This is a genomic window from Candidatus Kryptoniota bacterium, assembly GCA_036567965.1.
GTDB lineage: Bacteria > Bacteroidota > Ignavibacteria > Kryptoniales > JAKASW01 > JAKASW01.
Genome location: DATCTN010000006.1, coordinates 1 through 57,671 on the forward strand (window position 1 = coordinate 1; position 57,671 = coordinate 57,671).

Annotated in this window: 53 protein-coding genes (1 of these 53 running past the window's edge); 16 read left to right on the forward strand and 37 right to left on the reverse strand. The window is 48.7% G+C overall.

Going from position 1 to position 57,671, the window contains the following annotated elements; all coding sequences use genetic code 11:
• Nucleotides 1-350 precede the first annotated feature (350 nt).
• The 23 genes from VIS48_00770 to VIS48_00880 all read right to left on the reverse strand — a co-directional run bounded on the left by VIS48_00770 (nucleotide 351) and on the right by VIS48_00880 (nucleotide 24,149).
• Nucleotides 351-1,130, reverse strand: coding sequence for a hypothetical protein (locus VIS48_00770; GenBank protein HEY9164671.1), 780 nt, complete (start codon nucleotides 1,128-1,130; stop codon nucleotides 351-353).
• 149 nt (nucleotides 1,131-1,279) lie between these two features.
• Entirely contained in the window at nucleotides 1,280-1,912 is a 633-nt protein-coding gene (locus VIS48_00775; GenBank protein ID HEY9164672.1) for a hypothetical protein, read from the reverse strand.
• A 364-nt stretch (nucleotides 1,913-2,276) separates the two neighbouring features.
• Nucleotides 2,277-4,259, reverse strand: coding sequence for a DUF3857 domain-containing protein (locus tag VIS48_00780; protein ID HEY9164673.1), 1,983 nt, complete (start codon nucleotides 4,257-4,259; stop codon nucleotides 2,277-2,279).
• A 1-nt stretch (nucleotide 4,260) separates the two neighbouring features.
• A complete protein-coding gene (locus tag VIS48_00785; GenBank protein HEY9164674.1) occupies nucleotides 4,261-6,105 on the reverse strand; it encodes a transglutaminase domain-containing protein in 1,845 nt (614 codons plus the stop codon).
• A gap of 269 nt (nucleotides 6,106-6,374) precedes the next feature.
• Nucleotides 6,375-7,250, reverse strand: a complete 876-nt coding sequence (locus VIS48_00790) for a TonB family protein (protein HEY9164675.1) — start codon at nucleotides 7,248-7,250, stop codon at nucleotides 6,375-6,377.
• A 243-nt stretch (nucleotides 7,251-7,493) separates the two neighbouring features.
• Nucleotides 7,494-8,147, reverse strand: coding sequence for a hypothetical protein (locus tag VIS48_00795; protein ID HEY9164676.1), 654 nt, complete (start codon nucleotides 8,145-8,147; stop codon nucleotides 7,494-7,496).
• A 1,137-nt stretch (nucleotides 8,148-9,284) separates the two neighbouring features.
• Entirely contained in the window at nucleotides 9,285-9,800 is a 516-nt protein-coding gene (locus VIS48_00800) for a hypothetical protein (GenBank protein HEY9164677.1), read from the reverse strand.
• Nucleotides 9,801-10,257: 457 nt separating this feature from the next.
• Nucleotides 10,258-11,169: a T9SS type A sorting domain-containing protein gene (locus VIS48_00805; protein HEY9164678.1), complete on the reverse strand. Its 912-nt coding sequence runs from the start codon at nucleotides 11,167-11,169 to the stop codon at nucleotides 10,258-10,260.
• Nucleotides 11,170-12,360 carry a hypothetical protein gene (locus VIS48_00810; protein HEY9164679.1) on the reverse strand — a complete coding sequence of 397 codons (1,191 nt, stop codon included), beginning with the start codon at nucleotides 12,358-12,360 and terminating at the stop codon, nucleotides 11,170-11,172.
• 171 nt (nucleotides 12,361-12,531) lie between these two features.
• On the reverse strand, nucleotides 12,532-12,942 hold the full coding sequence (locus VIS48_00815; protein HEY9164680.1) for a hypothetical protein: 411 nt from the start codon (nucleotides 12,940-12,942) through the stop codon (nucleotides 12,532-12,534).
• A 461-nt stretch (nucleotides 12,943-13,403) separates the two neighbouring features.
• Nucleotides 13,404-13,754, reverse strand: a complete 351-nt coding sequence (locus tag VIS48_00820; protein HEY9164681.1) for a YciI family protein — start codon at nucleotides 13,752-13,754, stop codon at nucleotides 13,404-13,406.
• A 407-nt stretch (nucleotides 13,755-14,161) separates the two neighbouring features.
• On the reverse strand, nucleotides 14,162-14,545 hold the full coding sequence (locus VIS48_00825; protein ID HEY9164682.1) for a hypothetical protein: 384 nt from the start codon (nucleotides 14,543-14,545) through the stop codon (nucleotides 14,162-14,164).
• Between the two features lie 255 nt (nucleotides 14,546-14,800).
• Nucleotides 14,801-15,439: a dihydrofolate reductase family protein gene (locus VIS48_00830; protein ID HEY9164683.1), complete on the reverse strand. Its 639-nt coding sequence runs from the start codon at nucleotides 15,437-15,439 to the stop codon at nucleotides 14,801-14,803.
• A gap of 309 nt (nucleotides 15,440-15,748) precedes the next feature.
• Nucleotides 15,749-16,333, reverse strand: a complete 585-nt coding sequence (locus VIS48_00835) for a hypothetical protein (protein HEY9164684.1) — start codon at nucleotides 16,331-16,333, stop codon at nucleotides 15,749-15,751.
• Between the two features lie 219 nt (nucleotides 16,334-16,552).
• On the reverse strand, nucleotides 16,553-17,653 hold the full coding sequence (locus VIS48_00840) for a cellulase family glycosylhydrolase (GenBank protein HEY9164685.1): 1,101 nt from the start codon (nucleotides 17,651-17,653) through the stop codon (nucleotides 16,553-16,555).
• A 283-nt stretch (nucleotides 17,654-17,936) separates the two neighbouring features.
• Nucleotides 17,937-18,512: a hypothetical protein gene (locus VIS48_00845; GenBank protein HEY9164686.1), complete on the reverse strand. Its 576-nt coding sequence runs from the start codon at nucleotides 18,510-18,512 to the stop codon at nucleotides 17,937-17,939.
• Between the two features lie 77 nt (nucleotides 18,513-18,589).
• Entirely contained in the window at nucleotides 18,590-19,048 is a 459-nt protein-coding gene (locus tag VIS48_00850; protein ID HEY9164687.1) for a hypothetical protein, read from the reverse strand.
• Between the two features lie 72 nt (nucleotides 19,049-19,120).
• Entirely contained in the window at nucleotides 19,121-19,408 is a 288-nt protein-coding gene (locus VIS48_00855) for a hypothetical protein (protein HEY9164688.1), read from the reverse strand.
• 606 nt (nucleotides 19,409-20,014) lie between these two features.
• On the reverse strand, nucleotides 20,015-20,242 hold the full coding sequence (locus tag VIS48_00860; GenBank protein ID HEY9164689.1) for a hypothetical protein: 228 nt from the start codon (nucleotides 20,240-20,242) through the stop codon (nucleotides 20,015-20,017).
• A 168-nt stretch (nucleotides 20,243-20,410) separates the two neighbouring features.
• The gene (locus tag VIS48_00865; protein HEY9164690.1) at nucleotides 20,411-21,400 is read right to left on the reverse strand and encodes a Gfo/Idh/MocA family oxidoreductase; all 990 of its coding nucleotides are present in this window, start codon (nucleotides 21,398-21,400) and stop codon (nucleotides 20,411-20,413) included.
• A 121-nt stretch (nucleotides 21,401-21,521) separates the two neighbouring features.
• Nucleotides 21,522-22,214 carry a SagB/ThcOx family dehydrogenase gene (locus tag VIS48_00870; protein ID HEY9164691.1) on the reverse strand — a complete coding sequence of 231 codons (693 nt, stop codon included), beginning with the start codon at nucleotides 22,212-22,214 and terminating at the stop codon, nucleotides 21,522-21,524.
• A gap of 401 nt (nucleotides 22,215-22,615) precedes the next feature.
• Complete coding sequence (gene sixA / locus VIS48_00875) at nucleotides 22,616-23,113, reverse strand: phosphohistidine phosphatase SixA (GenBank protein ID HEY9164692.1); 498 nt, start codon at nucleotides 23,111-23,113, stop codon at nucleotides 22,616-22,618.
• 16 nt (nucleotides 23,114-23,129) lie between these two features.
• Entirely contained in the window at nucleotides 23,130-24,149 is a 1,020-nt protein-coding gene (locus VIS48_00880; GenBank protein ID HEY9164693.1) for a CHAD domain-containing protein, read from the reverse strand.
• A 971-nt stretch (nucleotides 24,150-25,120) separates the two neighbouring features.
• Between VIS48_00880 and VIS48_00885 the strand changes: the two genes are divergently transcribed.
• On the forward strand, nucleotides 25,121-26,449 hold the full coding sequence (locus VIS48_00885) for an amino acid permease (GenBank protein HEY9164694.1): 1,329 nt from the start codon (nucleotides 25,121-25,123) through the stop codon (nucleotides 26,447-26,449).
• Nucleotides 26,450-26,495: 46 nt separating this feature from the next.
• Here the strand turns inward: VIS48_00885 and VIS48_00890 are convergent, their stop codons facing one another.
• From VIS48_00890 to VIS48_00925, 8 genes are all read right to left on the reverse strand, one after another.
• Complete coding sequence (locus VIS48_00890; protein HEY9164695.1) at nucleotides 26,496-27,875, reverse strand: MATE family efflux transporter; 1,380 nt, start codon at nucleotides 27,873-27,875, stop codon at nucleotides 26,496-26,498.
• A gap of 333 nt (nucleotides 27,876-28,208) precedes the next feature.
• Nucleotides 28,209-28,499: a hypothetical protein gene (locus VIS48_00895; GenBank protein ID HEY9164696.1), complete on the reverse strand. Its 291-nt coding sequence runs from the start codon at nucleotides 28,497-28,499 to the stop codon at nucleotides 28,209-28,211.
• 121 nt (nucleotides 28,500-28,620) lie between these two features.
• A complete protein-coding gene (locus VIS48_00900) occupies nucleotides 28,621-28,992 on the reverse strand; it encodes a DUF1801 domain-containing protein (protein ID HEY9164697.1) in 372 nt (123 codons plus the stop codon).
• A gap of 29 nt (nucleotides 28,993-29,021) precedes the next feature.
• A complete protein-coding gene (locus VIS48_00905) occupies nucleotides 29,022-29,189 on the reverse strand; it encodes a hypothetical protein (protein HEY9164698.1) in 168 nt (55 codons plus the stop codon).
• Between the two features lie 151 nt (nucleotides 29,190-29,340).
• The gene (locus VIS48_00910; GenBank protein HEY9164699.1) at nucleotides 29,341-29,772 is read right to left on the reverse strand and encodes a VOC family protein; all 432 of its coding nucleotides are present in this window, start codon (nucleotides 29,770-29,772) and stop codon (nucleotides 29,341-29,343) included.
• Nucleotides 29,773-29,815: 43 nt separating this feature from the next.
• On the reverse strand, nucleotides 29,816-30,280 hold the full coding sequence (locus tag VIS48_00915; protein HEY9164700.1) for a VOC family protein: 465 nt from the start codon (nucleotides 30,278-30,280) through the stop codon (nucleotides 29,816-29,818).
• A 372-nt stretch (nucleotides 30,281-30,652) separates the two neighbouring features.
• Entirely contained in the window at nucleotides 30,653-31,099 is a 447-nt protein-coding gene (locus VIS48_00920; protein ID HEY9164701.1) for a heme-binding protein, read from the reverse strand.
• Nucleotides 31,100-31,539: 440 nt separating this feature from the next.
• Nucleotides 31,540-34,776 carry a PDZ domain-containing protein gene (locus VIS48_00925; protein HEY9164702.1) on the reverse strand — a complete coding sequence of 1,079 codons (3,237 nt, stop codon included), beginning with the start codon at nucleotides 34,774-34,776 and terminating at the stop codon, nucleotides 31,540-31,542.
• Nucleotides 34,777-35,583: 807 nt separating this feature from the next.
• On the opposite strand from VIS48_00925, the gene VIS48_00930 reads away from it, so the two are divergent.
• Together VIS48_00930 and VIS48_00935 are read left to right on the forward strand one after the other, a co-directional pair.
• Complete coding sequence (locus VIS48_00930; protein HEY9164703.1) at nucleotides 35,584-36,363, forward strand: phosphatase PAP2 family protein; 780 nt, start codon at nucleotides 35,584-35,586, stop codon at nucleotides 36,361-36,363.
• 107 nt (nucleotides 36,364-36,470) lie between these two features.
• On the forward strand, nucleotides 36,471-36,995 hold the full coding sequence (locus VIS48_00935; protein ID HEY9164704.1) for a GNAT family N-acetyltransferase: 525 nt from the start codon (nucleotides 36,471-36,473) through the stop codon (nucleotides 36,993-36,995).
• A gap of 180 nt (nucleotides 36,996-37,175) precedes the next feature.
• Here the strand turns inward: VIS48_00935 and VIS48_00940 are convergent, their stop codons facing one another.
• On the reverse strand, nucleotides 37,176-37,709 hold the full coding sequence (locus tag VIS48_00940) for a hypothetical protein (GenBank protein HEY9164705.1): 534 nt from the start codon (nucleotides 37,707-37,709) through the stop codon (nucleotides 37,176-37,178).
• A 328-nt stretch (nucleotides 37,710-38,037) separates the two neighbouring features.
• The gene (locus tag VIS48_00945) at nucleotides 38,038-38,229 is read right to left on the reverse strand and encodes a hypothetical protein (GenBank protein ID HEY9164706.1); all 192 of its coding nucleotides are present in this window, start codon (nucleotides 38,227-38,229) and stop codon (nucleotides 38,038-38,040) included.
• Nucleotides 38,230-38,323: 94 nt separating this feature from the next.
• Here VIS48_00945 and VIS48_00950 point away from each other — a divergent pair, with 94 nt between their 5' ends.
• The 13 genes from VIS48_00950 (at nucleotide 38,324) to lat (ending at nucleotide 52,703) form a co-directional block, all read left to right on the forward strand.
• Nucleotides 38,324-39,427: a DUF6588 family protein gene (locus tag VIS48_00950; protein ID HEY9164707.1), complete on the forward strand. Its 1,104-nt coding sequence runs from the start codon at nucleotides 38,324-38,326 to the stop codon at nucleotides 39,425-39,427.
• A 108-nt stretch (nucleotides 39,428-39,535) separates the two neighbouring features.
• Nucleotides 39,536-40,351, forward strand: a complete 816-nt coding sequence (locus VIS48_00955) for a glycyl-radical enzyme activating protein (protein HEY9164708.1) — start codon at nucleotides 39,536-39,538, stop codon at nucleotides 40,349-40,351.
• A gap of 2 nt (nucleotides 40,352-40,353) precedes the next feature.
• Nucleotides 40,354-42,717, forward strand: a complete 2,364-nt coding sequence (hypD, locus tag VIS48_00960) for a trans-4-hydroxy-L-proline dehydratase (GenBank protein HEY9164709.1) — start codon at nucleotides 40,354-40,356, stop codon at nucleotides 42,715-42,717.
• A gap of 307 nt (nucleotides 42,718-43,024) precedes the next feature.
• Nucleotides 43,025-44,191 carry a transcription termination factor Rho gene (rho, locus tag VIS48_00965; protein ID HEY9164710.1) on the forward strand — a complete coding sequence of 389 codons (1,167 nt, stop codon included), beginning with the start codon at nucleotides 43,025-43,027 and terminating at the stop codon, nucleotides 44,189-44,191.
• 421 nt (nucleotides 44,192-44,612) lie between these two features.
• A complete protein-coding gene (locus VIS48_00970; GenBank protein HEY9164711.1) occupies nucleotides 44,613-45,101 on the forward strand; it encodes a DUF4402 domain-containing protein in 489 nt (162 codons plus the stop codon).
• Between the two features lie 65 nt (nucleotides 45,102-45,166).
• On the forward strand, nucleotides 45,167-45,523 hold the full coding sequence (locus tag VIS48_00975; GenBank protein ID HEY9164712.1) for a hypothetical protein: 357 nt from the start codon (nucleotides 45,167-45,169) through the stop codon (nucleotides 45,521-45,523).
• Between the two features lie 198 nt (nucleotides 45,524-45,721).
• Nucleotides 45,722-46,222, forward strand: coding sequence for a DUF4402 domain-containing protein (locus VIS48_00980; GenBank protein HEY9164713.1), 501 nt, complete (start codon nucleotides 45,722-45,724; stop codon nucleotides 46,220-46,222).
• A 152-nt stretch (nucleotides 46,223-46,374) separates the two neighbouring features.
• A complete protein-coding gene (locus VIS48_00985) occupies nucleotides 46,375-46,947 on the forward strand; it encodes a glycerol-3-phosphate acyltransferase (protein HEY9164714.1) in 573 nt (190 codons plus the stop codon).
• The gene (locus VIS48_00990) at nucleotides 46,937-48,094 is read left to right on the forward strand and encodes a trypsin-like peptidase domain-containing protein (protein ID HEY9164715.1); all 1,158 of its coding nucleotides are present in this window, start codon (nucleotides 46,937-46,939) and stop codon (nucleotides 48,092-48,094) included. The genes VIS48_00985 and VIS48_00990 overlap by 11 nt, the downstream gene beginning before the upstream one ends.
• Nucleotides 48,095-49,408 (forward strand): adenylosuccinate lyase, encoded by a 1,314-nt coding sequence (gene purB / locus VIS48_00995; GenBank protein HEY9164716.1) that lies wholly within the window; start codon nucleotides 48,095-48,097, stop codon nucleotides 49,406-49,408.
• Nucleotides 49,409-49,726, forward strand: coding sequence for a hypothetical protein (locus VIS48_01000; protein HEY9164717.1), 318 nt, complete (start codon nucleotides 49,409-49,411; stop codon nucleotides 49,724-49,726).
• A gap of 9 nt (nucleotides 49,727-49,735) precedes the next feature.
• Nucleotides 49,736-51,232: an aldehyde dehydrogenase family protein gene (locus VIS48_01005; GenBank protein ID HEY9164718.1), complete on the forward strand. Its 1,497-nt coding sequence runs from the start codon at nucleotides 49,736-49,738 to the stop codon at nucleotides 51,230-51,232.
• A 73-nt stretch (nucleotides 51,233-51,305) separates the two neighbouring features.
• Nucleotides 51,306-52,703: an L-lysine 6-transaminase gene (gene lat, locus VIS48_01010; protein HEY9164719.1), complete on the forward strand. Its 1,398-nt coding sequence runs from the start codon at nucleotides 51,306-51,308 to the stop codon at nucleotides 52,701-52,703.
• A 91-nt stretch (nucleotides 52,704-52,794) separates the two neighbouring features.
• Here lat and VIS48_01015 read toward each other — a convergent pair whose 3' ends face one another.
• The 4 genes from VIS48_01015 to VIS48_01030 all read right to left on the reverse strand — a co-directional run.
• Nucleotides 52,795-54,768, reverse strand: coding sequence for a PAS domain S-box protein (locus VIS48_01015; GenBank protein HEY9164720.1), 1,974 nt, complete (start codon nucleotides 54,766-54,768; stop codon nucleotides 52,795-52,797).
• A 405-nt stretch (nucleotides 54,769-55,173) separates the two neighbouring features.
• A complete protein-coding gene (gene obgE / locus VIS48_01020) occupies nucleotides 55,174-56,157 on the reverse strand; it encodes a GTPase ObgE (GenBank protein ID HEY9164721.1) in 984 nt (327 codons plus the stop codon).
• The gene (locus VIS48_01025) at nucleotides 56,157-57,389 is read right to left on the reverse strand and encodes a hypothetical protein (protein ID HEY9164722.1); all 1,233 of its coding nucleotides are present in this window, start codon (nucleotides 57,387-57,389) and stop codon (nucleotides 56,157-56,159) included. Before VIS48_01025 ends, obgE begins: the two co-directional genes overlap by 1 nt.
• Nucleotides 57,389-57,671 carry the 3' portion of a tetratricopeptide repeat protein gene (locus VIS48_01030; protein ID HEY9164723.1) on the reverse strand. The gene runs 3,230 nt beyond the window's last position, so 283 of the gene's 3,513 nt are visible here — the last part of the coding sequence; the start codon falls outside the window, past its right edge; its stop codon occupies nucleotides 57,389-57,391. Before VIS48_01030 ends, VIS48_01025 begins: the two co-directional genes overlap by 1 nt.

Genomic DNA, 57,671 nt, shown 5'->3' on the forward strand with positions numbered 1-57,671 from the left:
CCTGCTTCAGCCTGCCGGAGGGCAAAGACGATCTGCTGTTCCGTGAATCGTTTCTTCATGTCCTGTAGGCTCCATTTTGTTAGTGCAAATGTACCCTTTTTTTCTCACTCAAAATGGACCAAGTTACGGGGGTCACAACCAAGCATCGCCATTCTCAAATCGAGCGTCGTATTTGTATCATAATATTAGACGACAAACTGCAATGAGTTCCTTATGAAGCTGGGGAGCCTCAATCGATTCGTGCCTCACCAACTATCTTCTTGCTGTAATGCTGAACGGAATTTGGTCCTGATGGATTCATCCTTGTTCACTTTGTGTTTTCCTAATCAACATCGGCAGACCTTATCTTCTCAGTATCTGGTGCCTTCATCAACAGTATATTCCTTCGGTTTTGAGAGCAAAAAGGTACTTCGGATCCAGTCTGGAACATCTTTCGCGACCTTATAATTCGTTTTTTTTAAGAACCGATACATGAGAGGATATCCGAACCGATCGCTCACACTTAACAAGCTGTCACCACTAAATTTGTACAAGTTGTACACAAAATAATTGTGCTCTTTGTATTCCTCGAGTTCCATACCAATAACCACGAAATGACCATCGTTGTCCATGTCCCGCTCAGGACGTTCAGCACTATATAGATTATGAAAAGCAATTTTCGTGAAATGCCCGTCCCTGTTCTGAATCAGATAAATATCCCACTCATCCAGTCCGAGCCCGTTTGTCATGTACGGAACCACTATTCGTATGTCGGTAAGTCCGTCTCCGTTATAATCCGCCAGAGCCGTAATTCCCCAAGAAAAATACATGCGAGGAGCACTACTATCCACAAATGTTTGGACGAGCCTGTCGTTCCGAAATATGCTTATTTTTGAGATGTCATCGTCATCAGACACATTCTCCTCAGGCGGTTCTACTCGAATGTCACATTTATCGCTGCCTGGAAATACAGTATTCAGAGATAAAGAGGTCGATTCGACAAACTTCTCGTCGTCGGATTCACTCGTGGAATCAACCCATTTGGGAACGTTTCGTTCCGGAGGTGCTTTGTACTTTTCAAATGGGTATTGAGCAAACCCTGATTCGCATAGCAGGACCCAAAAAGGCAACGCCAGTAATATTTTGGTCATTTGTTATTGATCCTAATTGTTGATCAGTTGTTGACCTGCCACCAATTGATGTACCACTTCACATTCAGTGTCCATATCAATCATCGCCATTGTCAAATCGAGCGTCGTGATACAGTCTATAAGGGTTCGCCCGTTTGCGAGGTGGACATTCAAGATATCCATTTCATATATTGCCGATGGATGATCCATTGGCCATTCAGCTTAAGTAGAAAAACAAAAGTGCCTTCCGCATTTTCATAACCAGCATAGCGTTCAACATATACGACCGCCTTGTTAAGTTTTGAATTGAAGCCAACCCTAGACACCTCCATGAAGCCAAGGTTCGTGTGGTATTTATCGCGGAAGACTGCCCAAGAATTTCCCGTTGTTAATGCAAAGACCGAATTCACCTGATCCGACGTCTGGAAAATGAGTTGTGTTTTTGGCCTCAAGGAGTCCGCGAAAAGGATCCATCGTTGTCGATTCTTCGAGTCGAAGTCGCGTCGCAACTCAACCGAGTCTCTTCCCTCAAAGAATGAGCTGTCTGTCGCAAAGAGGTCGAGATAATTTGAGGCAGAGTCTCCTCTTTTAAACATCTTAATCGTGGAATCGACTGACGATTGGACTATAGTAGAGTCTATGAATATGAGCGGCGCGCCCTGGTGAGATGGACGATAGAGGGAGTCTATTACTGTCGCGATAACATGGTACTCTTCGGCAGAAGATATGTCTACTTGGCCGGGCGGTCGAGTACAGCCAACCACGCAAGCAGTCAATGACAGTAAAAGTAATGAATATTTCATTTCAGTCCAGCTGCAAATGGCAATTAACTATTTGGTTAACGTATTCGCTAACCATCCTTATTCGACTTCGATAATGAACTCTTTCGTTTATCTTCTTCTTGATAGTAATCCACGACATCATTCCCACAGCCCTTCTGTGTCGACGGGAGAATGTAAATGCTGCCTAGCTAATTATCAAACAAATCAACGAGCGAGGACTGGAGCACTCTTAGGGGACACGTCAGTAGAGAAAAAATCTACCGAAGAACAGCGAGAGGTAGAAAACCCTAGAACCTATCACAAACAATTACTCAAGAACCGTCTCTTAGCAAAATAGCTGAACTGTCCAGTTGACATTGAAGACCTACAGTTAAATGAAATGGAACTATTGCTTTTTGAACACTACAGCTTTGTTGATGCGGTTCATAACTCGGTCAAGGAAATCCAGAAAACCCTTATAACTTTGGCTGTCAAAGTAAACATCGAGTATATTGACTTCGGCTGCAATTTCGATCCCATCTGGAATCTGATAGATATTTAGATTCGCAGAGCAGTCGTGAAAATTGGTTGGCGACTCGTTCGCGACTGTGTCTAATAACAAATAGCCCTGAGGCACTTTGATACCCCAATGTATCAAAAACTGGAGAGGCACCCCGAAGTAAAGCGCGTTATGCCTGTCCGTCGTGAAAATCTCATCCCTGAAATGCCTCATGATGATGTTGTCAGGCTTGAAAATCAAAAAGGAGTCCACACTCTGTAGTTTTGCCTTTTCGTAACCGGTAACCGTCTCCCTCAAGTCTCGCTGGTTCAGGAAATCGTTAATCCAAACCGAGTCGACCTTCGAAAAATGGTTTCCCGACACGCTGGATCTTACGCTGTTCTCAATATCACTAAGATTATCATCGTAGTACAAGTTTCTCAGTTCTTGTGCCGGCCTTCCTCTGAAACCTATCGTGAGCGAATCCTTGATCTCGTTCGTCTTTGTGAAAGTAATATCATGTTTCTCGTACGACAAGTTTAGGTTCCGGCCGGCAGGTTCCTTTACTATCATGTTGTAACAACTGTCTTCCCCCACGACCACAATATTGATATTGTGACTGAACCACGGTAATTCATAAGAAGAAGGAACGGAACGGTCGAAGTCATACAATTTCTTCTCCCCGTCTATAGTTACCAATAGTCCACATCGGTCGAACCATGTCCGGGTCGGCACAGTTGGCTCGAATGGACCATCTCTGAGGTCACGGATCCAGACAATGTTCTCTTTTATCCCCCACTTTTCGACTATCTTGAACATCAGGTACGATAGATCTGAGGCGTCACCTCTCTTCGAGTCAAAGAGCCCATCGACGTTCGAGCTCAGCGGATATAGCGAGTTGTACGAGGAGAGAACAAAATATTTTCTTAGGTGTGTATAAACACTGTCGACCCCCTTGAAACCGAGATCAGGGTTGTAGCCGTTTTTCGGAAGGTCCAAGATTTCGAAATCGCCACCGGCGACATGGCCTTTGTCTATGAAATCATTGAAGAAGCTCTTCGAAAGGTTGTTCCACGCTTGCAGCGAATCTTCCGCTTCATGGCCCGCAACGAACGCCGTCAGGAACGCCGAGGCTTCAAATGGATATGGAAACGGCTCACTTGGATAAGCTCTTAAGTTTGCGACGCTCCAGAAATATGTCTTCTCATCCCCATGGAGGCTGGCCTGTTGTACTATCTTGGGGTGACCGATTTCGTTTTCCGGAAAGCTGAAATACCTTATACTGTCCGATTTAGGAACCGTGATGTACAAGCTGGAATACAATATGAAGTCTTTGTCGTTGTAATAGAACAATCCCCCCGTCGAATACGAGAAGATGTCAGAATATCCGTATTCGTACTGGATCACATCTCCGAGAGAAACATTTGGTATCTTGAAAACTACTTTGCGAACCAGCGGAGTGTTGTCGGCCGATTTGACCTCAGCGATGTTTTGGACATTCTCACTTGGCATCTCAATTACCGTACTGTCAGGCTTCTGGACTCTTGCGCGAACGAAATATGAATTCGGGTAAAGGTTTCCGAGGCGCTCACTATATCTGAACTCAACATCTGCATACCGGTGCACGGCAATATCATCCAAGACTTTCACAATGATGACGATAGTATGGGATGTGTTCGGGACTTTGAGCCGGGTGCCGTAAAAATAGATATCCTGGTATGTGAGTGTGGTACTTTGTTCCTTCGTTAGTATTATCGCGTCCATGTCGGGAAATTTATCCGGCGTAATTGCGTTCTGCAGCTGCAAATCCGGAAGACTCCGAAAATACCCCTGACCCTGCGCGGCGTTGAGACATATTGCTACCATCAAAAATGTGAATATCGTTTTCAATTTATTTTTCCGCATTCAGTTTGAGTGTGTTATTAAATTCATCGGAGATTTCATGAAACGTCTTCTTGAACTGCGACTGATGAGCGGAGTCAATCGGGCCGGGATCAATCGCGTATTTATATTCCACGACCTGGCCTTTTGTCGAGTCGGCATTTGCCGGTCTAATATTGAGACGCAAGTCGACCTTATCGTAATACGGAAAATAATAAACACTCGTCGTGTCGATTCCTGAAAGCTCGCTCGGGAAAAGAAGTGGAAAGAGACGGTGAAAGCTCGAGTAGACGGTACCTCCGATCAAGGATGCCGAGTTGGGAAGTTCAACGGTTGCATCAAGGACGAACGCATCGGGTTTCGTTCTCCACGTGATTTCTTTTACCTCCGCGGTCGGGCTCAGTGTCTCCGTAATCCACTTTGTCGCGGATTCCTGCATTCTCGCCTTATTAAGCTGTGATTCCGTGAAGAGAAAATCCACCGCGTATTGATATTTCAATACGATAGTGAGCTTCCCAACGAAGCCGTCTTCCTCCTGTACAAGTTTTCCGGATATAGATAATAGATCATTTTCCGACTCTTCGATGGTCACCAGCCGGGATTTCCCTTGCTCGAGAATAAGAGCGGGCTGGTTTATTAGATCGCTTGAAACCAATCCCGGTATCCCCTGTTTGTTCGTCCCATCATACCACCAATCTGTCCCACCAAATTCATAATGAACCACGTCGTGGTTGAACTGATCCACGGGCAGGTCTGAAAAGAAGTGATCTCCTCTCCCCCGAACACAGAGGGCAAAATTAGGGTTCAGGCCGACACTCTTTGCCATTGAATACATAAGACACGAATAGTCTTTGCAGTCTCCATATTTATTTGCAAGGATCGAGGCGCAGTCGTGCGGAATGTATTCCTCGCCTTTTTTCAGGTAGACTTCTTCGAAGCGAATGTACCTCTGGCAATAGTTGAAGATTGCGTCCATCTTCTCCTTATCGTTCGTGAGACCTTTTGTCACTTCCTCTGCGGTTTTTCTGACCGTGGAATCGTATTGGGCCTTTTCGGACATCTGTTTAAGGTACCAGTCTCCAAGGCCTTCCCATGAAAATGGTCTTTCTTTCAGCGTAGCGCTGTCTCGTACGGCTGCAACTATCTCGGGATAATTGTCCAATGCAGCTAGAGTAGAAGTTTCCTCCTTCGGAACATATGTATTCCAATGAAACGAGTACTCTTTTCCTCCTTTAATTGAATCAACCCTAGGAGTGGTCGAATCGTTTACGATCCTGTAGTATAACGCGCTGTGGTCCGGAACATCTATCAGACACGTAATGTTCTCCCCGTTGCCAATTTCATCCAGTGAAAAGCTTATGCCGAGCTCGGGCAAATCGTTGACATGCACGTCGACCTCTTCAATCATATCGCCATCCGCAACCTCTCCATTTACGCTGAGCATTTTACTAACACTTTGAGTGACAACGCTCTTATCGCTCTCGTTGACGGTGACCACGTCGTTCTCGTCAAGGTTCTTCACATCGCCATTTCTCTTGATGATCCTTCCGTAAAAATCGGTCAGCCTATAGGTTGGGGAGTCGGTCGTTTCTAGGAGATCTGGGATGGCGTTTGTATTCGATCCGACTTTGATAACCTTATGCAAGGTAACTTCAAGACCGCCGCCGACAGAAAACTTGAACTGTTTTTTGAAATATATGACGGTGGTCTGCTGTTTTTCGATCCCGCTGAGTCGTGCAACTTCTTCCTTTTGAAGAAACGGGCTTGTACACCCTGCGAGCCAGCCGGATATAGCCAGAAGCATAAGGAGCTTATACGGTTTCCATAAACTGTGGTAATCGTAATTCTTTTCCACCACATCAGCCTCCATCTCTATAATCTAATGCGAACAAACTAAGCAGTCATAAGTTTAAGATGCAAAGCAGGTAGAATCTTCCTTGCCGCAGCGCACTTACCTAAGTTGTGCTGCCTTTACAAGGTGATCACCTTGACCTGCCCCGATCGATGTACTACTTCAAATTCAGTAATTCGCTCTCCATCACCATTGTCAAATCGAGCGTCGTGAATTGCCGTTGTTGGGCATCCGTGCTCAATCGATTGGCGAAAGAAAGTCTTTTTATATGGTCACTGTTCAACTTTTTCCCACTTAAGATTTTCTGTTGCGTAATCAACCAATACTGATATCTCACCCAAAGGGGCATAGTAGTCGGTGCTAACCTTCTTGGTCTCGTTTGGTGTCTTGACCGTGATTGTAATCCAGGGAAGGTCGGTGGCTCCTGTGGCATAGGTCTCTTTCATTTCGAAGAAGCGAATGGCAAAAAGGAGTGAAGTGATGCCAACAAACTGAGACTTATCCATTTGTGCCTTCCATTTACCAGCCCTCTTCGCATAGTAACGCCCGTCATAGAGCACAGTGCCATCTTTATCGAGGGTAACTGTGTACGATGGGCACGTTCCTAAACATGCGCTTCTGTCCACTATGATTTTATCAATCTCAACATTTTTCCTCCTCTGGATGGCAAAGGAAAGAACAATCGCAATGCGAACGTCTGTTGAGTGTCCCTTTATCATTGGCGTGGTGAATCGAGCGTTTTCGAGCGCGGTGATTGCGTTCTTGTTGAAAATTTCGGCACTGCTTTGTTTCACCTTCACATCATGAACAAGGCCAAACGAATCAATGCTCGCTGTCAGAATTACAACGCCCATAACCCCCGCCCTCAGTGCGAGTGGTGGGTACTTAATTGAATCTACAAAGGCCTTTAAGCCCTGCACTGGAATCGGAGCCGTGATTCCTTGATTGGGTTGCACAACGATTATGGTGTCAACAAAGACCAGCGGTGGACCGTAGCTACACCAGAATGAGTTTATGTAGTCATCGTAAAAGACTTCTGTGGTATCGTGGCTCTTTACCAAATGACTCCATTGAAGAGAGTCGGATTGTGCCATTCCAACATTAACAGCCACTGCAATCACGAAAATTGAATATGCCAGCATTCTCATTCGTTTATACACTTTCAAGTTTAAACTGAACCACGGAATGGCTTACCTTGTCGAGCGTGTCGTCGTATCGTCCGCAGCAACAATGCAGCGCCGCGCATCCTTTTTCTTCCCAATGCGCGTGCCATGAAGCCTGTCCGCCGTCCCGCAAGGCGGGACTTGCGGAAGGCGGGCGAACTCGATATATATAATAACGAGCGTCTTTTTGCCACCTGTTAGACGACGCGCGTACCATCATGAACGTTGTCATTTCGTAACCCTGAAATCTTGTAGAGTTGAGACTTTTCTGAAGTCTTTGGAATTCCCAACACATTCCTTGAGCAAACCAATTCCAGGAGCGTACCATGAAGAATCAACGACATCAGACCAATGGCCCACAACCAAGACCACGCTATCTATCGGTGTACCTCTGAATGTGAGTTGGCCAATTGAGGCGATTCTGTATGATGACACCCTCTCGTCGCGATCATATTCCCACTCGTTACCTACTGCCAAAGGTGCCTTGAGGAGGGGGACTGCGTAGGTTGGCCTGTGGTAGAGGTCAGAATCGCTTGCCGAATTGTAATTGTAAATTGTTCTGTCCCTTATGGTGTAGTATCCAGTGACATACTGTTTCAAGGAATCGCCTCGGATTTCTTCGTTGAAGTATTCGCCATGCGAGAAAAGAAGTGACCCATCACTGTGTCTCAAAGTGTCATTAATCCTGACTCGCAACTGGAAGAAAGTATGCATCCCATTTAGTATCCCCTCGACATTGTAAGTCCATGTGTTGCCGATTTTGAGCGGCAGATAAAACGAAACCTCATCGAGTCTGGCTTGTTGGGGGGCTGGATCTGACGCATTATAGAAAACACTTGCAAGCCAGATGATAATTGATGCGGCTACATATCGGAATAGCATTTAGATCCTCGTATAGCTACAAGCATTAATTCGATTGACGCGTGTCGCCTAACGTGTTGCCGCATCACGTTCGTGCCGCGCTCCTTCTTCGCGGAATACGCGCGCCATGAAGCAGACTCGACATATACATAATGATGAGCGTCTTCTTTTTGATTGCTATCCGTTGGCACCACGCTTGAAACATCTCACTTTCAAAGCATTAAGGGAGTCGAGCGGAAACACAAGCTGACCGCTATTGACTCTAATATTGATACCTAAGCTCAAATCAGCATGATGGACGCTCATCCAACTTAGAGAGCCATCTGCCACAACGATATGCATTGAGTCGGTCGGCACAACGTAGATAGTTCCACTGAATCTGCGGAACTCGGTCGATGCGATGCTAAACGGGACCATTGAAAACTGGATCTTCAAGGAATCTTGATTCAATGGCGTAAACTGAATTGTTATATAAGATGTGTCTTGGCCCGCTAGCAGAGAGGAAATGGAATCTCCCCAGAGATAATAACATTCCTGAAGTGAGTTGGGCCAGGAACCGTAACTTCTCCTGAAGAGATAAGATAACGTAGCTAATCGAACTGGCCGAACAGCTAGGCTATCAACTGTGTTTTGAAAATGAGTATTCAACGTTGAATTACTCGCTGAGCAGCCGTAGTAAAGGCCTAACGCTGAAAGAACGATTATGATATACAATCTATTCATTAACGATTCCTTGCGTGGCGCTCGTGGCTAACTAGTGTAAAGACACACATATATGTGTTTATTTCTTCTTTGATTGTTGAGTTACTGCTTACCACTTTTCAGCCCTAAATACTTGCAGAAATTTAGCCGGAGAGGAAATTAAAGGCAACCCGGCTCTAAGCCCATTAGAGCCATCCTTTTTCTAGTCGACAAACAAACCCGCAGGTCTATACTTCGTCCTTATGGTATCAACATGTACGTAATAGGACCTTTGCAAGGTAATCTGGTTGAGACCCTTGTTGACCTCACACACTTTCATTCAATTCATGGATCGCATTGTCTTGCGGCAAGGGCTTGTGGCAAGTTCAATCCGGATGAATTTAGGACCACTCCTTGTGGGTGCCCCAGAACAACCTGCACTGTGTTAGGCGATACGGTCTTCGATTTGATTTCCCTTTAACGCTGCAAAATTAGCTTTAATGCGTTTGTTTCAGTGTAGACATCCTGACAGTAAGCACTACACCAGAGATCGCCCCACGTCCCCTGCATCAAATCCGTCGTAAACGTAAAGACCCCTAGTAACTTATACTGCGAATCCAGAATCGTCAGTTGTGCCCCTGATACATCACCGCGTAAGTACATCGGTGATACGTCAGGTACATACCCCGTAGGGTTGCAGTTTTGACTTATTGGAGTAAAATTAGATTCGGTAAAGCTTAATGTAATATCAACGGTGTAATTACTCGTCTCTTTTATTTCCATTGTAACAGTTCTATCCTCCGTTGCCACGAGTTCAAGCGAATCTGCACAAAAGTCTGTATTAATATGAAACTCTACAGGAAGAGCTGTTTTCCAAGTCCCTTCGATTTTTCTTGCTGGTGTTAACGGGCCACCCTCATCCTTTTTGCAGCCTGCAAACAACAATGCTACTGTGACCAATGCCGCGATTGTTACCGTGATATTACTTCTCATGTTTGCCTTCATATTTAGGGGGTGCTATTCACTGTTATTATCTTTCCGCCGTGCAAACTTAATGGCATCATTCAGTCCCTAATAAATCCTTGAGCATGATATGACACCGTGTGGTTTTGTCGATGTCTGGAATGAGGAGTACTTGGAGGATCCGGAGCAGCCCTTGTTCGGACGACGGCGATCCATTGCCGTCTTAGATTTCGCCTGACGGACTAATGTAACCAGTAGCTTTGCGATTATCAACCTTGGTAATTCAGATCGTTGAGGTTACAACTCAACCGCCAGTAGAGACGTTTTCAAATCGAAGAATAAAATCAGAGCATCGTGGTCGCTGTTCCGGTAGTACCCGGAGTAGAAAGATGTTTGAGACGTGAGGTAGCGATTAGAAGGATGAGGCTCAAAACAAAAAGGCGGACCGTGAGATCCGCCTACCTGAGCGCCAACTATTCTTGAGAATTTATTTCATCAGGATCATCTTTTTCACCTGCATGAAGGTGCCTGCTTGAAGTCTGTAGAGGTAAATTCCACCAGGCAAATTTGTTGCATTAAATCTCACTTCATAATGACCCGGGTTCTGGCTGGAATTCACCAGTCGTGTTATCAACTGGCCAAGAGCGTTATAGACGTCAAGTTGAACGAATGCTCGTTGTGGCAGGTCGTAGCTTATGGTTGTGGTGGGATTGAATGGATCTGGATAATTCTGCGAAAGAGCGAGGCTGGAGGGAACCGGTTGCGGCTTGTCGCCGACTTCTGTTATCATTTCAGAGAGAGGACGACGCCAAACTCCGAACGCCGAGTGGCTATTTGACTGAGAAGTTCCCGCAAAAAGGTCCTTGCCCGACAGTGCAAGCGCATCGATTGACGCATTCGGAAGTCCGGCGCTGACAGACGTCCAGGTCGAGCCAGTGTCAGTGGAAACAAAAACACCGTTGTGGGAAGTCCCGGCGAACAAATCTGTTCCGTAACAGGCGAGCGACAACACGGAATTGTTGCTGAGTCCCTTTGATTCCCAGCTATCGCCGTTGTTGGTGGAAATATACACACCCTTGCCAGTTCCAGCAAAGAGCCTCGTGTCACTTATGACAAGGGACTGCACGCCGCTAAATACATCCTGCAGCCCCGAGTTCGTCTCCTTCCAGGTGGAACCGTTGTCAGAAGAACGGTAGGTCCCCATCATACCGCCTGCAAACATCACCGTATCATTCACGAAGATGTAGCTTGCATACGCGTATGGTCCCGAGAGACCGGTCTGCGTCCAACTTGATTCGCTACTGTCGTAGAAGAAAACTCCCGACGGCGTCCCGGCAAAAACATCCCCGTTGTGGGAGGCAAGAGATAAGACAAGTGTGTCGGACAATCCTTTTTTCAATTACATCCAGGTAGCGCCGGAGTCGTTTGAGTAATAGACTCCGTACTGTCCAGCCCCGATAAACAGGCGATCATTAGACACAGCAACAGCATTTATTGACAGATCCCATTTGGCAGACTCTTTCCAGGTAGTACCTCCGTCTGTCGACACCGATATCCCGCCTTCATCGATACCAGCCAAGAGTTCGTTCTCACAGGAAACAAGCGCGAGGATTGATGTGTTGACAAATCCGGCTGCCTTCCAGCTTAAGCCGTTGTCCCCCGACAGAAACACTCCTCCGTTAAAAGTCCCTGCAAATATCTGACGGCCTGCAACGAGGAGGCAAGTGACTGAAGGTTGGGTGAGTCCGGTGCTGCTTGCATGCCAGCTCGTTCCGTTGTCGGTGGAAACGAAAACACCGCTATCGGTGCCTGCATACACTAATCCGCCAGATGAAGCAAAAGAGTAGACAGGTGAATCCCCAAGACTAACGTGTGTCCAGCTTGTGCCGTTGTTTGTTGAAAGGAATACTCCCGCAAAGGGGGTCGAGACGAAAAGCTCATTGCCGCCTGCATTATCGTCGACGCAAGCAAGAGCGGTGATATGCATGTCGGTGAGTCCGCTGTTTACAGGTACCCAACCGCTTCCGTTGTCGGTCGAGAGAAAAACGCCGCTAGTGTCCGTTCCAACGAAAACATCTGGGCCCGACACCGCGATAGCCGACACTTTGCCTGTGTCGGGGCCGGAAGCGACTTTAGACCACGACGAACCTGCGTTAGTTGAGAGGAATACCCCCTGATATGTGCCCGCATAGACAGTAGTGTCTCCGGCGCCGGAAACAGCGACCGCCAGAGATGTCACCAAGGTATTTGTGAGACCAGTGCTGACTGTGCTCCACGATATGCCTTCGTCACCGGAAATATAGATTCCCCCGGATAAGCCTCCTGCCAGCACTCTGCCTGAAGTTGACGCGAGGGAGGTAATGGACGGCACCAGCATGCCTGAACTTATGAGAGACCATGTGGAGCCGCCATCGGTTGAGACGTAGACTCCTTCCATGTAGGTGCCGGCGAATACATTGCCACCCGACGATGCGAGACAGGTCACATTTCCGCCATGAGGGCCGCTGGTCTGAACCCACTGGGCCAGCGACGAACCCGTCATGGAAGACAAACAAAAGATCACTGAAAGAAGTCTAACTACCTTTTCCACTTGCGCCTCCCTTCATGCATTAGCGAAAGGCGATTGCGACTAACGTCCGCGCGAATCACGTTCGTGGCACGCTCCTTCTTGACATAATGTGCGCGGGATGGAGCGAGAACCATGATACGTAATAGTCGAGCATCCTTTTTTGCGGTTGTTAGCCGCCGTTTTAAACTCCTCTCATTGACGAGTAATCACAATATTCCGATAGCGATGGTACGCTTTGTCGTCTTGTGTTAGGGTTAACTTGTTTCCATCTACCTTCCCGTGAAATGATCCATTAAGTATAAGTGTCCAGTCAAAGATAGCAAGGTGAGCTACCATATCTTGCAAATACAATGAGTCGCCTGTGACATTATATTTCCCTCCGCCTGTCGGCACGAGTCCACCTCCGCAAGTGTACCATCCAGTATCTGAGAAAGTAAAAGTGGTTTGGCTTTGTTGCGTCGAAGGACTGTCGGTTCCCACATAATTCATGATAGAGAAAGTGCCTGTGTAGGTCCCTGACTGGATTGAAAGATTCGATGACGGACCCGTGGTAGTGCAAGCAACAAACAGGAGGGAGCAAAGAAGCATACAATACTTTTTCATACTTCAACCTCCTTTGATTGTAGTCCACGACATCATTCCCACAGCCCTTTGTCGAGGGAGGAATGTAAGTGGCAGTTGGGCAATTATCAAGCTTGGCATAGTCTACGACGGAATAGCAACACGACCCCATTAGACCCCTTTTCTCACCCAATAAAAAAATCCACAAATCTCTATCTCATCCAGGATAGTACCATCATGTACGGGTAAGCATCGATGTACGACTTAAAACGTTGAGGCTCTTTTTACTTCTCTAAATCAGTCCTAATGAGAGCTAGCTATTCATAGATGCACCAGGCGTAGCAGACATCTATGAATGCTTTCCTAGCTGGATCACTTTTTGCGGGCACGTGAGTTCCCGATAGAAACTTCCGTGAATGACCGCACTGCAGGGAGCTAAGAATGCAACCCATCACCCTGTCGTATTAGGCCATGGATCACTCCTTCGCCTGCACCGTATCTTCTCACCCTCCGATGGGCATCATCGGATGAACCTCGATTTTTGTCGGAATGTCTTTGAATATAGGATTGCCCTTGGCAATATCGACCGCTTCGTCCATGTCCTTTGCAACGATATGGAAATAGCCTGCAACCACTTCCTTGGTTTCATTGAGCGGCCCATCTCTCATGACTCCTTTGCTCTCGGTCACTATGCGGCTCCCTTTGTCGATGGGATTGGCTCCCTTCAGCTTCCCATCTTTTAAAAGCTTTCCTATGTAAGCGGTACCATGTTCGAGATGCATCTGCAGTTGCTCCTTGGAAAGATCGGTCCAAACGCTTCCCTCGGTCTTTATGATCAGCAAGTAATCTTTCATTTCCTCCACTCCATTTATTGTTTTCTTACACTCTAATGACAAATGAGTCATGTAATAAGGGACTTTCCTATCATGACATTTTTTGCCGACAAAACTCCACCCTTTTACGTAGCAAGGCTCTCTCTCTAATAGGGCCAATGGTATTGCAACCTGAATAATTGCAGAAATTTACCCCGACCACAAGTCAAACGCAACTCACGCGACACCCCGTAGATCCCAATAAGAAATCACGAACAAAAAAAATTAGCCTCGACCTGCTCCAGTATATATGTAGAACCTATCCGGGTAGGTACTCTTGTAACACTACTTCGGATGGGACCGTTTCTGTTAACCGTTTTCCAAAGGAACCCATCGTTCGACGAGCCGCCCTTTGTAAGTTGGTGCTTAATGCAACTGTACGCTTTTGGTTATGACCTTTTCAAGCCGGACCTAAAGTCGTATACCTTGATTACAGCAGGGGCTCCAAATGCAAGAAGAAATATACCCACCTGACCAATTTCATGGTGAACCAGAGCAACCTTCACAAGACTCGTTAAAGCTGTTACGCAAAAAAAGATACCGATCCATAATGATTGACTATTCGTCCCAACCAATGAAATTCTTGTTCTTACGGTTACCTTATTCAAATCCTCATCGCGGGCCAGTGAAATTTTGCTCATGATATACGGGATCTCCCACCCAAGATACAGAGCAAATAAAATTGCCACAACGAAGAGTGAGAGCGATTTAATCGCGTAAACTGGCAAGAAGTAGCCCGCTGCTATTGAGAGTAGAATGAGTAGTGGTTTCATAATCACATTCCTCTAATCTTCGGATCATTTAGTGATGTATCTTGAGCAATCAACTCAGTTGGCGACGAGGAGGTTTTCCTGTCTATCACTCTATCTTACTTCTTCTCTACTCTCCACTTTCGCCGAAGGCGTCACTTCGTGACAATACGGGTCCTGTTATGCGCAGGCAAAGTTCAATATCAATCGCGTTTTGCGGCACAACAAGAAGAGCCCGATAGATGACATACGGACGCTCTTGTTAGGCCGCCCGTTCAATTAATCACGCACATAGCGCAAGTGTGTAGCAGCCGGACTTTCATGCACCTTGTCAATTCGAAACCGTTGCACCGGCTCGCGTAGGTTCTCGAAAAGGCGTCTCCCACCACCGAACACCACCGGCGCCAGGGCGATCTCCAGCTCATCGATGACGCCCAGGTTTAGGTACTGCTGGATCACGTCCGCGCCGCCCGCGATGCGAATATCGCGACTGCCCGCAGACTCCCTAGCCTGCTCAAGGGCACTCTCTGGGCCGTCGTTGACGAAGTAGAACGTCGTCCCGCCCGGTCGGACCCAAGGTTCACGCTTCTCGTGGGTAAGAACGTATACCGGAGTGTGAAACGGGGCATCCTCTGGCCAACTGCGCTCGCCGGCGTCGAACATTCGCTTACCCATAATATTGGCGCCGATGCGCTCTGTGGTGTTACGAAGCATGTCATTGACCGGACCGGTCTCTCCCCCTGGTCCGATCTTGAGGTTCTCGCGGAAGTACTGCTGATTAAGGATCCAGCTCATCAGCGCACCCCACTTCGCGCCCCAGTCCTTGTACTCGGGTCTATCCCAATTCTCCATGGTCATTCCTTCCGGTGCCATGTAGCCGTCAAGGCTAAGTCCGATGTTTACGAATACCTTGCTCATGATTCTCCTCTCACGACTATAGATTGCGGCCCAACTATTGTCTATATAGTTTCCAGATAAAACGGCTCTCTGGGTTGATTAGATGTGCCGCAAAACGCCTTCTCAAAATGTATCTTTGCTTGCGCATAACCTACTTGGTTAACGTATTCGTTAATCATTCTTCTTTGGCTTGGTTAAAGAACCATTTCGTTTATTCGCTTCATGATTGTAATCCACGACATCATTCCCACAGCCCTTTGTCGATGGAAGAATGTAATCCGTGGTTATGCGACTATCAAGCTTGTGGACCTGATTGGAATTGGGAGCACGTCAACGCAATTTGCCAACCAATAGACCGAGTGTCACGCACCAATACGACCTGCTTGGTCCAGGACCTGGAGAAATGTTTGCACAAATCTTGAGTGCAATTCCAAGCCAATTCAGTTCGCCGGCATACAACCCAGCCTCCAACGGAATCCCAAATCGGGTGGTTTTCTCCACTGTCAATCCGAGTCCAGCACTAACCGATGCACAACTGCCATTAAATCTGGCAACTCTGCCGTACATGAGACCGTATTCTGACATCTGGCTTGGATTACCGAGAATAGAATTGGTACCTCCAATCCCCACGACACGGCCCAATCGCACTGTGTATTGACTGTGCATATCCAGAAAGGAAAAACTGATGTCGCTCCCAACTGCGAAGTGAGTGTTCCATCCACCGAAACCCAAACCTATGCCTAACCAGTATTGATGATTTGTCTCCACGTCTAGACTACCCGCCGCAGAACATTCAGGGCACGCGATGCATATCATGGCCACATAAACGATAGCGCAAATCATCCAGAATCGTCCTGTAAGATTATTCGTCCTAAGAGAACTTGAGCCGTTAGTCCCTTCACCGTAAACATCCATTTCATTTTCTCCTTCATTGGATGTTGCTTCATTCCCGCTTGGACAAGTTAGCTGATGCAGGGCTAGCGAATGTCAAGAGACCATCTGGCTTGAGTCACAAACTTGTCATGCTCGACTTGTTCCGTTTCGCCTGCCTCCAATTGATGAATCAGTCTCAAGTCAATGATCCGGCCTTCCCACTAATAGACCACTGGACTGGTTCTGGCAGGATGTCAATTCCTATTTTTCCGTCAATATCGAAACCAATTTCGACTCCGGTGTTCCATTACTATCGACGACTGGGAAATCTGCCTTGTAGTTCCAATGGCAATAGGCGATATCGTTCTCGTTGAAAATCTGACATAAATCCTTATAGTATCGGAGCATTATATCATCCGGAATTCTCGGATAGACTCCGTATTCACCGCAGTACAATTGCAAATGGTATTGTCTCGCGACTTTTATCGCCGGCATCATCTTTTCTTCAAGGATTTGTTTCGTGAAATAGCCGTTTGCTCCATCTCTCATGAACTTGACGGCCGCAGATGACAAGTCTTTGTAGCATGAGGTGTCGACCACTTGTCCCGGGTAATTTACCGGCCCGTTGTACTCTGCAATAGGGGTCCATGATGCAGTGTGGTGAGTCAGCGCCATTGGAGTATAAAAATGAAAACTCAGGATCAAATTGGAATCGTTTTCAGGAAATCTCAGCTCAGGAAAGGTTTCGGCAATCTGCCATCTGTTCGAGCCGACTACGATCTTTCTCGCGGGTTCTTTAACCCTGATCGCGGCTATCACCTTATTAAGGACTTTGTTCCAATCCTCCGGAACGTTCGCAACAGGCTCATTGAGAATCTCATAAGCGAGCTTGTCATTCGGATATTGATGCAGCTCGTCTGAAAGCTGGCGCCACATGCCGGATAATTTCTCCTGTTCAGCAGGATCAGTCCACAATTTATTTACCCCAGCACTGAAGGAGTGCGCTCGAATAATATGAAGGTCTACGATGACTCGCAATCTTGCGGCGATTGCCCAGCGTATCGCGTTATGAAGCAGCCCGATGCCCTCAGCTTCTCTATCCCCGAGTGAATCCCACAATTGTACTTCATCTACAGGTATCCTGACGTGGTCAAATCCCATCGAAGCAATGGAATCGAAGTCAGCTTGAGTCATGTAGTGTCGCCTTTCTTCCCCGCGCTTCTCACTCTGAGATAGCCAATGGCTAATATTGACTCCTGTTCTTATCACGAACCGACCCACCTCGCCGGGAGATTTCGAATCCTGAGCGATTGCAGAAGCTAACGATCCGAGAATTAATAGAAACAAAGACACCTTAAACATGATGATGCCTCCTGGCGTTATTTGCTCCTCGATTAGTCTGAATACTTTATGCGACTCTTTACCTTTTACGATATTGCTTATGGGACTTCCCTTCTATGCAGATATTAAGGTTTGCTCCGGCATTGACCTGACACCGATTGATGTACCAGTGATATTTTCAAAAATGTTAAGTTAGTGAGCCGATCACGCGTTGGAAACGTAATGTCATTGTTGAATTCGCTCCGTGCTTGGACAAATCACTTGGGTTGTTCGAGCCTGATGAGTACTTTTCATGAATCCCTTCTCAGAAATACCAATTATCAAAATCAGTTTTCTTGTTCAAATGTACATGTCCGGAGTGCTTACGATACCATGCCTTCCATTTCGAGATTATTTGCGATTGAGCGTCCGGCGGCGCAATGTAGAGCACATCATGCGACATCCGGTCCGCGAAAAAAGCCACCTGACCGTTCTTATCTCTTAAGAAGTAGGATCTTTCCTTCTCAGCCTTGGCAAACTTGTGTTGCGTGCGGGCAGTAAAGTCGAGTCCAGTTAGATAGCGTAACGCTCTGATGCACCAAATGATATGCACCTCCTTCAAGTGTCTATCATACTCCTCAGGTGAAATTCTTGTTACACTATTTATTGGGGACAGCTCAGCTATCAATAATTGAATTGACGAATCTGGCTCGTTTCGAAGCATCGCGAGCTTATTGTATACATATGAGCTGTCATTGATTCCTAAACTCTGCACAGTGATGGTCAGCTGACCTTGGGCAGGAGTCGAAGGAACCCACAAAATGTCCGTAGCCACAACCGTCAGAACAACGAGTGTAATCTTCTTCATTTGTTCTAGTTTACCATCTAACTTTTTAAACATTACAGAAACATTGCTTCCTGATTTGCGTCGCTATGTCCTTCTTTTTTCTCCAGCCTCCTCTTTCAAGATGTGGTCTGTTAGGTGACGTTAATGCACCCACTCGATTCCTTCCTACCAATGTCTCTCATCTCATCATGCGAGTAGAATACAACTCGGCCATTTTCTGACATTACGTACAAGTCCCAAAGAAAAATGACTCCTATAATTACAAAGTTGAGCATATCATCGTATTCTTCAGCACTGAAGAAGTATGCCCGTTTGTCTATCAATTTGCCCTCCAGTTTGTACGCAGACTGTAATCGCTCAAATAAGGGAAACCACTCCCCTGAAGGCCAAACAGACCAATTGGCAAAATATATGAGGCCATCATGCCCTCGATAATCCGATAGGTCATCTTTCACCATGTATATGCGGTGATTTGCATCCGGCGGGATCCTTTCTTGTTTAATGACGACAAAGTCTGGACGGTCTGATGAAACCCTGAAGCCCATCGTCTCCATCCAATCCAATCCATCTTTCTTAGAAGCAATTCTCAATTACGATCTCCTAAGCAAATATCGCACAACATCGGCCAGAAAGAAGTCCCGCTGCGCATCGAAGAGTTCTCTTTAAGCCTCTCTAATCCCCTTTGGCACATAATCAAAAAAGCGCTCAGTCAATATGCCGTGTGTCCATTCAGAACGCATCGTTGTACTCTTGACAACTCGGCGCAGATTTGATAATAAGCCGCGGTTTAGCTCTCGCGCACTTTGACCTTCGAATGTCTTTGAGATCTTGAATCCCTTCTCCGTCCGGATTATTCCATCAGCTCCGATAATATCAATCAGAACCGATTCGAGCTTTTTCGGATCAATTGTGCTTACATCAGCAATAAGTTTGAATAGTTCCTTAGACATGCCCGCCTCCCTGGTTGCCTAAGGTTAGATAACCCCTAATGAAAATGCAACTCAGCTGCCCAGTAGACTCCATTGAAATTTCAGAACAAAAAATTTTGGGCTCGACCTGCTCCATGATATATGTAGAACCTCTGGGTTGGGTACTCTTGTAACAGTACTTGGGATGGGACCCACTTTGATGCTTGACCACCAGTTTCCACGTTCATTAACCCGTTGGATCACTTTTTGCGGGCACGTCAATTCCCGTCCGCCCGCACGATGGACGGCCGGGTTATAGGGACCCGCTCTCAGTGGGAATCTGTCTTCCCAATCCCTTTTAGGGGCTTGATGCCGCCCGGCGGCGCGCCTCGACGTTCGCCAATAATTGAAAAACGATTACCGCTTATGTAAGAGAAAACCATACAAAATGCACAAGGCCTCACGTAATTATGACGATGCAGGAAGCCCCGCAATTATGGTCTGGCAGTAGCCAAACCGCCAAAGAAGAATCCAAAGCCCAGGACGGAGTCACAATGGGGACAAGAATACATGATTTCTTTCTTTATCCAACCTTTCACTTCTTTTTGAATTGTCTCAACGGATTCAGCTGACTCTTTCTTTGTCTTCTCAAGAGTAACTGTCTGCTTGCAGTACGGGCACTTTGCCATTGGTCTCTCCTTTCAATCCAGTTATTGTATGATCAGATAAAAATTGCATTTCCTCAACCCGTCGTGCGCGCTGGCGCATAATTTCTTCAATACCGACAGATGTCGTTTTACCTGCTGGATTCAGTATCGAAGGCGTCATACGGCGGTTTTTATATTGACTGTATTGCACGACATCGCTCGTTCCCATAGCCCTATGGGCTCCTTGCAAGAATCTAAACGCTGATAAAGCGATTTTCAAGATTGGCAATTCACTTTGATGAAAGTGCAATACGACTGAGGATGACGAGCTACAGTAAATTCAGTCGCTGCTGAATATGCCGGGCAATTTAATATTACCTCAGTTCATCGTGCCGCGTCAGTGCTTGATCCACTCACCTCTTCGTGAACTTTCGCCGATTGCGTCGATCACCTTCATGTTGGCTATTCCGTCTTCAAGCGGTGTGGGGACATTTCCGTTTGTCATGATGGCCTGCGCGAAGAGATCCAACTGAATCGTGTACTGATCGCAAACGTCAAAGAAGAGCTCTTCAACTGTTCCGCCTTTTTGCAGCCATATCCTGGTCGGACGATCGTTCGGCGCATTGAACGGAATTTCTATCTCGATTCTCCCCTTTGTTCCCAGAATGTTGACTCTCTGGTACGGCTGCATCTGAGTTCCGCAAGTGAATGTCGCAACACTACTACCGAAATCCAGAATGCCTGACGCGAGACGGTCAATCTTGCTCTTCGGATCGTACTCCACCCTTCCCATGATTCGATTTGGTTCGCGACCGAACAAGTATCTTGAAAGCGATACGCAGTAACAACCGATGTCCAGCATGGCACCCCCGCCGGTTTCCACGATATTGCGAATGTTTGTTGCATCGTCGTTGTAATAGGAATAGAGCGAATGAACTCCAACGATCTCGCCTACTACCTTCTCGTCAACAAGCTCCTTGACTTTTTTCCATTGCGGGTGGTGGCGATACATGAACGCTTCCATAACTTTGAGGTTCGGATAATCTTTTTCTGCTCCTTCGAGCCTACGTGCATCATGGTAGTTCAACCCGATCGGTTTCTCGCAAAGGACGTGTTTGCCTGCCTTCAGCGCTTTCAATGTCCAGTCCACATGCAGATTGTTCGGCAGCGGAATGTAGATCGCATCGATCCCAGGATCTGAAAGAACCGCTTCGTACGAGCCAACGGCCTTCGGAATTCCAAGTTTAGAAGCGGCAGCTTTGGCTCGACCGAGGTCCCGTGACGCAATGGCGCTCACCTCGGAGAATTTACTTTTCTGAATCGCAGGAATGGTCACTCTCGCTGCGAATTTCGATGTGCTCAAAATTCCCCATGAGATTTTTTGCATACTAATTCTATCTCCAATTATAGTCTGTGTGGCCATTCAGTTGAATGGTTTAAACTCCATTCAGAATCTGTCTTCAGGACAGGTCTCGCGAGGGATCCCAGGTAATCCTCGACTCGGTACGCTACCGCTTCCTCTTTGGGTATCCGACCGTCTGCCCGAAGAGCACTCGCTGATCGTCACGCAAACTCAAAGCCTCTTTGATGGCGGATTTATTGCAGTTGTGAAACCATGCCGCAAGTTTTTCGGACGCCGCGAACAAATATACGTTGCCCGCGATAAGACCGGTGTCCGCGTAATAATATGATTTTTGGATTTCAGGATCGTGCAATCCCGGTTCCTGGTAGCCGGAAGTGTTGACGAGCTTGTTCACATCAGCTACGTAGATCAGCTGAACCGGAGCGCTCCCGGCAAATTCGGCCTGGCCTGCCCCAATAGCCAACGTCCGCAAGTCTTTCCCGAGAATTAGATTGAGACTATGGTGAAATGCGTCGTACAAATAAACTCCTTCTTCCATCGCCACATAAATGTCAATCTCCTGCGAGTTGCTTGCCGATGCTGCGGTTCTTCCGGGAATTTCAAATGGCCCCTTCTCCCTATTTACTCCGCACGCAGACCAAAGGAGATTTGAGATCAACTGGAGAGAAAGCTTCCTGTCACTTATCTCGCGAGTAGTTCTTCTTTTTTTAAATGCCTTGAGAATATCTCCTTCAAGTTTGGGCTTCGGTAGTGCGATCTTTCTCGAATCTTCTGGCGACTGAGATTGCCCGCGCCCGGATTTTGTTCCGGATTTTGCCCGTCGGGTCTTTTTAATCATAGAATTCTCCTTTCCTTCTTCTTCCACCTTCTCATTAAAACCTGCTCGGCGCTAAACAGACTGTTGTTCAATCATTATTACCGGACAAATATGACTAAGGGAGTCATGAAGTCAAAGCGATTGGCAGTGCCCTGACGCAATTGGATCCAATATTTTCGGTTTGGACAAACTCTAATCTGTCCGCAGTAGTCGTTTGAGTGTAAGCGAAGACGAATCGATTGTCATTCCGAACGTAGTGATGCCGTCCAAGGATCACGGACGGATTCACAAGGTGAAGAATCTTCCAGAAGTCTCTACAAAAGTGCCATAGCGGAGCACTCAAAAAGATTCCTCGTCGTCACCAGGCCGCCGCTCCTCAGACTCCTCGGGATGACAGAAATGCATAAGGTTATCGCGAGCCGTCAGATTAATACTTGTCCCGGCCCGATGAGCCATTCGAGAGTTGCGCATTTACCGTAGCGGAGTGATTCCGTGGAGAGTTTACACAGTCCTCCCTTCTTCATGGTTACTGCCAAATCGTCCGTTCCGGAAATCATCATGGAGATCAGTCCGCTCAAGTACGGCTCATGACCGACGAGGAGAATACTATCGAGATCTGATTTTTCGGTCTTGATCTGATCAATCAACTTCTCCGGATTGCCGCCGACTTCCAGATGTCTGGAAAGCTCCACGATGTCCCGACAGTCAAGGACATCCGCCACGATTTCAGCTGTTTCCGTCGCGCGACGAAATGGACTTGAAAGTATCAAGTCGAAAGAGAGATCCATCTTCTTCATTTTCTTCGCGATGTCTTTCATTTTTTCAGCACCCTCAGGCGTCAAAGGACGGTCGGCGTCTCTCTTGATTCCAGGCTCACTTTTGTCGGCGGCAATTGCGTGGCGCAGCAGATATAGCTCCATTAAGAAATACTCCCGGTTACGAATTGAAGTAGCGCAAGTAGTCCTTGATCCCGATCCTTGATTCCAAAAATAATTTCACCCTGTCGTTCTGACGGTTCGTCAAATCGGCCACGACGTCATTGAAAGGATCCGCGAGCACGCCGGCCGTTCTCCCGGACTTCTTCCGTGCGTGTTTAGCGTAGCCGGACACTCCCGAGATCAGCACATCGAGATCCTGAATCTCTCCCATCTTCGCCTGGAATTCACCCATCGACTTCAGTTGCTTCTTGGAGATTGCCGGCACGAGAGGCTGCATGATTTCTGCAGTGTACCGAAAGTTCTTGAACGCCACACGAAGATCGTGAATCTTGCTGATGTCCCCGGCCGATCCACTTACGATCTCGTTGTGCAGGTTCATGACCTTAAAGAAGAGTTCCGCAAGTAAACCCCGAAGGATGGTCATGAAGACTCCTTCCATCAACGGCTCGTCGAGCAGTTTACCGAGGTTCACTCTTGTTTGGACGAGATGGGTTTCGATTTCAGCCGTATCGAATCGTGCGATCGCTTTTACCGCACGTCTCCCTATTGCGGCCTCCGTAGAAATCAGTTTACCGAGATAGCCGGTCAGGGTCGGATGCTTTTCGATAAGGCCGCGGACGAGTATGATTTGAACCTGGAGATCTCTCAACGCGCTCAAGGTATCCAGAAGAGACTTGAGCTGCTTGCGGACTTTCGCTCTCTTGCCGTTCGGGATAACGGAGCCGAGCAAATCGAGGAGCGCCAGAAGCCGACGGGTGGCGACCCTCAGGTCGTGAATTGCTTTCTCGGTCGGTTTCCTGCCGCATTTCTCGACGCGCTCCATGAAAGATCGTAACCTCTCATCGAGCGTCGTCACGAGGGCAAAATGAATGCCGGCGGACTGATCGATGGTTTCCATGTTTTGATTGCGCGCGACAGGATCTCCCGAGAGCTGTTGTCGATTGCTGCCTTTGTAATTTCCTGCCCGCGACATCAGATCTGATCCGATGTTCGCTTCAAGTCTTGGCGGTTTCTTCAATTATACCATGTCCTTGATTGCTGGACCATCAAATATCTGTCAGGAATTCGCCGATTCTGCTTCGAGTTCTCTCCATGGCGAAGTAGAATATTACATTTGATCCTGCCGTCGCGCACATACGAGAATTCCTTTATCCATTAGTAACACATACAACAATCTATAGATTCAATTTAATTAAGAGCAAACCAGTAAGCCGGCTTCTTCAATAGAAATACAAACAGCCGGTCTGGAAGAATCGTTATTAAAATTGAGTCGGATACCTTGAGAGAGCATTCCCGAAATTCCTCGCTTTATGAAAATCTCCTTTTACATGCATGTTGACCTAGAATCGTCGGATATGCCACTCGGGTCAACGATTATGTGGTATAATACTGACTGGCGCACAAAGTCCCAATTAATCCAGCGAATAGTTTCGGTCGCACATGATCGGAAATCCCATCGGGAGATCAATTGGTAATGATTAAATTCTTCATTAAGCGAATTGAATGCACGGCGGAGGAAAACCGGAAACTCGACAGGAGCGTCCGAGTAGACATCAATGCAGGAAGGAGATCTGTTTATGAAATTGAAAGTTCCTTGCTATTGGGTGAGTACAACCATCCTCTTTAGGTGCGCCGGAATAACGTGAAGCAGACGACTCTTTCCAGTGTTACTGAACTGATTTGTCCTGACGCTCTACTGTAATTTATGTTTCTGTCGAGTGGAGGGCAATGACAATATGCACATGACACCTCCCTTCGTCGAATGATCACTCCTCAGGTTTTTCAAATCGATATGAGGTGAAGGCATGCACGAAAATCAACTGAGTGCACGCATTGGATTCGCCCGGTCTACATTGAATTTGAAATGTCCTCTTCTCGTGAAATTTTCTGATTCCCAAATTGAATTGTGGCACAGTGACGCTTTCCGCTGTCATCCTGGAACATTCGAGTACAGAGAAAGCGTTCAATATCTTACCGAGATTCATTAAAATGAGATTGGGAATCGGTATGGAAGAAAAACAAACGATCGTGACGACCGCCGGCCGCGATTTTCGGAAAACGATAACCTTGAGACATGCCGTTGCACTATACGTGAGTTCGGTGCTCGGGTCCGGTGTTCTCGTCCTCCCCGGACTTGCGGCAAAGATCGCCGGACCTTCATCGCTCATCGCATGGGTCTTGCTTTCGCTGGCAAGTTATCCATTCGCCTACACATTCGCTTCCCTCTCCTCAAGGAAGCCTGAAGCAGGCGGGGTGTACTCATTCGCGAAGGAGAGTTTCGGTCCGCACGTGGCGACGTTAGTCGGCTGGCTTTTTGCCCTCTGGTACATCACCGGTGGACCGGCAGTTGTTCTTATCGCGGCCTCATACCTGATATTCGCGTTCCCATTGGGACGAGCGAGCGTCTACTTGATCGCGACATTAGTGATTACGGTGCCGTTCTTCGTCAATCTCCGCGGAATAAAGTTCAGTAACAGACTGCAGGTGGCAGTCATGGTCTCAATCGTCGCGCTGCTCCTGGCAGCCGTAGCGGCTTCGGCAGGCCATGTAAGGCCAGAGAATTTCGTCCCGTTCATTCCGAACGGTATCGCACCGATCGGGACTGCTGCGGCTTTAATCTTCTGGTCCTATCTCGGATATGAAAATGTTTCCAATGTCGCGGAGGAATTCAGGGACCCTGAGCGGGACTTCCGCAGGAGCATTACACTGAGCGTCATTATAATCGGCATCCTGTACATCTCAGTCGCCGCGGTCACTGTCGGGACTCTCGCTTACGAAGCAGCCGGCAGCGTCGCGCCGTTCGCGGCGATATTCTCGAACGTGCTCGGAAGTTTCGGAACGGTCGGAACCGCACTTCTTGCCGTATTCATCATCTTCGGAACCGCCAACGCCTACACGTCGGGAATGTCGAGAGTAATCTACGCTACAGCAAGAGACGGCGGTTTGCCGAAGCAGATCTGTCACCTCAACTCAAGAGGCGTTCCCGACAGAAGTCTCCTTCTCCTATTCGGATCCTCCATCTTAGTGCTGGTGATCTATTACTTTTTCGACGTGAACCTCGAAGTCGCCCTACTGATTCCCAGCGGCGGTGCAATTGTGGTTTACATCATAGGCTCGATGTCGGGTATAAAGCTGTTGAGCGTGCGCGGAGTCAGGAGGACTTTCCCGTGGATGGCACTGATAATGTCAATTATCGTACTGCCGTTCGTCGGAATCTGGATTATCGGAGCGCTCGGTGTTGCAGTTCTCTCATTGAGTTACAGTCTCATCTTCAACCGTGCAAACGCGCCTGAAGCTGAGGAAGAGGTCACGAAATAATAGAGCGGATTCCGCTGGATCCTCTTAAGATCGTTCAACCTGTCATTCAAACTTTCACTTCCTTCCAATGCCCTCTTCTAAAGAAGTACCACATGACAAGAGCGATTACAGTTTCAGAAATTGGTATTGCTGCCATCGCCCCAGCTGCCTTGAGATTCAGGCCTTCGGATAAATAGTAAGCCAATGGGATTTGGAACAGCCAGAAGCAGACAAAATTGATCACCGTAGGTGTTCTTGTGTCGCCTGCTCCGTTCAACGCCTGGGACATCACCATCGCGATTCCATAGAAGATGAATCCGGATCCGAATATCATCAACGACTGCGTAGCATATCGAATTACGATGTCATCCTGAGTGAAGAACCGTACGATAGGATTCGAGAAGAACAGGAATATGAACATCACGAAACCCATGAAGACGACATTGTACTTCATGATCAGGGAAACGCTTTCTTCCGCCCGGCGAATCTGTTTAGCGCCGAGATTCTGTCCCACGAGTGTAGCCGCGGCATTGCTCAATCCCCACGAAGGGAGAATGAAGAAAATGAAGTTACGCAGAGCGATCTGAGTGCCCGCCGATGCTGCCGTGCCGCCTGTTTCCGCGACCAAACGGACAAGGACGATCCAGCTGCCGCTCGATATAATGAACTGGAACGCGGCAGGCCATGAGATGTTCGCGATCGACCTGATGACCGCAGGATCCACCCCGAAATGGCGTTTACGGAACTTAAGTAATCCGCTTCCGCGAAAGAGGTGATATGACTGAAAGATAACGCCTGAACTTCTTCCGACCACGTTTGCCATGGCTGCACCTTTGAGTCCGAATAAATGAACGAAGATCGGGCACAAAACGATATTGACGCCGCTGGCGATCCAAAGACTTTTCATAGCCATTGCCGGATCGCCGGCGCCGCGGAAGATGCCGTTAATCAGGAACAAGAAGACAATAGCCGTGCTTCCGCCGAAGAGTATGCGCGTATATATCGCGCCATCCCTAACGACATCGCTGCTCGCCCCCATGAGCGACAAGATTGTACCGCCGAATATTACTCCAAGGATACTCAACACGATCGACACGACGAAGGCGACGATAAGCGATTCGACCCCCGCATGTGCTGCTGCGTCGTGGTTCTTCTCGCCGATCCTTCGGGCGACAATCGCAGTTGCCCCTGTCGCGAGACCGAATGCAATTGAGTAAACTATCGTGATGACGGATTCAGTGAGTCCCACGGTCGCGATCGCATTCCGCCCAAGCTTGCCGACGAAGAACATGTCTACAACAGCAAAGACACTTTCCAGACTGAGCTCAAGTATCATCGGTATCGCAAGGAGAACTATAGCTCTCGGAACGCTACCCTGCGTATAATCCTGCTGCTCGCTTCTGACCGATTGCCTGATAGTTGATATGATTTTTCTTATCGTAAGCATTTTGCTTTGAGAATCATTTAGTGAGAACGATTTTGAAGAAGGAATGATTAGCCCGGAGAGATCAATCTGAGAATTCTCTTCCCGATTGACTCCCCGGAAGATTCCCGGCTGTTATCGCACGAGGATATGTAGCAGGTTAAAACATGGTGGTAAAAAATAGTATCTATGCGGAAAATTTCCTACTCTGTTGATCCCGCACGCGTTATTTACCGGCCAAGATTTTATCCTCGATCGGACTTCGTCTCTACTGAATTTTGATAAAGTCACACGTTTACACGATCTGGGGCATATAGTGCGGGACCATCAACCTAGATTTGAATGTCTTTCCTTCGATTAGCTTGAGCTTAAGTCCCCATCTAGACCGTCAAAGAGTCGCCTCCCGCTTCCACATGCCACCGGTTGAACCATGAGCCAGTAATCATAGATGAGGTTCGCCTTCATCAATGATGACGCGACTGTTATGCCGCCTATCGACAAAGCTTTGCCTGGAAGCCGCCTTAACTTTAGAACCTCTTCAACAATGTTACCTCTGAGTAGTCTCGTATTGTTCCAATCAGCCTTCTCGAGAATTTTTGAAAACACCATCTTTGGAATAGAGTTTATCCGGTCAGCGAAATCGATCATGCATTTGGTCGTCAGCGATTGTGACGGTATGGTCAGCAAAGCCGTCAAGGGAGACATTTATTGCCGAGATTAATCTTCTCATCTCAAATACCATCCTGCAGCAAATATTGTATTTCCAAATTCACACTTTTTGTCTCGTGTTCCGGCTCTTGTTCTCGGCAATCCTTGCCTTCACGATTTTCTTTACTAGCGCAACGGGTATTGGTTTATCCGGCTGAAATTGGATTGTCCCTTTACTGGTTTTGAATCCTTTAAGCTCATCTTTGTATCGTTCCACCACGCCGCCTGGATAAAAAGCGCAATGATTTGCCCCCGCACCAAACCAAACGAGCATTCTTCCGTCGAGGCGGAATGCTGGAAGCTGGTAGCTGATACACTCCTCAGCCTTAGGTGCAACACCTTTGATAATTTTCTGAAGCTTTTTCAACGCTGCACGTTTGTCATCGTCCAATGCTGCGATATATTCGTCAACTGTTTTAGATTTACCTTTCATTGCATGTATTCCTTTCAAGTTTACTTCTTTTATTTACTTGTTGTCCGGGGCATCGGCGCGTCGAGAAACTCTTCGATTATAGAAACAGCAAGCTGAGGAACCTTGTTTCCTTTCTTGACCGCGGTTGCTTCTCCAATGTACTCACCGTGCGCGCCGGGAAGCACTACTAACCGCCCATTTTGCAATATATGGTACATCTCGACCGCATGCTCAGGACGAACAACATCCTGAGCCCATCGACGGGAGCGTGACCGGTGCTGTCCTGACCAAATGCCGCAGACAACGTAGTTGGCAAAATTGCAATTATGGCAAAACCACCGTGGAACATAACTGTTTTTTCCTTCTGAATTATTTCTGTTTCGGATAAGTGTAATTGATCATCCACCTGGTCCCGAACCTGTCCGTGAACATTCCAAAGTAAGCACCCCAGAACTCATCGTGAATAGGCGTCTCTATTTTTCCCTTCACAGAAAGTTTGTCGTACAGTCTTTTCGCCTCTTCCTTGCTCTCCGCCTCTACTGAAATGTTGAAATTATTGCCGAACGTCAATTTGTGTCCCATGGATTCCAGTGCGTCCGTACCCATCAGCACATTCCCTTTGCCGATCGGCAGCGAGATGTGCATGATTTTGTCTTTCGCGTCGGCAGGCACTCTGTCCCCGACCGGAGTTTCTTTGAATCGCTGTACAGCGATGAACTCTCCGCCGAAGACCGACTTGTAGAACTTGAATGCTTCCTCTGTATTACCCGCGAAGTTCAGGTATGGATTGAATGTAGCCATGATTGTATCTCCTCTAATTTTATTGTTATGGTTTCGTGTTCTGCTATTGTTGTTGGTATGCTTGTTTCAGCTTTTCTATATCGAATTTCTTCATCTTGAGAAACGCCTCCGTCACTTGTGCCAGCTTCTTCTTATCTTTGCTCTTTTGCATCTCCGCCAAAATTGCGGGAACGATTTGCCACGAGAGACCAAACTTGTCTTTGAGCCAGCCGCACTGTTCCGCTTTCGGGTCGGCCGAGAGCTTCTCCCAGTAGTAATCGATTTCCTCCTGGGTATCGCAGTTCACCACGAACGATACAGACTCGTTGAACTTGAAAAGCGGGCCCGCACTCATGAGGCGGTACTCCTGACCAAGAATCTCAATGGTCACAATTTCGACAGTCCCAGAAGGAGTATTCGATAATACTGTCATGTCCTTTATCTTCGAGCCCTTAAAAACCGAAGTATAAAACTTTGCCGCCTCGGCAGCTTCTTTATCGAACCACAAGAACGGTGTTATGCCTTTCATGTCGCCTTCCTCCTTTTGGACTGTTTGGTGTTTTCAATTTGAAATTTTTTATTTGATTAGAGTCCGACATTTGATGATTGCCGTTTCAATTTAATCGAGATCGCGATTGTCCATGCCGAGATCTTAACAATAACTTTTCCTCTTTCGATTTGGTTTCAGAATTCGATCCCATAAATACTCTTTTTTTGCGATTTTCGTGAGATTCATTCGCGGTTTCAGGAATCTCTGATGACCATCAATAAGTAGTCGATTGGGAGAATTGGATTTCGACAGGGGTAAGAAGAAATCTACAAATCACTCATCGTCGCGCGCCATACCGAACCACGACGGAGATTTCAACTTCGAAAGATTTGAAGGGACGAGTTGAAGAATCTACAGACCCGCTTTTGCCACCGCCTTCTGGACTATTTCAAGGTCGCTTGTGCCACGGAACCCGCTGAAGCCGACTGATAAAACCGTTCCGTCTTTCAATTTGATCGGTTGGCCGCCGTCCCATCCGATAAAATCGGGCCGCTGGATCCCATACTGGTGCTCATCGATTTCTTTGTTGAAAACTTTCTTTTCATATTCGCCCGTCTTCATCCCCGTTATCCAGACCTGACTTGCCTTTGTGCACGCAATCTTGAATGACTGCCTTGACCTGTTCTTGTCAGTCCCGAACATCTTTCCGGAAATGTTCCCGTCTATGTCGATGATACAGACCGCGACATTTCCATCCGAGACTGGCTTGTCATGTTGGTTGTTCATGTATTCGGGAATGAGGTTGGAAATTTCAGAAATGATCTTTGTAACTGCGACAGGAAGATCTACCTGCAACATAACTGCCTCCTCTTTAGGTACAGAACCTTCGTCCAGGTTCATTCGCGATTCAGATAATCAACTCAACTAAAGATAGAATTTCCCCGGAGTGCAACAAAGGACTATTTCCCATTTCGGGAAAACAGTCAATTGGAAACCTTCAACTTGATCCACTCTTCTCGAACAGTGCAGAGTGGCACATAACAGGCGCAGGGATAGGCGGAATTGAGCGCTTCTTTAAACGGAAGCTGGGTTTAAGCGAAGAGTACCGTTCGGATCCTCGGGCACCAACGCTGCATCGAGTGGTACTCCCTACCGAAGCGAGCTTGAACTAGGCTTCCAGACTGCGGGGGGAACGCTCGCTCCATATTTCCGAATAATCGACAAGAAAATGAAAAGGCTGTCTTGATTCATGACAGCCTTTTTTAATTTGCAGATTCTGGTTCTGACTAATTCAGTTCTTATCTCTTCTCATACGGCGGCTGCTTCGGATTCACAAGCGGATGATCCTTCAGCAGCTGTACGACAACTTCTATTCCTTTTTCAAGTTGAGGATCTATTCCTTTTGCAAGTTGACCGGGATCGTCGACAACCTGAATGTCTGGATCTACTCCATGTCCTTCAGCAAACCACTTGCCGCCTGGTGTATACATCCTGAAAGTCGGGACCGTTATTCCGCCGCCGTCTATCAGTCCGGGCACGCCGGATATTCCAATGAGCCCTCCCCATGTCCGCATTCCGATGAGTGGACCGATTCCGGCTTCCTTGAAGTAATCCGGAAACGCATCGCCGCCCGATCCGCTCCACCCATTTATGAGCATTACCTTCGGGCCAAACAGCCCGAACGGCGGCCACTTCCAGTTTTCACCGTCGCGGACAGCCCAGAAAGCAAGCGGCTGGCGATTCAACATCTCGATGAACCTGTCGGGAATCTGACCGCCGCTATTGAAACGCTCGTCGATTATTAATCCTTGTTTATCAATCTGCGCCAGGAATTGTCTGACGAGATCGTTCTGCCCCTCGACTCCGGTGTCCTGGACATATACGTAGCCGATCTTGCCATCCGTCTCTTTTTCCACAGTCGACCTGTTCGCTTCGATCCATGCGAGCAACCGGAGTCTGGACTCATCAGTCATGGTCTGCACGAGGACATGCGTGGCGCCATCCATCGACGGTTTTGAATTGACCGTGAGGTCGACGGTCTTTCCCGCAAGGCCTTCAAATGCAGCCCAGGGATCCAGCTTCGGATCCATCGGCACTCCATTTACCGCGAGGAGGTAGTCTCCTTCTTTCACGTTGATCCCTGGTTGATCGAGAGACGACCTTACGTCATTGTCCCATGATGCACCTCTGATGATCCGCGTGATCCTGTACGCGCCGTTAGCAAGTTCCCAATCAACGCCGAGATAGCCGACGGGTCTTTGCGGCGCTACTTCCAAATCGCCTCCCCCCCTGTATGTATGCGACGAGCTCATCTCGGAAATCAACTCGCCGATCACGTAGTTGACATCAGATCTCGTCACGCAATTATCGATCAACTTCCCGTACTGCCCGCGGATCTTGTTCCAGTCGACTCCATGCATGTTTGGGTCATAAAAGTAATCTCTTTCAAATCGCCATACGTCGTTGAATATCTGCTTCCATTCCGCTCGCGGATCTATTGTCATTTCCATTTGATCGGTCGGCATTTTCTTTTCGAGCTTCTGGTCAGGGCCGATATCAGTTATGAAGTAAGACCCGGTCTTCGCAAACATTATCTTCTTGCCGTCGGCGGAAGGCATGTAATCGTCAATTCCGTCCGCAACGGTTTTTTCTTCACGCTTATCGACATCATAATACAAAACCGATTTCTTCTTCTCTCCGGAACCGGAGTTGGGCATCTTCAAGTACAAAATCTTCCCTGAAACGGCTTTCAGATTGTTATAGTTACCAGCCGCAGGCGGCAGAATCACCTCTCGTTCGGCTATTCCTTCGAAATCTATTTTCACGTCTTTAGATTTCTCTTCGCTCTTCTTCTCGTCGCCTTTCTTCGGTTCTTCCTCTTTCTTCACTGAAGTAGAATCGTTCTTTGGTGCCATCGGCGAAGGGAGATCGGCTCTCAGAGTTACCACGGCGATTTTTGTCGAGTTGGGATATATAAACGTGTTGTCCATGTCGCTGTAGACGGGATCGAATGTGTTGTTCGTCGTGTAGTAGAGATACTTTCCGTCCGGATCGAACGTGGGCTGGTTGTCGTTGTAAAACCCGTTCGTAATCTGGTGAACCTCACCCTCTTTGACATCATACACACAAATCGATCTGTGCTGGTTGTCCATATCTTTTGCGTATGTGAGCCACCTCCCGTCGGACGACCATGAAACCGTGAAGCCCTCCAGATCACCTTCGTACGCAAATTTCTCTTTGTCGACCTTCGTTGTGTTTTCTTTTTCCAAATCGTACACGTAGATCGTCATCGCCTTGTTGATAAACGCCATCTTCTTGCTGTCCGGCGACCAGTATATCCTGTATCTGAACCCCGGGCCGTAAGACGTGAGTTGTTTTTCATTTGATGGTTCGGTGAGATCCTTCAATGTCAGCTCGTACTCTCCGGATTTGTCGCTCCAGTATGCGACATATTTTCCGTCAGGCGACCAGGATGGATATCGTTCAGCAACTCCTGAAGTGCCCGTAAGGTCAACGACATTTCCGTTTTCGGCAGGCACGGAAAACACGTCGCCTCTCGCCTCGAACATTGCGCGCTTCCCATCCGGCGCAACATTGAAAGTAGCGACGCTCTTTTCTACGTTTTCGGTTTTCGGCATCAGGGTAATTTCGTCCGTAACCACCGACATCTTTACTTCACGATATTTCTCAGTTGAAAGGTCCAGGAGATAGAGTCTCCCTCCGTTCTCAAAGACGATGTCATCCGGACCGATCGAGGGAAAATGTATATCGAACTCGCTGAAGTCGGTCACCTGTCTTGTTTGTTTTGTGATTACATCGTACGCCCAGATGTTCGATCTCTCGTTCGACCCGCGATCCGAGAGAAAATATATCGTGTTTCCGTGCCACATCGGGAATTCATCGTTCGCGGGATTGTTGGTTATGTTCTCCGCGGTATTGTTTGCAAGGTCGTAGACCCAGATGTCTGGCGCCCATCCACCGCGATATCTCTTCCACGTTCTGTACGCCTGCGACATAGGTGTGTAGGCAATCTTCATTCCGTCGGGCGAGACGGTTCCGAACTCACCGTATGGTATGGAAAGCTTCTCAGGCATTCCGCCCTGAACGGAGACCTTATAAAACTGATCGAACCTCTGTCTCCCGCTCTCAAGTGAGCTTGCATATAGCAATGATTTTCCGTCCGGATACCAGTCGAGCAACCTGTCCGGATAACCTTCATGAGTGATCCTGACAGGCATACCGCCTTTCGAAGGGATGACGTAAACGTCCACGTTCCCTTCATAGTTGCCGCTGAACGCTATCAGCGATCCGTCCGGAGAAAATCTCGGGAGGATCTCCTCGCCCTTTGGCGTTGTAAGCCGTGCAGCAACTCCTCCCTCCTTTGGCGCGACCCACAAATCCCCTGCGTAGTCGAAGACGATCTGAGTTCCGGACACTGCCGGGTACTGCAACATCCTCGCATCGATTTGGGCAGTCGATTTCTCAGCAGCCAAAGAAGAAAGACAAATCGCAACTAGAACGAACATTTTCTTCATAGTGCCACCTTATTTTGTGTTTTGTTTGTGTCGTGAAATTTGAGAAGTCCGATAGTCAAAAGTCAGCAACTCAATCGTGGTCAAGTTTCAAGAGCATTCGGTTCCTGGCGTGCCACTGCGACTTACTTTCAAAAGCCGTCCAAAACTCAACATCTCACCAGAAAAGCGTCGCAGCGTTCTCCTTTAGAAACAATTTAACGAATAATTACTGGAAGCTTTGAACAAAGTTACAGCCGGAAACTTAAATTAGCTTCTATTTTTACGAGCGCCACATGTCCAGCCGGCCTCGACTGAAAGCGCAAATGCTTCAAACGCGGATAGCACCTCCCTCTGAATCCCTCTGAGCATAAATCACGAAGCGGGACAAAGTGAGATCATACATCCCGCGGCGAGAAGGGACCGGCGCGCTACCGCCTCTGAAGTGCATCCGGTGACTGAGGTGAGAGTAGTGAACGCCAGCTCGGTTTACAGCCAGGCAAATTACATCCATCATGTTGCAACAACCCGAACAAATCGATAATTTGGTTTGCATGGATCTTGCCGCCCCATTCAACATTAACACTCTGGATGAAGATGCTCGGGGAGTTTTCCCGGAAATTTACATTGCCCTTCTTTAAGCATTCACTATCTGCAATAAGAGTCATGGCGCTTTTGGCCGCATTCGGCTCCATCGCGCGCGCACAGGCCAATTATGGAAGCGAGAACAAATTGGTTCTATTCAAACCAGTTTCAAATTTCATGAGCTGTGAATCATCTCGCGCAAACGAAAACTGGAATTCTTCCCTACTCGCGCCTGGACCACCTGTTGTGTCGTCGCAACAAGACGGAAGGTTTACACTCTTCGGCAATTTTGGCAACAACTTCATTGATAGTTTCAGAGGTGCCAACATCTATCTTCATCTCGCAGCAGTAGCCTCAACAGCTATAATTGTAACGTCGGACGTCGACTACAACGTGCAACATTTTTTCAACAATCATCCGGAATATGGCAGCTGGGCTCGTCCAGTGGTACTTAGCGGAGAATTACTCCCATTTGTCGCGGGAGGTTCGCTCTTCGCATATGCAAACATCCGAAATGACAATCAGGCGCTTGGTGCCTCGTTTGCTGTGCTCCAGGCATCCATGATGGAGTTCCTTTACAACTCGGCGCTGAAAGCGATAACAGGAAGGCCGAATCCGGATTGGAGACATAATGCGGACATGGACAGCTTAAGCAAAACTTTTAGATTTGGTTTTCTACGTGGAGGAATTTTCTGGGGATGGCCTTCGGGACACACCGCAGGAACGATGGCGGTTGTATCCGCTCTGACAAATTACTATCCAAACAGCACCTGGCTCAAGGTAGCCGGCTACGGGCTTGTGGCATACACGATATTCGGAGTTTCCGCGACAAACCGCGGCGGCATGCACTGGTTCTCAGACGCGGTAGCGGCTGCTCTCATGTCCTACGCTATCGGTTCCACCATCGGCAAATATTATAGGAATGTCTACAATTCATCAAAGAGTCCATCTTCCAGCATCACCGCGACATCGGCGAAGACGATCGATTTTAACCCGCCGTTAATCGGCTTCTCGTTGCGATTTTGATTTCCGGGCCTCTGGAATATTTGCTTCCGCAGGAGGCATGCAACGACCGGCTTCAAGATATCGTCCAATAATTCGACTCTATCAAGTTGAAATTGAAAGAGGTGAAAATGAATCAGGAAAAAGACGATCATGAAAAATTGAATATCAGGATTGCAAATGAGGCCGATTCAGGTATCGTCCTGGGATTCATAAAAGATCTGGCAGAATTTGAAAAGCTCGCCAAAGAAGTGAGGGCTACTGATGAAATAATACGAGAGAACGTTTTCAGGAAAAAATATGCTGAGGTGCTGATAGCTGAATACAAAGATCTTCCGGTCGGCTTCGCACTATACTTTCACAACTTCTCGACTTTTCTTGGGAGGCCCGGAATCTATCTTGAAGATCTTTACATAAGATCCGAGTTTAGAGGAAAGGGATTTGGCAAACAGCTTCTCATATATCTCGCAAAGCTGGCGAGGCAGAGGGAATGCGGGAGAGTTGAGTGGGCTGTCCTCGATTGGAATGAAAAAGCAATCTCATTTTACAAATCGCTGGGAGCGATACAACTGAACGATTGGATCGTCAACAGGGTGACGGGCAGTGCGCTGGAAAACCTCGCGGATGAACCCTGCGCGAGTTGGATAGGCGAGTAACGTCAATCTCGTAGTGCGATGCTCCACGCGGAAGAAACGGGGGCTGAAACTAAGCTCTGGGTTCCTACGTCGGTCAGAAGCGTCGCTGGCGGCTTATGTAAAGGATGGCCGCACTTCTCAGAGACGCTTACTGGGGGCACACGATTTGCGCCCCCAGGTGCTTGCAACTCTATGTCAGGTTTAGAGAAGAACGGAAAATCCCAGAAGAATCCGACGCGCGTAGACATGCGGGCTCGACCTCAGATAAACTTCGTCGAAATCCTGGTACCGATATTCAACTCTAAAGAGCGCTCTCCCTCCTAGAGTCATGATCTTGAGGCCGGCACCAAGATTCAGGAACCGGATGCCAGTCATGTAACCTGCCGATCGGATTAACGGTTGGTTGAACGGTAAGCCGTCACCCACACCGTATCCGACGAGCGCAAAAGGAACGACGACGTTGTACCCGATTCCATAACTGTAGGAAAGATTTCCGCTGACATTCAAAGCCGGTGGAATACCTTTTGCGACCGCGCTGAGAAATTCCGGTTCGATCGAAAGTCCCTCGACTAAAAACAGACCGGGGCGAACTGCCAACGACGCATAGTTATTGTTTCCTCCGGGACTGGAAAATGAATTTGCGTCTGTGGACAGCGACATTTCCCATCGCGGGTGAAACCCCTGGCAGAAACCCACCGCGGGGACCAAGAGAATTAAGAAAAGAAGAGTCTTCATCCTTATTGCCCTTTCAGAAAGTTTACACGAGAAAGAACACTCTCGCTCAATGAAGCAGATGTCGAGCGCATGTACAGTGATTTTAGTCTCTGTCGCTTTCAAATGCAATTAATTCACCATCCAATTAGGCAGATGCATAGCGGTAAGTGAGTGGAATCAAACTGTACCATTTCCCCCTCTTCCGTCACAATTCCGCCAATTCCTCCTCCGTAAGAGGAATTCGGGCGATCAATCTAAGATCCGCTCTCCGACTAAGAGCAATCTATGGAACGACTCAGTCTGTCGCAAGGCCACTTAAAATCTTATCAACAAGATGAGGATGTTCGGTTTATCGTACTCCTTTTCCATCGAGGACCGAAGTGCAAAACTTGTCGACCCCGACAATATGACCGCTCGGAAAGTCTTTGAGAAACATCATTACCTCGATGCTCATGGCAGCCGTGCTCGCGTTGCATTTCGCGCTCAGGTCATTCACCTGCCGCATGAGATCGTAGTGATGAAGCGAAGGCACATGATCCATTCCACATAATCCTGTCGGCCCTGACTTAGTTGATCGGAATTTCTTTTGCACTCGAAGTACCTGCCTGCTAACTTTCGTTAAATCAGAGGATGAGATGTTCCGTCATCGCAATTTCCTTTGCCGAAGACTCACATGGCTGCTCCCTGTCCTCATTTCAGCCGGGACCGCTTTCGGCCAGACAACGGCCCAGAAAGACGAACTTCTTTCCACACTTGGGAATCTCGCCGAATCGGCCGCAAGATCATATGTCTCTCCGTTAGTTTCAGGATTCGGCGCAGACCTTAACTCAGGGTGGGTTCACAGGACGCCGGACCCGACAAAACTTTCCTTGGATTTGGAATTCGGCCTCGTCGGCATGTTCTCATTCTTTTCGGAGTCGAGCAAGAGCTTCAGTTCGTCCGGATCGTTTAAGTTCGATTACCGGGAGACCGATCTTCTTATACCAAACAATTATGCCGGAGAGGAACGAGATTCGATTCGTTCTCAGCTGATGAATATACCTTTTACGGTGACTCTCTCCGGGCCGACAGTAGTAGGATCGAACACGGACACGATCAGGGTCAAGTTTTCAGGCGGGACTGCAAGTGTTGTGTATAAAGGAGTCAAAGAAAGCATATCCCTCGACCCAATTGAGTTCTCAACTCACGTGACGGCGATCCTTCAAGAGCTCCCGCTTCTTCCGATGGCCGCGTGTCAGTTCTCACTTGGAATGGTTTACGGGACATCCCTGTCATTTAGATTCCTCCCCACCTCGAATGTCAACGGCAAACTCGGCAAGACAACTTACGGCGGATTCGGATTTCAGCATAATCCGATGGTATGGTTCAATAATTCCCTCCCGCTGAACCTGTCGTTCTCGCTGTTCACACAAACTCTGAAAATAGGCTCGGTATTCAAGAGCACGGCGACAGACGCCGGAGTATTCGCGAGCAAAAGAGTCGGTTGGGGGATTCTGAACATCACGCCCTTTGCAGGCTTGTCGCTGGAAAAGTCAAACATGACAATCGCCTACGACTTTCAAACGACCGGTCCGCGCGACGATTCGATTTCGATCCCCATATCATTCGTGCTTAAAGGCGAAAACAACGCAAGACTGACTTTAGGTGTTTCCGTAAAGATAGTCTTTATAGACGTGAGCGCGGACTACAGCATCGCGAAGTACAATTCAATGAGCATTGGGGTCGGACTGATCTACTGAATTCGGCAGCCTTCACCAGCCGAACCCACTTAAAGTGTTCTCCGATCGTCCCTGATATGCATTGAATGATTCTGTGCCGACAGGTAGATTGAACGGCAAAGGAAACGCATGAAGGGCATGATCTTCGACATAAAACGGTATGCGCTCCATGATGGACCAGGGATTCGTCAGACAATATTCTTCAAAGGTTGTACGCTGCGATGCTGGTGGTGTCACAATCCAGAAAGCCAGTCCACCTCGAGTGAAGCAGTAAGTCGGGAGCTCAAGATGGACGGCAAGTCTTTCTTTGAGACCGTGACTGTTGGACAGCTTATGACCGTGGACGAGGTAATGTCGGAAATCAAAAGAGAGTCTGTTTTCTTCGACGAGTCCCGGGGAGGAGTAACTTTCTCCGGCGGTGAGCCACTCCTGCAGGTTCGGTTTCTGAAGGAGCTCGCAACTGAATGTAGAAAGAACGGCATTAGTACCGCGCTCGACACTTGCGGGTATGCCACAAAAGAGGCCGTAGATTCAATCGCTGGCCTCATCGACCTATTTCTTTTCGATTTGAAGTTCATCGACGATGAGAAGCATCGCGACTACACGGGAGTTTCAAATCGAATCATCCTTGAAAACCTACGGCGCCTTTCTCAATGCGGCAGCAACATAATAATTCGTTTCCCTGTCGTGCCAGGAGTGACAGACACTGACGGAAATATCGAACAGATCATAACACTTCTACAATCACTACCCGAAATCAAAGAGATTGACCTTCTCCCTTACCATACAATTGGAAAGCACAAATACGAACAATTCGGAATTGAAAATAAGATGATGCGAATATCTGCGTGTAATGCAGAGATTGGACCACCCGAGTCTGAGAAAATCTCAACCTTGAAGAGAAGATTCGAAGAGAATGGGTATAACGTGAAAGTTGGGGGCTAGAAATGAACTCCAGGATTCAACGGCTGAGGGAAGAAAGTCTAAACGCGATCAACAGGATTTCTCCTGAGCGAGCAGTTCTCGTAACAGAATTTTACAAGAACGAGGCCGCCGACATATTGTCAATACCGGTGAAGCGGGCACTCGCGTTCAAATATATTCTTTCGAAAAAGTCGATCTGCATTAACAATGGCGAATTGATTGTCGGCGAACGCGGTCCAGCACCCAAAGCAACTCCTACGTATCCTGAGATCTGCCTCCATTCCCTCGAAGATCTGGACAATCTCGACACACGTCCGAAAGTCTCGTTCAAAGTGGATGAAGCGACGAAAAAGATCTACAGGGATCTCGTCATCCCCTTCTGGCAAGGAAGAACCATTCGTGAAAAAATCTTCTCGACAGTCGATAAAGAATGGATCGACTCATACGAAGCAGGCGTCTTCACGGAGTTCCTTGAACAGCGGGCGCCCGGACACACCGCAAACGGCGGAAAGATCTACGGCAAGGGAATGCTCGACATAAAAGAAGACGTCAGTCGGGCTATAGCTTCTCTCGATTACTACACCGATTCGCGTGCTTACGAGAGGCGGGAGGAGTTGAGAGCGATGGAAATTGCGGCCGACGCCATCATTAATTTCGCGGAAAGACACTCCGACGTGCTGCAGCGTCTCGCGTCAGATGAAAAGGATCCCGGTAGAAGAAAAGAGCTCCAGGAAATGTCTCGGATATGCAGGCGAGTACCTGCCAACAGGCCGACGACTTTCCATGAAGCGCTCCAATACTATTGGTTCGTGCATATCGGCGTGATCACCGAATTGAATCCATGGGACTCGTTCAACCCGGGAAGACTCGACCAGCACCTATTACCATTTTACGAAAGGGACGTCCGGGCAGGAGTCCTTACCGAAGACAGAGCCAAAGAACTCCTCGAGGCATTCTGGATAAAATTTAATAATCACCCTGCCCCGCCGAAGGTCGGAGTCACCGCCGCAGAAAGCGGCACGTACACAGATTTCTCCCTCATCAATCTCGGTGGAGTGAAAGAAGACGGTTCAGACGGGGTGAACGATCTCACATACATAATTCTCGACGTAATAGAAGAGATGAGAATCCTGCAGCCGAGCTCGATGATTCAGGTGAGCAAGAAGAATCCCGACAAATTCATCAAGCGAGCGGCGAAGATTATCAGGACGGGGTTTGGTCAGCCATCCGTATTCAATACCGATGCGATAGTGCAAGAACTCGTACGCCAGGGCAAATCTGTCGCGGACGCGCGAAACGGCGGCGCGAGCGGATGCGTCGAGTCCGGCGCATTCGGCACCGAGAGCTACATACTTACCGGGTACTTCAATCTCGTCAAGATCCTGGAGATCACGCTGCATGACGGCATCGACCCTCGCACCGGAAAAATGATCGGGATTCGAACCGGAGACCCAGCGGGTTTTACTACCTTCGCGCAGCTTATGGGCGCGTTCAAGAAGCAGGAGAAATATTTCGCCGACATAAAACTCAAGGGCAACAATCTTATCGAAAGGCTGCATGCCGACTACCTCCCTGTACCCTTTTTATCGTTGTTGATAGACGACTGTGTGGCAAACGGTAAGGACTACAATGACGGTGGAGCAAGGTACAATACGAACTACGTTCAGGGAGTGGGCCTTGGGAGCCTCACAGACATACTGACTTCAATCCGGTACAACGTGTTCGATAACAAAAAGTACTCCATGTCGGAACTTTTGAATGCGCTCGAGATGAATTTTGATGGGTTCGACAAACTCCGCCTCGATTTGATTTATCATACGCCGAAATATGGAAACGATGAGGACTACGCGGATGAACAAGCAGCAAAGGTCTTTGACATTTTCTTCGATTCGATTGACGGAAGGCCGACGACGAAGGGCGGCATCTACAGGATAAACCTGTTGCCGACCACCTGCCATGTGTATTTCGGAAGCGTGACGATGGCGACCCCGGACGGGCGAAAAGCAGGTGAGCCATTGTCCGAGGGAATATCTCCAGTTCAGGGCGCGGACACGAAAGGGCCGACGGCGGTGGTGAAATCAGCATCGAAGATTGACCATATCAAGACGGGCGGAACGCTATTGAACCAGAAGTTCTCACCACACCTCCTCGATTCAGACGAAGGAATAAACAACCTCACGTCGCTGATCAGGAGCTATTTTAGACTCGATGGGCATCACATCCAGTTCAATGTGGTCACAGCCGAAACACTGAAAGACGCCCAGCTGCATCCCGAAAAATATCGTGACCTGATTGTTCGTGTCGCAGGGTACAGCGATTACTTCAACGATCTCGGTAAGGACTTGCAGGATGAAATCATCCGGAGGACAGAGCATCAGTGCTTTTGAAGCCGGTGTTGGTACATAGATCCCGGGGTATCCGAGAGGCCCTCTGCCGGAAGATCCGGAGCCATCCGGTGGCGTTCCGCATGTATCTCTTGATATAGAAATGTGATATGCATAAATTGTAAGTGGTTGTAGATCATAGGGTAACTATTCTCACACAACGTGTCCGTACGAAATTGCGGACTGGAAATTTTCGGAGTTGAAGAGTCCCGCACGCCGCAGGAACCGCCTCCGAACGATTCCCAAATTCAAAACGAAACAGTCTGGCTAACGCCAGGCGAAATAATCCATTTTCTGGACCGAAGAGAAAATGAAACGACGACATATTATTAACAGACCACAGAACAACAACAACAACTCATCCCCTTCATCTTTCACCGGCATTCTCGAGATCGATCATGCGCGAAAGAATCCCAACGGCCGGAGCCACGGCTTCACGAGGCAGCTCAGCCTGACGATGAGCCCTTCAAGTGCAGACACATTTGTCCCGTCGTCATTCATCGATCAATATTTTCTGAGACCGGGTGTCCTGCTGACCGGCACCGCGGTTCGTGGTGGGGGAAGAAGTCCTGAGGCAAGATCGATCGAAACGATTAACGGAATGCCTCTAGACCAATGGCGCAGCGTGAAGGATTTCGGCAAGCACGACGCCGTCTCGCCTAATGAGGTGATAAGGCTCGAAGGACCGCAATCGGATCTGGCTATGAGGATAGTTGATTTATTTTGCCCCCTGGGGAAGGGACAGCGGGCGCTGATCGTCTCCCCGCCGAAAGCCGGAAAAACAATCCTTCTTCAACAAATCGCTCAGGCCATCAATTCAAATTATCCGGGTATCGAACTCATTGTGCTCCTGATTGATGAGCGGCCGGAAGAAGTAACAGATATGCGTCGGACAATCAAGGGTGAAGTCTTCGCGAGTTCAAACGATAATGATTATCCGAGTCATGTACGTCTCGCCCAGCTCGTCCCTGAATACGCAAAGCGGAAAGCGGAGACCGGAAAAGATGTCGTGCTCCTTCTCGATTCGCTGACAAGACTTGGGCGGGCGTTCAACGTCAATCAGAAGAGCAGCGGGAGAACGATGTCTGGTGGAGTGGACATACGCGCCCTCGAAGTGCCGAAGCGAATTTTCGGTGCGGCCCGAAAACTTGAAAATGGAGGTTCTCTGACTATCGTTGCGACGATACTGGTAGACACAAACTCCCGAATGGATGAGCTCATATTCCAGGAGTTCAAGGGTACCGGAAATATGGAGCTCGTTCTTGACAGGGATCTCGCGAATGAAAGGATTTTTCCGGCAATCAATCTCGGAGTGTCAGGTACGCGCCGCGAGGAACTTCTCTTCGGTTCGGATCTTCAGCAGTACCAGATTCTGAGGCGGACTATTGCGCGACTTTCCACGAGAGAGGCGATGCTCGCAGTGCAAAAGCTGATCAGGATTTACCCATCCAATTCAAAACTCCTTTCCAGTTTTTAGTCCACGGAATAGAATAATACAATAACATTCCCGAATTCCTTCCAACATTTTCACCGATATAATTCCACAAGTACTCACCAGGAAACTTTTTAAAATTCCAATTTTGACGGACAAGACTTCGCAGGTGTGGAGTTCGTAATCTCAGATTACGCTTTTGTTATGACGTTCCGAACAAGAGTCCTTGAGAGTTACCAAAAGCAAAGTTTTGACGGGGGCAGGTGTGGCACAAGCATTGCTAAATATAAGTCGGACGCTCTCCACCGTACGCGCCGGCCGGCACACGGCGGTTTTTGTGAACGAACACAAAACCGGAATTGCGCTCTTGCAAATAACCTTGCAGGAGCGTTACATCGATGCCCGTAGGGCATCAAAAGTAAAATCCCCTTTGCAAAACCATTAAAACCTTCGGAGGGAAAACTATATGAAGAAGTCACTTGCGATAGCTGCACTCCTCTTTGCGTTTGCAGCAGGCGAGTCGTTTGCGCAATCTCAGTCAGCAACTGTCAGCCTCACCGTCAATAGCGCAATCAGCATTGTCAAGAACAACGACATGGCTTTTGGGGTCGTATCTCAAGGCATTACGACGGCCGCAATCAACCCCGTCACCGGCGGAGCATCAGCCGCAAAGTTTACTGTAACCGCTGCGGCAAGCACACTCCTAAACGTGACTTTCACGACCACAGATTTGTCGGACGGATCGGGCCACACGATCTCGTTTGCCGGAGCTGGTACTCTTTCCGGTGACAACAGTAATGTCCAAGGCACCTCGACCTCGGTTTCCAGCGGTGGCACTGTCACAACAAGTGCAGGTGGAAACTTTTACTTCTGGGCAGGTGGAACTGCAACGTTGTCCCCGACCCAGGCAGCAAATGCCTACACGGGCACTTTCACTTTGACGCTCAGTTATTAATCGGTCAGGAAGAGCATCAGGCAGGCTGTTGTTTGGCCTGCCTTTTCTTTTTAAGGGCTGATAATATGAAAAGATTTCTGCTGACATTCCTTCTTCTCCTCGCATCGAGTGCTCATTCCGTCTCACAGTCTGCATCCGGTGCTTCGGTAAATATTGTCGTGAACAGTTCAATCGGTCTCACCAACGTGCGGGACATGAATTTCGGGGTCGTGGTCAAGTGCGTGACCTCCGCGATCATCAGCCCAATTACTGGCGGCGGGTCAAGAGCATACTTCACGGTTCACGGAGCTGCGACTACACCCGTTGTTGCCAGCTTTTCTACGACAAACCTCACAAGCGGTGCGAACTCAATTGCATTCACGGGTTCTATATCGAGCAATTCGGCGAGTACTACTTTTGGGCGGGCGGGTCGGCTTCACTAGTTCCAGATCAGCCGATCAGCGTTTATAAGGGCAGTTGTACAATCTCAGTGGCCTATTAGCCAGCCCTTACGCTACTTCCATTGAATTTCATTTTCCCTTTGACTTTCAAATTCGATCGATATATCTTTGAGCAGGAGAGGCCACGGAACTAAAGGGAATTCGGTTCCGTTTTGAGTGGAAAGCTTTGGAGGAAGAGAGTTGGTTTCGAAACGCCTGTCGGTTTCTATTTCGTTAATCCTAGCAAGCTTCTGCACCTGCGTCGGTCAATCAAATTCATCCGGCGCGGTTAGCATTTCTGCCAATGTGATTCGTGGAATCGTGATCACAAACTCTACAAATCTGGCATTCGGCACTCTTGTAAGTGGTTCCGGAACCCAGTCCGTCTCACCTACAGAACCCGGTGTGGGGTCATTCACATTTTCAGGTCAACCAGGTTCGAATGTTTCCGTGACATTCCCAAACAATGTGATCTTGACCGACGGAAGCGGTCATTCAGTCGCGTTCAATCCTGCAATTCCAATTTGGAACAATGCTAATTCCCAACTTCTTGGCGCGCAACCATTTTCGGGCATTACCGGCGGATCCGTAGGTCTCGGCGCCGCAGGTCAGGTCTTTGTCTGGTTCGGCGGTGGAATAAATACGAACGGCGCCACCTCCGGGAATTACTCAGGTAATTACACTGTAGACATTACCTACTGACGGATTCCTTTTCATTCCCTTCATTAGGTTTCTTAATCCTCATCGCTCAATTCTTGACTAAACGCGGCATCAGCCTGCAATAATCGATCGCTCGCATGCCCGGTCGGATGCTGATTCATTGAAAATGTGCCCGATTGTGGCTATTATTTCTAGTGTTATACCTCTCTGCCGCACTGATAGCCTATCTTGTTGGGTCGTTTCCGACTGCGTATGTAATGGGGAGGTACTTTCACGGCGTCGACATTACCAAGGGCGGAACCGGCAACATAGGCGCGATGAACGCGTACGAGGTGACCCGCTCAAAGTGGATTGGCATTGCAGTTGGCACGGTCGATATACTCAAAGGATTGATTGTGACATTCTCGTTTCTGTACATCTCCGGACTCATTGCTTCTTCGGTCGCGGCATTGTTTGTCGTAACGGGACACAATTATTCGGTCTACATGAGATTCAAAGGCGGGCGGGGATTGGCACCTTCAGCAGGCGCGCTCCTAGTCCTTTCACCCCTTGCAGTGCTGGCATATCTCGTCATTTATGCGGCGCTGAGAGGAGTCGGACTTAAGCTTTATCTTTCGAGCGTCGTAGGAATTTTCGCCAGCGCACTCGCAGTCCTTTGGAATTTTTCGTCCGCACACGAAGTCGAACTTGTACTAGCGGGATTATTTGTGGTAGTTCTTTCCAAGCATATCGGCCCTTTGAAGAATGAGTTGATCCATGCAAGCTAATTTTCGAAATAGATTGTTCGTCCTCTCGATGTCGATCATCCTCACCACCGCTCAATCTGTTTTCGCCCAGTCTGTTTCCGATGACCCGTCCTCGAGCCGGCGAACGGCAATTACACGTGCGGTAAAAGAGATAAGTCCTGCAGTTGTTGGAATAAATGTAACGGCAGTGCAGGAGCAACAAAGTCCGTTTGCGTCGAACGATCCGTTCTTCAGGCAATTCTTCCAGGGAGATCCGTTCTTCCGTCAATTTTTCGGGTCTCAGAAGATTGAGGTTCAGAGCCTCGGCTCGGGCTTCATCGTGTCACCTGACGGCTACGTGGTCACAAATGAGCACGTCGTGAAGAACGCAACGAAGGTTGTTGTTACGATGACCGACGGAAGTAAACGAAGCGCTAAGATCATAGGTCATGACGATATGTCGGACGTCGCGCTTCTCAAAATTGACGGGACCAATCTTCCCTTCTGCAAAATGGGCAACAGCGACAGCATACTTGTCGGCGAGTGGGTAATTGCATTCGGTAATCCGTTCGGACTATTCGACATAAATAACAAGCCGACGGTGACCGTTGGCGTGGTGAGTTCTTTGGGAATGAACCTTGCCAAGATCGGGTCGAGGAACTATAACGATATGATTGAGACGGATGCGGCGATCAACCCGGGCAATTCCGGCGGTCCGCTTGTCGACGCAGACGGAAGAGTCATCGGCGTCAACACGATGATTTACACTGGTGGCATGAGTGAGTCGTATAACGGTTACGGATTTGCCATTCCCATCAACAGGGTCCAGAGGAGTGTCGACGAACTGCGGAAGAACGGCAGAGTGATCCACGATGCTTGGGTGGGAATGCAGTTGCAAACCGTCGATCAGGAAATCGCGAGATATTATGGACTGAGCGAGGCTTCCGGTGCACTTGTGAACACGATAGAGCCGGGAAGCCCCGCTGAAAAGGCGGGCGTGAAAAGCGGCGACCTCGTCCTCAAGTACCAGGGCAAACCCGTCCGAAATGCCGACGCTCTCCAGGCCCAGCTCGATGATCTGAGACCGGGCGATAAATTCCGAGTAGAAGTGCTGCGAGATAATAAGCTTGTCAAATTGTCGATTCGTGTCGGAACGATTGAAAGAGAATCCGATCAAGGAGGCAATTGATTGATTAGAAGATATTCTCCCGCGGAAATCGACGCGGTTTGGAGTGAAGAGAATAAATTCCGGATCTGGCTGGATGTGGAAATAGCCGCGATGGAGGCCCAGGCAGAATTGGGACGGGTTCCAAAGGACGCCGTGATTGAAGTAAAAGCAAAAGCAAAATTTGACGTCGCAAGAATTGATGAGATAGAACGCACCGTCAAGCATGATGTGATAGCGTTCCTCACAAACGTGAGCGAAAACGTCGGTCCGTCGGCCCGGTTTGTTCATCTCGGCATGACTTCCTCTGATGTGCTGGATACTGCTTCCGCGATTCAGCTCAAACAGGCGGGCGAAATCCTGATGAAGCATCTTCTTGATCTCAGGAATATGATCAAGGAGCTGAGTGTGAAGTACAAGTCTGTGCCTATGATAGGGCGTACTCACGGAATACACGCCGAGCCGGTGACGTTTGGATTGAAAATGGCTGTATGGTACGATGAGCTCGGAAGAGACCTGGAGAGACTTCAAGCGGCCACCATCGAAGTGTCGGTGGCAAAAATTTCAGGGGCGGTCGGGACATTCTCGCACATCTCGCCCGAAGTGGAAAAATATGTGGCAAGCAAGTTCGGCTTGCGTCCGTCGGTTGCGTCGACACAAGTCATTCAACGAGACAGGCACGCGCAATTCATGACGGTGCTTGCAGTCGTCGCGGGTACGCTTGAAAAGATGGCGCTTGAGGTGCGACATCTCCAGCGGACTGAGGTGATGGAAGCGGAAGAGCCTTTCACTAAAGGCCAGAAAGGTTCTTCAGCAATGCCTCACAAGCGCAATCCGGTCAATGCGGAGAGGATCTGCGGAATGGCCAGGCTGATCAGGTCTTATGCCATGTCCGCGCTGGAGAATCAGGCATTGTGGCACGAAAGAGATATTTCACATTCGTCCGTCGAGCGCGTGATCTTTCCCGACGCGACGATCGGTCTGGATTTCATGATACTGGAATCGCAGAAGATCTTCATGAACTTGGTCGTTTATCCGGATAAGATGCTAAAGAACCTCGGACTCACTCACGGCCTTTATTATTCCGAAGATGTCCTACTAAAATTGATTGAGAAGGGACTGACAAGGGAGCAGGCTTATGCCCTCGTACAAAGGAACGCGATGCATTGTTGGGAAACGGGCGAGGATTTTCTAGCTGCTCTGGCGAACGACCGAGAGGTAGCCGACAAGGTTTCGCGAGATGAGCTAAAGAAGGTTTTCGATGTCAACTCCCTACTCGGAAACGTAGATTACATATACAAGTCACTCGGGTTGGATGGAGAATTCAAGAAGCAGTAAATGAAATACTTCACATCACTTCAGAACAAGCCATTTCTCGTCTGGCTCGGAGGCGTCTATGGGCTGCTCGTCGGCCTCACGATAGCAATGGCGGCGCAGATAACCTTCTTGAAATTTTCGATGGGCCCGATAAAGTCGATAACACTACTCGTCTGGGCCGGCGGTGCCTCGGCGGCCGGCTCTCATCTTGTCAGCAAGCACCTTTTCCATGAAGAGGAATCGGTTTTGAACAGGCCGCTCCACTATGTCCTGTTCTTTTCGCTTCTCCCCATCTTGATTCTCATCCTCTCGGTCATTCTCTTCTTTACTCCAAACTAGGAGCAACCCATGCCACAGGCATTCAGGAACTACATCGGCGGCAAGTATATGGACGCCGGATCAGGAAGAACTTTCGAAAACAGGAACCCCGCAGACTGGAACGACATAGTCGGTACTTTTCCAAAAAGCGACCATCGCGATGTTGATGCGGCTGTTCAGGCGGCGAAGGAGGCATTTCGCAACTGGAGTCTCACTCCCGCACCGAAACGAGGCGACATTGTGAAAAAGGCCGGTGACATAATGGTCGCCCGGAAAGAGGATCTCGCTCGCGAGATGACGCGGGAGATGGGAAAAGTACTTCTCGAAACACGCGGAGACGTTCAGGAAGGGATAGATACGGCTTATTATTCCGCGAGCGAATCACGACGGATGTTCGGAGTGACAGCTCCGAGCGAGCTGCCGAACAAATTCGCCATGTCGATGCGCGTGCCTGTGGGAGTTGCAGGTGTGATAAGTCCCTGGAATTTCCCGATGGCAATTCCGACGTGGAAGATCTTCCCTGCCCTCGTATCCGGTGACACCATTGTGTTTAAGCCCGCATCGGATACACCGCGGACTGCGGCGGCGCTGGTAGAGATCCTGATTGAAGCCGGTGTTCCTCCCGGAGTCCTGAATATCGTCCATGGCGGCGGAAACGAAGTTGGAACCGCTATTGTCGAACATAACGACATAGAGCTCGTCAGCTTTACCGGGTCGACAGAAGTCGGAAAACGGATTTCCGAAATCGCGTCGAAAACACTGAAGAGAGTTTCGCTCGAGCTCGGCGGGAAGAATGCAGAAATCGTAATGGACGATGCAAACCTTGAGCTCGCCCTTGACGGAGTGCTCTGGGGCGCGTTCGGTACCACCGGACAAAGATGTACTGCTACAAGCAGATTGATCGTACACGAGAAGATTTACGACAAGTTCCTCGATATGCTCACGGAGAGAACTTCGAAGCTTAAGCTCGGTAACGGTTTGGATGAAACTTCCGAAGTCGGACCATGCGTGAACGAAGCTCAAAGGCAGAGGGTGCACTCTTACGTGGAGATCGGGAAGAAGGAAGGTGCAAGACTGGTGATCGGCGGCGAGATCGCAAGCGGGGGCCAACTCGACAAAGGGTGGTTCTACAAGCCGACGATATTTGCGGACGTTACGCCGGAAATGACAATCGCGCGCGAAGAAATCTTCGGGCCTGTATTGTCGGTTATGAAAGCGAGATCCATCGACCATGCCGTCGAGCTGCTGAACGGGACTATATACGGATTGAGCTCCGCCGTGTACACGAGAAACGTCAACCACGCGTTCAAGGCGATTCGCGATATCAAGGCAGGAATAACTTACATCAACGCACCTACAATCGGCGCCGAGACTCACATGCCGTTCGGCGGAGTGAAGCAGACCGGAAACGGCCATCGCGAGGGCGGCGCAAGCGCGTTCGATTTCTTTACGGAAATGAAAACTGTGTATGTCGATTACAGTGACAAGTTGCAGAGAGCGCAAATAGACACATATCGTGATTCATAATTTCATTATCTTGAAAATGCAGCCTAATTTCAGAATTTATAATTTAAAATTTCCTACAAGGTGATTTATGCCGGTGAACGAAACAAAAACCAGAACTGAACATCCGACGGACGTAGGGGAGCTGGCTTACTCAGGGAGCATCAAACCGGAGCAGGTAATGGATACACTCCGGAAACACATGCTTGTGGATGGGTTCGACGTCGTGTTTGACCTCAAGAAGAGCAAGGGCTCATATGTTTACGACTCTAAGAGAAAGAAATATTTTCTCGATTTTTTTACTTTCTTCGCTTCGTCCCCGATCGGTTTCAATCACCCGAAGATGACCACCGCCGATTTTCTTGACAGGTTGGCGCGTGTTTCCGTTCATAAACCATCGAGCTCGGACTCGTACACCGTCGAGATGGCGGAATTCATCGAGGCATTTTCAAAGTACGCTATACCCGACTACCTGCCGCATGTTTTCTTGGTTGAAGGAGGCGGACTCGCTGTCGAAAACGCTCTGAAGGCGGCCTTCGACTACCGCATGCGGAAAAATCTGGAATCGGGCTTCTATCGAACTGAAGATGCTGAAGACAGGTTGAAAGTGGTACACTTCCGGCAAGCCTTTCACGGAAGAACAGGTTACACGCTTTCGCTCACGAACACCGATCCAATCAAGACAAAATATTTTCCGAAATTCCGATGGCCGCGCATTAACAATCCGGCGATCAGGTTTCCGCTCAACGAAGCCAACCTGAGGCTTGTGAAGCATGAGGAAGAAATCGCAATCAATCAAATCAAGCAAGCTATAGTGGAATTCAGGAAAGACATCGCGGCGCTGATCATCGAGCCGATTCAAGCCGAGGGCGGCGATGTTCACATGCGGAAGGAGTTCTTCGTAAGGCTGAGGGAGCTCTGCTCCGATAACGACATAATCATGATAATGGACGAGGTACAAACGGGGATAGGTCTCACAGGTAAAATGTGGGCGCATCAACATTTCGTCGAACCGGATGCGATATCATTCGGAAAGAAGACCCAGGTTTGCGGCGTGCTGGCCGGAAATAAGTTCGACGAAGTGAAGGATACGGTGTTCAACACTCCCGGTAGAATAAACAGTACTTTCGGCGGGAACCTGACTGACATGGTCAGGTTTACCAAATACCTTCAAATCATCCACGAAGAGAAGCTCGTAGAGAACGCCGCGAAGGTTGGGAAATACCTCCTCAAACGCCTTCAAGAACTGCAATCCCAGTATGAAAATCTGGTCTTTAACGCACGCGGTCTTGGACTTTTTTGCGCGTTCGATATGGCTTCACCGCAGAAGCGCCTCGAGTTACGTCAACGCGTCTTCGACCGGAACTTGCTCCTCATAGGCTGCGGTATACAGACAATTCGATTCAGACCGCCGTTGAATCTGACGGAACAAGAAGTTGATGAAGGAATCGGGATAATCAAGAAAGCTCTCGCCGAAATGCCCACCGGCGCGTAGGACCGGACTTCCGGCATCCTGGTACACCCTTCTGGCGTCATTCTCATACTGCCGATTGCGGATGCTGCGTGATGTTCAGATGCTCAGGAGTTCATTCGACTGTGCGGGCGGACGCAACAACTCCCTGTAGTTTTCCATCCTCGTCACGAAATACTCTCGCATTGAAAAGTACTTCTGTCTTCTCGCCAGATTTAACACTTAGCGTCAGCTGATATCCGCTTACAGAACCACGAGCCAATGTACGGGAAACCCCCTCACGGGCTCGTTGTGGATCTGTGAAGTAGTCTGAGAATTCGGTGCCGATAAGTTCTGCGCGACAATAGCCGGTAGCTGTCTCCGTCGCTTTGTTCAAGTCCACAATTTTGCCATCAATATCTGTGACTACTATAGGATCACTGCTCGCTTCTAGGATACTCCTGTTGTAGGCATTTGCTTTTTCTAATTTGTGTTCCGAGTTCTTGCGCTCCGTGATATCGGTGTAAGTTATCGCGACACCGTATCCCTCTAGCGGAATCGGATTGGCGTTTACGCTCATCCAAGTAATATCTGATTCGCTTTTAACGACTCCCATTTCGACATGGTCGACTGCACGTTTCTCCTTAAGCGCTCTGACGCTCGCGTATTCTTCAGGGGGCATCGGACTCCCATCAGGCCGGATAACCTTCCATTCCTTCCCATCGATTGTCCTCCCTGTGTGATCCTTTGTTGATATGCCAAGAAGTCGTTCGGAAGCGGGATTTGCCTCGACGATCCGGCCTTTTTCGTCGGTGATGCTTACGCCTATATTAATTGAATCCAAAAGGACGCGATATTTTTCCAGAGTGATCCGAAGCTCTTTTTCCGCATTGGCCAAAGCCACGCCTTCGCGAATTGCTACTGTCGCATATGCAAGGTTGTCGGCAAGCTCAGATAGGAGTTCCAGCTCCTCGCCGTCGAATGCGTGTGGGACCGCCGAGTAAACCATGAGCGCACCGAATACTACTTCGCCGTTCCTGAGCGGAGCAGCGACCGAAGACCTGATTCCTCTTTCAACGGCCTCATATCTCCATGGCTCGAAGAAGGTGTCTGTCATTGTGTCTTGAGAGACGACAGGCTTGCCCGATCTGATTGCTGTCCCTGTTGGTCCTCGTCCTCTTTCGCTGTCCGACCACGATATCTGGATCGTATCGACATATTCATGATCAGCACCAGCAAGGGCGACAGGTCGGACGGATTTGCTTTCATCATTCTCAGCGTAACCAACCCATGCGAGCTTGTGTCTACCTACGTCTATGATCGCCTGGCAAGTATCTCTGAGAAGTTGGTCTTCCTCTTTTGATCGAATGGAGATGCCGTTGCAGACGTTCAATAGCTTAAGTGCCCTACCCACCGAGGCCAGTTTAGCACCTTCATTCCTGATTTCCCCTATGTAGGATGACAACAGCCATTTCATCATGGCGGCAAGCCCAAGAGCCATCGCTAAGGTCGCGATCCCGTACAATACGTAGGTACGAGCGCGATCTTCTGAGTTTATGCGGTCGACCTCCACCATGCGGCTCGCTTCAGCTCCTTCTTCTTCTTCCAACGAAAGGGCAATAGCCCTCATCGTCGAATGAAGATCCACAGACACCTGAAAGAATATTTGTTTTGCCATGGCGCGGTTTGAACTGTCAAATAGGGATCGCAGAATCGCTGCCTGTGCCTGCTCGTACTTCTCCCTGGCGGCGATGAACTCATTCATCCTGCTGAGCTGAGGGGGATTACTTCTGAAGCCGATGATGAGTCTGTCAATGATCTGTTCATCCTTCTGTATGCGCGCCTGCAAATCGGCATTCCATTTTCCCCATTCGGCCTTGTCCGTCATAATCATGGCAGCCACTGCGACGCGTTCACCGTTAATATTGGACCTCAGTGTCGCAAGATCGTAGACGTTCGAAAAATTCACATCGAAAAGGGTCTTCTCGGGCGTGCCTGCATCCTCGAGTGCTCGATACGCAGTTAAGATCGTGATTGACTGGAGCACGATGATCAGTCCGAACCCGATCACCAGCTTCGTATTGATTGAAATGTGGCCGATGAATTTCATGCCCAGTTCCTCCTGACATATTCAGACGAGTTACCAGCGCCATCCTGACTGTTCACCCGACATCTCCCGAGTTCGCCCTTCTCACGCGCGGATCAGGGCACGACCCCAAGATCCGCTCATTGTCGTGTGTTCGTACTTCGATTCCGACGAGAAGGTGTATTGCCGATCCAATCTTCTCTTTCGTGCTGCCGACGATCCGAACAAGTTTCATCGCACAGGCAGAAGATCGGAAGATCAACCATCTAATGCGGTCTTTTGAATGGTCCGACGGGGGTGGTGTGAAGGTGCTTTGTTATTAATATTAGAATCTCGGCGCTCGAAAGTCAAGACGAGTTACCGACCCACAAGGATTTCCGATCCCAGAACCACGTGTTGAGCCGGGCACAGTGGAGAGTTGGAAACACATCATCTCTTCAGCGCGGTCCAGAATGCGCCAAGCAATCCCTCGATGCCCTCTCCTGTAACAGAACTGATGAAAAGCTTTTTCGTTCTGCGAGGAAATATGATTTTGCGAAGCTCAGCTAATCGTTTATCGTCGATGAGGTCGGTCTTTGTAAAGACAGCAAGCTTCACCTTCGAAGGAAGGCTCTTATTGTGAACGCGCATCTCTTCCAGGAGCATTTGGAAGTCATTGCGCGGCTCATCGGATGTCGCCTCAATCAGCACGGCGATCGCCTTAGTCCTTTCGATGTGCTTAAGGAAAGAAATTCCTAATCCCTTGCCGCGGCTGGCGCCCTCTATGAGACCCGGCATATCGGCCACCACAAAAGACCGCTCTTTGTATTTCGCGATTCCGAGAATAGGTGTCAGAGTAGTGAAGGGGTAATCGGCAATCTTCGGTTTCGCTGCGGAGATAACGGAAAGGAGAGTTGACTTTCCCGCATTCGGGAATCCGACAAGTCCGATGTCGGCAAGCAGCTTAAGTTCGAGTCTGAGATCTTTCTCTTCACCGATTTCGCCGGGCTCCGCTTTTCTCGGAGCGCGATTGGTCGACGTAGCAAATTCCGCGTTGCCACGTCCGCCACGTCCGCCTCTTGCGACGATGCACCTCTGGCCGTCCTTCACCATGTCCTCTACTACGCCGCCGTCGGAAGCATCCATGACAATTGTTCCCACAGGCAATTTGACCACCATGTCATCGGCGCTTCTTCCGAATTTCGTGGAGCCCTGGCCGTGCTGACCGCGCGCCGCTTTGAAAGAGGCCCTGTAGTGAAAGTCGAGCAGCGTAGTTAGAGATTTGTCTGCAACGAGAACGATGCTTCCGCCTCTCCCGCCGTTTCCCCCATCCGGCCCGCCACGCGGGATGAACTTCTCGCGCCTGAAGCTGACACACCCGTTACCGCCGTCCCCAGCTTTAACGTGGATGAGCGCCTCGTCGACAAAATGCATCAGCTTCCCGAACCGGTGGAGACGTCCCCCCGGAATTTCGAGCTTACTGCGTCGGTAAACGCGACAGCGTATTTCGAAAACGGATCGATTCCATTGTCGATAAAAATTCCTTCAACGATCCGCGAGGCGCTCTGCCAATCGGAGCATTCATCGAGCCTGTGAAGGGCAACCTGATATGCAGAGCGGCTCCCTTTGAACAGTTTCTTGACAATACGCAGCTCCGCTTTCGCAGAGATAAGCGATCTGACTGCAGGCCTGCGGGCCGGCGTCTCTGGTTTCGGCGGGGGGGCTGATGCAACTGATTTCGCATGTTCAGCCATGATCTGCTGGATATCCGGCGGTGTCTCTCGACCCGGTGACTGAAACCTTGGCGTCTCGACCGGTTTTGGCTGCATGGGGCCCGGCACCGGCTTCATCTCGAATGGACGAAACTCCTTCGGGGGAGACTCGGGAGACTTAAGCACGGCAATATTCTGATTCACGTCTTTCGTTGTCGCCTCAAAAACACTCCTCAGCGCGTTCGTATCAAGCGCCGCAATGTTCTTCACTTCTTTTGCAAACTCAATCCTATCGACCATATCAGAATCGGATTTGTCACGGAAGAAAAGTATCAGCGCGTCGGTGGGAACCCTGGCAGCATCGGTCGAGAACTTAAACAGATCGTATAATGCGGCAGTAATGTTCTCGAGCCTTGTGGAAATTGTCGCGAGAATGTGTTCATCGATCTTCGCATGAACTTTTTTCCACGACTCCAAATCGAGCTTGTCCGTATCGTGGAAATCGAGATACTCGAAAATCCCTTTCAGATAAAAAGGATAATCACTCAAATATCTTGCGGCGTTCTCGATCTCCCTCCGCCCCACTTCAGGTTCGCCCTTGAAGATGAACTTTTCAAGAGTCCATTTGGGCCGGATCACGTAGTTGTAGATGAACTTTGAAGCCTTGCCCGCAACCTCGAGAAATTCTTCTCTGGAGAACTCGAACGAGTTCTTGAGCACATGTCTTATTTCCTTGAACAGCGCGCGGATCTGAGGCTCAGAGAGATCGAACCGACCGGTTCTGCTCTCTCCCAATTCCTCCCTGTCGATCATTTCTTCGACTTCCGCGTCCGCGAATTTCTTGAAGTTGTCAGGGAGCTCGACGTCAGTGAGGATTACGCCGAGCGGGATTCTGTCCCCGGTGTAACGCTTGGCGACGTTGAACGCATAACCCGAGATCTCTTTTTCAAACATTATTTTAGTAGCGCCTTCACGCGGTTAATTTCTCTTTGTGCGCCCGCAACAAATGTCGGGTCGGTATTCGGCTTGTCGACAATTTTCTGGTACATCGTGATCGCATCGTTGGGCTTGTTGAGCTTTTCGTAACACTTTCCGGCAGAATAGTAGGCCTGCGCTGCCCAATCGACCGCCGGCGAAGGACTGACGAGATAAGGTACCTTCAGGAATTCGAGGATCGCGTTGGCGTAATCGCCCTTGTCATCGTATATCGCGCCGATGTAGTAATGAAGCTCGGCC

Bases quoted from the DNA above. Each gene is read 5' to 3' on its own strand.
- VIS48_00835 (HEY9164684.1), bottom strand. From the start codon at position 16,333: ATGGATGTTTACGGTGAAGGGACTAACGGCTCAAGTTCTCTTAGGACG.
- VIS48_00925 (HEY9164702.1), bottom strand. From the start codon at position 34,776: ATGAAGAAAATGTTCGTTCTAGTTGCGATTTGTCTTTCTTCTTTGGCT.
- VIS48_00920 (HEY9164701.1), bottom strand. From the start codon at position 31,099: ATGTTGCAGGTAGATCTTCCTGTCGCAGTTACAAAGATCATTTCTGAA.
- VIS48_00845 (HEY9164686.1), bottom strand. From the start codon at position 18,512: ATGTTTAAAAAGTTAGATGGTAAACTAGAACAAATGAAGAAGATTACA.
- VIS48_00815 (HEY9164680.1), bottom strand. From the start codon at position 12,942: ATGAAAAAGTATTGTATGCTTCTTTGCTCCCTCCTGTTTGTTGCTTGC.
- VIS48_01015 (HEY9164720.1), bottom strand. From the start codon at position 54,768: ATGAAATTCATCGGCCACATTTCAATCAATACGAAGCTGGTGATCGGG.
- VIS48_00895 (HEY9164696.1), bottom strand. From the start codon at position 28,499: ATGATCGATTTCGCTGACCGGATAAACTCTATTCCAAAGATGGTGTTT.
- VIS48_00800 (HEY9164677.1), bottom strand. From the start codon at position 9,800: ATGAGAAGTAATATCACGGTAACAATCGCGGCATTGGTCACAGTAGCA.
- VIS48_00945 (HEY9164706.1), bottom strand. From the start codon at position 38,229: ATGGATCATGTGCCTTCGCTTCATCACTACGATCTCATGCGGCAGGTG.
- VIS48_00870 (HEY9164691.1), bottom strand. From the start codon at position 22,214: ATGATTAAAAAGACCCGACGGGCAAAATCCGGAACAAAATCCGGGCGC.
- VIS48_00975 (HEY9164712.1), top strand. From the start codon at position 45,167: ATGAAAAGATTTCTGCTGACATTCCTTCTTCTCCTCGCATCGAGTGCT.
- VIS48_00915 (HEY9164700.1), bottom strand. From the start codon at position 30,280: ATGAAAGGCATAACACCGTTCTTGTGGTTCGATAAAGAAGCTGCCGAG.
- rho (HEY9164710.1), top strand. From the start codon at position 43,025: ATGAAACGACGACATATTATTAACAGACCACAGAACAACAACAACAAC.
- VIS48_00935 (HEY9164704.1), top strand. From the start codon at position 36,471: ATGAATCAGGAAAAAGACGATCATGAAAAATTGAATATCAGGATTGCA.
- hypD (HEY9164709.1), top strand. From the start codon at position 40,354: ATGAACTCCAGGATTCAACGGCTGAGGGAAGAAAGTCTAAACGCGATC.
- VIS48_01005 (HEY9164718.1), top strand. From the start codon at position 49,736: ATGCCACAGGCATTCAGGAACTACATCGGCGGCAAGTATATGGACGCC.
- VIS48_00905 (HEY9164698.1), bottom strand. From the start codon at position 29,189: ATGTACCATATATTGCAAAATGGGCGGTTAGTAGTGCTTCCCGGCGCG.
- VIS48_00970 (HEY9164711.1), top strand. From the start codon at position 44,613: ATGAAGAAGTCACTTGCGATAGCTGCACTCCTCTTTGCGTTTGCAGCA.
- VIS48_00820 (HEY9164681.1), bottom strand. From the start codon at position 13,754: ATGAAAGATTACTTGCTGATCATAAAGACCGAGGGAAGCGTTTGGACC.
- VIS48_00790 (HEY9164675.1), bottom strand. From the start codon at position 7,250: ATGAGAATGCTGGCATATTCAATTTTCGTGATTGCAGTGGCTGTTAAT.
- VIS48_00940 (HEY9164705.1), bottom strand. From the start codon at position 37,709: ATGAAGACTCTTCTTTTCTTAATTCTCTTGGTCCCCGCGGTGGGTTTC.
- sixA (HEY9164692.1), bottom strand. From the start codon at position 23,113: ATGGAGCTATATCTGCTGCGCCACGCAATTGCCGCCGACAAAAGTGAG.
- VIS48_00890 (HEY9164695.1), bottom strand. From the start codon at position 27,875: ATGCTTACGATAAGAAAAATCATATCAACTATCAGGCAATCGGTCAGA.
- VIS48_01000 (HEY9164717.1), top strand. From the start codon at position 49,409: ATGAAATACTTCACATCACTTCAGAACAAGCCATTTCTCGTCTGGCTC.
- VIS48_00840 (HEY9164685.1), bottom strand. From the start codon at position 17,653: ATGTTTAAGGTGTCTTTGTTTCTATTAATTCTCGGATCGTTAGCTTCT.
- VIS48_00910 (HEY9164699.1), bottom strand. From the start codon at position 29,772: ATGGCTACATTCAATCCATACCTGAACTTCGCGGGTAATACAGAGGAA.
- VIS48_00770 (HEY9164671.1), bottom strand. From the start codon at position 1,130: ATGACCAAAATATTACTGGCGTTGCCTTTTTGGGTCCTGCTATGCGAA.
- VIS48_00830 (HEY9164683.1), bottom strand. From the start codon at position 15,439: ATGAGCAAGGTATTCGTAAACATCGGACTTAGCCTTGACGGCTACATG.
- VIS48_00860 (HEY9164689.1), bottom strand. From the start codon at position 20,242: ATGGGAACGAGCGATGTCGTGCAATACAGTCAATATAAAAACCGCCGT.
- VIS48_00885 (HEY9164694.1), top strand. From the start codon at position 25,121: ATGAGATTGGGAATCGGTATGGAAGAAAAACAAACGATCGTGACGACC.
- VIS48_00950 (HEY9164707.1), top strand. From the start codon at position 38,324: ATGTTCCGTCATCGCAATTTCCTTTGCCGAAGACTCACATGGCTGCTC.
- VIS48_00825 (HEY9164682.1), bottom strand. From the start codon at position 14,545: ATGAAACCACTACTCATTCTACTCTCAATAGCAGCGGGCTACTTCTTG.
- VIS48_00900 (HEY9164697.1), bottom strand. From the start codon at position 28,992: ATGAAAGGTAAATCTAAAACAGTTGACGAATATATCGCAGCATTGGAC.
- obgE (HEY9164721.1), bottom strand. From the start codon at position 56,157: ATGCATTTTGTCGACGAGGCGCTCATCCACGTTAAAGCTGGGGACGGC.
- VIS48_00795 (HEY9164676.1), bottom strand. From the start codon at position 8,147: ATGCTATTCCGATATGTAGCCGCATCAATTATCATCTGGCTTGCAAGT.
- VIS48_00865 (HEY9164690.1), bottom strand. From the start codon at position 21,400: ATGCAAAAAATCTCATGGGGAATTTTGAGCACATCGAAATTCGCAGCG.
- VIS48_00775 (HEY9164672.1), bottom strand. From the start codon at position 1,912: ATGAAATATTCATTACTTTTACTGTCATTGACTGCTTGCGTGGTTGGC.
- VIS48_00990 (HEY9164715.1), top strand. From the start codon at position 46,937: ATGCAAGCTAATTTTCGAAATAGATTGTTCGTCCTCTCGATGTCGATC.
- VIS48_00855 (HEY9164688.1), bottom strand. From the start codon at position 19,408: ATGTCTAAGGAACTATTCAAACTTATTGCTGATGTAAGCACAATTGAT.
- VIS48_01025 (HEY9164722.1), bottom strand. From the start codon at position 57,389: ATGTTTGAAAAAGAGATCTCGGGTTATGCGTTCAACGTCGCCAAGCGT.
- VIS48_00955 (HEY9164708.1), top strand. From the start codon at position 39,536: ATGAAGGGCATGATCTTCGACATAAAACGGTATGCGCTCCATGATGGA.